This window comes from Fibrella forsythiae, assembly GCF_017353175.1.
GTDB classification, from domain to species: domain Bacteria; phylum Bacteroidota; class Bacteroidia; order Cytophagales; family Spirosomataceae; genus Fibrella; species Fibrella forsythiae.
This window is the reverse complement of sequence record NZ_JAFMYW010000009.1, coordinates 1-57,671: the sequence shown is the minus strand read 5'-3', so window position 1 is coordinate 57,671 and position 57,671 is coordinate 1. Positions and strand designations below refer to the sequence as shown.

Annotated in this window: 46 protein-coding genes (1 of these 46 running past the window's edge); 22 read left to right on the top strand and 24 right to left on the bottom strand. The window is 54.2% G+C overall.

Going from position 1 to position 57,671, the window contains the following annotated elements; translation table 11 throughout:
- On the bottom strand, positions 1 to 1,431 hold the 5' portion of the coding sequence (locus tag J2I46_RS24780; protein ID WP_207331779.1) for a flavin-containing monooxygenase. It extends 45 nt beyond the left edge of the window; 1,431 of the gene's 1,476 nt are visible here — the first part of the coding sequence; the start codon lies at positions 1,429 to 1,431; its stop codon lies off the left edge, out of view.
- Positions 1,432 to 1,804: 373 nt separating this feature from the next.
- Here J2I46_RS24780 and J2I46_RS24775 point away from each other — a divergent pair, with 373 nt between their 5' ends.
- A complete protein-coding gene (locus tag J2I46_RS24775) occupies positions 1,805 to 2,323 on the top strand; it encodes a leucine-rich repeat domain-containing protein (RefSeq protein WP_207331778.1) in 519 nt (172 codons plus the stop codon).
- A 41-nt stretch (positions 2,324 to 2,364) separates the two neighbouring features.
- On the opposite strand, the gene J2I46_RS24770 is transcribed toward J2I46_RS24775, so the two are convergent.
- From J2I46_RS24770 to J2I46_RS24735, 8 genes are all read right to left on the bottom strand, one after another.
- Complete coding sequence (locus tag J2I46_RS24770; RefSeq protein WP_207331777.1) at positions 2,365 to 3,477, bottom strand: glycoside hydrolase family 88/105 protein; 1,113 nt, start codon at positions 3,475 to 3,477, stop codon at positions 2,365 to 2,367.
- Between the two features lie 188 nt (positions 3,478 to 3,665).
- Positions 3,666 to 4,658 (bottom strand): glycoside hydrolase family 43 protein, encoded by a 993-nt coding sequence (locus tag J2I46_RS24765; RefSeq protein WP_207331776.1) that lies wholly within the window; start codon positions 4,656 to 4,658, stop codon positions 3,666 to 3,668.
- 126 nt (positions 4,659 to 4,784) lie between these two features.
- Positions 4,785 to 5,603, bottom strand: a complete 819-nt coding sequence (locus J2I46_RS24760) for a glycoside hydrolase family 16 protein (protein WP_207331775.1) — start codon at positions 5,601 to 5,603, stop codon at positions 4,785 to 4,787.
- 120 nt (positions 5,604 to 5,723) lie between these two features.
- Positions 5,724 to 7,442: a RagB/SusD family nutrient uptake outer membrane protein gene (locus tag J2I46_RS24755; RefSeq protein ID WP_207331774.1), complete on the bottom strand. Its 1,719-nt coding sequence runs from the start codon at positions 7,440 to 7,442 to the stop codon at positions 5,724 to 5,726.
- Between the two features lie 14 nt (positions 7,443 to 7,456).
- Entirely contained in the window at positions 7,457 to 10,573 is a 3,117-nt protein-coding gene (locus tag J2I46_RS24750) for a SusC/RagA family TonB-linked outer membrane protein (protein WP_207331773.1), read from the bottom strand.
- Between the two features lie 47 nt (positions 10,574 to 10,620).
- A complete protein-coding gene (locus tag J2I46_RS24745; protein ID WP_207331772.1) occupies positions 10,621 to 12,315 on the bottom strand; it encodes a RagB/SusD family nutrient uptake outer membrane protein in 1,695 nt (564 codons plus the stop codon).
- Between the two features lie 38 nt (positions 12,316 to 12,353).
- Complete coding sequence (locus J2I46_RS24740; protein ID WP_207331771.1) at positions 12,354 to 15,392, bottom strand: SusC/RagA family TonB-linked outer membrane protein; 3,039 nt, start codon at positions 15,390 to 15,392, stop codon at positions 12,354 to 12,356.
- A 440-nt stretch (positions 15,393 to 15,832) separates the two neighbouring features.
- Complete coding sequence (locus tag J2I46_RS24735; protein ID WP_207331770.1) at positions 15,833 to 16,672, bottom strand: 3-keto-disaccharide hydrolase; 840 nt, start codon at positions 16,670 to 16,672, stop codon at positions 15,833 to 15,835.
- Between the two features lie 239 nt (positions 16,673 to 16,911).
- Between J2I46_RS24735 and J2I46_RS24730 the strand changes: the two genes are divergently transcribed.
- Positions 16,912 to 21,153 (top strand): hybrid sensor histidine kinase/response regulator transcription factor, encoded by a 4,242-nt coding sequence (locus tag J2I46_RS24730; protein WP_207331769.1) that lies wholly within the window; start codon positions 16,912 to 16,914, stop codon positions 21,151 to 21,153.
- Between the two features lie 10 nt (positions 21,154 to 21,163).
- On the opposite strand, the gene J2I46_RS24725 is transcribed toward J2I46_RS24730, so the two are convergent.
- On the bottom strand, positions 21,164 to 21,499 hold the full coding sequence (locus tag J2I46_RS24725; RefSeq protein ID WP_207331768.1) for a YbbN family protein: 336 nt from the start codon (positions 21,497 to 21,499) through the stop codon (positions 21,164 to 21,166).
- A gap of 186 nt (positions 21,500 to 21,685) precedes the next feature.
- On the opposite strand from J2I46_RS24725, the gene J2I46_RS24720 reads away from it, so the two are divergent.
- The 3 genes from J2I46_RS24720 to J2I46_RS24710 all read left to right on the top strand — a co-directional run bounded on the left by J2I46_RS24720 (position 21,686) and on the right by J2I46_RS24710 (position 25,005).
- Entirely contained in the window at positions 21,686 to 23,308 is a 1,623-nt protein-coding gene (locus J2I46_RS24720; protein WP_207331767.1) for a sensor histidine kinase, read from the top strand.
- A complete protein-coding gene (locus J2I46_RS24715; RefSeq protein ID WP_207331766.1) occupies positions 23,280 to 24,356 on the top strand; it encodes a response regulator in 1,077 nt (358 codons plus the stop codon). Before J2I46_RS24720 ends, J2I46_RS24715 begins: the two co-directional genes overlap by 29 nt.
- Before the next feature lie 232 nt (positions 24,357 to 24,588).
- Positions 24,589 to 25,005 carry a hypothetical protein gene (locus tag J2I46_RS24710; RefSeq protein ID WP_207331765.1) on the top strand — a complete coding sequence of 139 codons (417 nt, stop codon included), beginning with the start codon at positions 24,589 to 24,591 and terminating at the stop codon, positions 25,003 to 25,005.
- Between the two features lies 1 nt (position 25,006).
- On the opposite strand, the gene J2I46_RS24705 is transcribed toward J2I46_RS24710, so the two are convergent.
- Positions 25,007 to 25,177 carry a hypothetical protein gene (locus J2I46_RS24705; protein WP_207331764.1) on the bottom strand — a complete coding sequence of 57 codons (171 nt, stop codon included), beginning with the start codon at positions 25,175 to 25,177 and terminating at the stop codon, positions 25,007 to 25,009.
- A gap of 29 nt (positions 25,178 to 25,206) precedes the next feature.
- Entirely contained in the window at positions 25,207 to 25,347 is a 141-nt protein-coding gene (locus tag J2I46_RS24700) for a hypothetical protein (protein ID WP_207331763.1), read from the bottom strand.
- 148 nt (positions 25,348 to 25,495) lie between these two features.
- Here J2I46_RS24700 and J2I46_RS24695 point away from each other — a divergent pair, with 148 nt between their 5' ends.
- From J2I46_RS24695 to J2I46_RS24680, 4 genes are all read left to right on the top strand, one after another.
- Positions 25,496 to 26,488 carry a 2-hydroxyacid dehydrogenase gene (locus tag J2I46_RS24695; RefSeq protein ID WP_207331762.1) on the top strand — a complete coding sequence of 331 codons (993 nt, stop codon included), beginning with the start codon at positions 25,496 to 25,498 and terminating at the stop codon, positions 26,486 to 26,488.
- 157 nt (positions 26,489 to 26,645) lie between these two features.
- The gene (locus J2I46_RS24690) at positions 26,646 to 26,792 is read left to right on the top strand and encodes a hypothetical protein (protein ID WP_207331761.1); all 147 of its coding nucleotides are present in this window, start codon (positions 26,646 to 26,648) and stop codon (positions 26,790 to 26,792) included.
- A 304-nt stretch (positions 26,793 to 27,096) separates the two neighbouring features.
- Entirely contained in the window at positions 27,097 to 27,969 is an 873-nt protein-coding gene (locus J2I46_RS24685) for a helix-turn-helix domain-containing protein (protein ID WP_207331760.1), read from the top strand.
- Positions 27,970 to 28,097: 128 nt separating this feature from the next.
- Positions 28,098 to 28,514: a DUF983 domain-containing protein gene (locus J2I46_RS24680; RefSeq protein ID WP_207331759.1), complete on the top strand. Its 417-nt coding sequence runs from the start codon at positions 28,098 to 28,100 to the stop codon at positions 28,512 to 28,514.
- A gap of 95 nt (positions 28,515 to 28,609) precedes the next feature.
- Here J2I46_RS24680 and J2I46_RS24675 read toward each other — a convergent pair whose 3' ends face one another.
- A complete protein-coding gene (locus J2I46_RS24675; protein WP_207331758.1) occupies positions 28,610 to 29,731 on the bottom strand; it encodes a L,D-transpeptidase family protein in 1,122 nt (373 codons plus the stop codon).
- Between the two features lie 181 nt (positions 29,732 to 29,912).
- Between J2I46_RS24675 and J2I46_RS24670 the strand changes: the two genes are divergently transcribed.
- The 4 genes from J2I46_RS24670 to adhP are packed head-to-tail and all read left to right on the top strand — an operon-like array spanning position 29,913 to position 32,535.
- Positions 29,913 to 30,158: a hypothetical protein gene (locus tag J2I46_RS24670; RefSeq protein WP_207331757.1), complete on the top strand. Its 246-nt coding sequence runs from the start codon at positions 29,913 to 29,915 to the stop codon at positions 30,156 to 30,158.
- 21 nt (positions 30,159 to 30,179) lie between these two features.
- Complete coding sequence (locus J2I46_RS24665) at positions 30,180 to 31,058, top strand: universal stress protein (RefSeq protein WP_207331756.1); 879 nt, start codon at positions 30,180 to 30,182, stop codon at positions 31,056 to 31,058.
- Between the two features lie 12 nt (positions 31,059 to 31,070).
- On the top strand, positions 31,071 to 31,466 hold the full coding sequence (locus tag J2I46_RS24660; RefSeq protein ID WP_207331755.1) for a hypothetical protein: 396 nt from the start codon (positions 31,071 to 31,073) through the stop codon (positions 31,464 to 31,466).
- A 37-nt stretch (positions 31,467 to 31,503) separates the two neighbouring features.
- Positions 31,504 to 32,535, top strand: coding sequence for an alcohol dehydrogenase AdhP (gene adhP, locus J2I46_RS24655; RefSeq protein WP_229379937.1), 1,032 nt, complete (start codon positions 31,504 to 31,506; stop codon positions 32,533 to 32,535).
- Between the two features lie 236 nt (positions 32,536 to 32,771).
- Here the strand turns inward: adhP and J2I46_RS24650 are convergent, their stop codons facing one another.
- From J2I46_RS24650 to murQ, 3 genes are all read right to left on the bottom strand, one after another.
- Positions 32,772 to 34,040: a hypothetical protein gene (locus tag J2I46_RS24650; protein ID WP_207331754.1), complete on the bottom strand. Its 1,269-nt coding sequence runs from the start codon at positions 34,038 to 34,040 to the stop codon at positions 32,772 to 32,774.
- A 16-nt stretch (positions 34,041 to 34,056) separates the two neighbouring features.
- The gene (locus tag J2I46_RS24645) at positions 34,057 to 35,091 is read right to left on the bottom strand and encodes a zinc-binding dehydrogenase (RefSeq protein WP_207331753.1); all 1,035 of its coding nucleotides are present in this window, start codon (positions 35,089 to 35,091) and stop codon (positions 34,057 to 34,059) included.
- Between the two features lie 105 nt (positions 35,092 to 35,196).
- Complete coding sequence (gene murQ, locus J2I46_RS24640) at positions 35,197 to 35,994, bottom strand: N-acetylmuramic acid 6-phosphate etherase (RefSeq protein ID WP_207331752.1); 798 nt, start codon at positions 35,992 to 35,994, stop codon at positions 35,197 to 35,199.
- A 128-nt stretch (positions 35,995 to 36,122) separates the two neighbouring features.
- Between murQ and J2I46_RS24635 the strand changes: the two genes are divergently transcribed.
- Positions 36,123 to 36,764, top strand: coding sequence for a methyltransferase domain-containing protein (locus J2I46_RS24635; RefSeq protein WP_207331751.1), 642 nt, complete (start codon positions 36,123 to 36,125; stop codon positions 36,762 to 36,764).
- Positions 36,765 to 36,914: 150 nt separating this feature from the next.
- Here J2I46_RS24635 and J2I46_RS24630 read toward each other — a convergent pair whose 3' ends face one another.
- Complete coding sequence (locus J2I46_RS24630) at positions 36,915 to 38,963, bottom strand: OPT family oligopeptide transporter (RefSeq protein WP_207331750.1); 2,049 nt, start codon at positions 38,961 to 38,963, stop codon at positions 36,915 to 36,917.
- Positions 38,964 to 39,240: 277 nt separating this feature from the next.
- Between J2I46_RS24630 and J2I46_RS24625 the strand changes: the two genes are divergently transcribed.
- From J2I46_RS24625 to J2I46_RS24605, 5 genes are all read left to right on the top strand, one after another.
- Complete coding sequence (locus J2I46_RS24625) at positions 39,241 to 40,533, top strand: Zn-dependent hydrolase (RefSeq protein ID WP_207331749.1); 1,293 nt, start codon at positions 39,241 to 39,243, stop codon at positions 40,531 to 40,533.
- Between the two features lie 336 nt (positions 40,534 to 40,869).
- Entirely contained in the window at positions 40,870 to 41,808 is a 939-nt protein-coding gene (locus tag J2I46_RS24620) for a hypothetical protein (protein WP_207331748.1), read from the top strand.
- Positions 41,809 to 41,842: 34 nt separating this feature from the next.
- Positions 41,843 to 42,430 (top strand): RNA polymerase sigma factor, encoded by a 588-nt coding sequence (locus J2I46_RS24615; protein WP_207331747.1) that lies wholly within the window; start codon positions 41,843 to 41,845, stop codon positions 42,428 to 42,430.
- Positions 42,414 to 43,775: a hypothetical protein gene (locus J2I46_RS24610; RefSeq protein WP_207331746.1), complete on the top strand. Its 1,362-nt coding sequence runs from the start codon at positions 42,414 to 42,416 to the stop codon at positions 43,773 to 43,775. Before J2I46_RS24615 ends, J2I46_RS24610 begins: the two co-directional genes overlap by 17 nt.
- Before the next feature lie 44 nt (positions 43,776 to 43,819).
- Positions 43,820 to 44,716: a hypothetical protein gene (locus J2I46_RS24605; protein WP_207331745.1), complete on the top strand. Its 897-nt coding sequence runs from the start codon at positions 43,820 to 43,822 to the stop codon at positions 44,714 to 44,716.
- A gap of 103 nt (positions 44,717 to 44,819) precedes the next feature.
- On the opposite strand, the gene pyrF is transcribed toward J2I46_RS24605, so the two are convergent.
- Positions 44,820 to 45,641: an orotidine-5'-phosphate decarboxylase gene (pyrF, locus tag J2I46_RS24600; protein ID WP_207331744.1), complete on the bottom strand. Its 822-nt coding sequence runs from the start codon at positions 45,639 to 45,641 to the stop codon at positions 44,820 to 44,822.
- A 95-nt stretch (positions 45,642 to 45,736) separates the two neighbouring features.
- Between pyrF and rfbC the strand changes: the two genes are divergently transcribed.
- Complete coding sequence (gene rfbC, locus J2I46_RS24595; protein ID WP_207331743.1) at positions 45,737 to 46,282, top strand: dTDP-4-dehydrorhamnose 3,5-epimerase; 546 nt, start codon at positions 45,737 to 45,739, stop codon at positions 46,280 to 46,282.
- Positions 46,283 to 46,395: 113 nt separating this feature from the next.
- Here rfbC and J2I46_RS24590 read toward each other — a convergent pair whose 3' ends face one another.
- Together J2I46_RS24590 and J2I46_RS24585 are read right to left on the bottom strand one after the other, a co-directional pair.
- A complete protein-coding gene (locus tag J2I46_RS24590; protein WP_207331742.1) occupies positions 46,396 to 47,076 on the bottom strand; it encodes a type 1 glutamine amidotransferase domain-containing protein in 681 nt (226 codons plus the stop codon).
- Between the two features lie 91 nt (positions 47,077 to 47,167).
- Positions 47,168 to 50,200, bottom strand: coding sequence for an excinuclease ABC subunit UvrA (locus tag J2I46_RS24585; protein WP_207331741.1), 3,033 nt, complete (start codon positions 50,198 to 50,200; stop codon positions 47,168 to 47,170).
- A 181-nt stretch (positions 50,201 to 50,381) separates the two neighbouring features.
- Here J2I46_RS24585 and J2I46_RS24580 point away from each other — a divergent pair, with 181 nt between their 5' ends.
- Positions 50,382 to 51,005, top strand: a complete 624-nt coding sequence (locus J2I46_RS24580) for an MgtC/SapB family protein (RefSeq protein ID WP_207331740.1) — start codon at positions 50,382 to 50,384, stop codon at positions 51,003 to 51,005.
- Positions 51,006 to 51,087: 82 nt separating this feature from the next.
- Positions 51,088 to 51,705 (top strand): porin family protein, encoded by a 618-nt coding sequence (locus J2I46_RS24575; protein WP_207331739.1) that lies wholly within the window; start codon positions 51,088 to 51,090, stop codon positions 51,703 to 51,705.
- 71 nt (positions 51,706 to 51,776) lie between these two features.
- Here J2I46_RS24575 and J2I46_RS24570 read toward each other — a convergent pair whose 3' ends face one another.
- From J2I46_RS24570 to J2I46_RS24555, 4 genes are read right to left on the bottom strand one after another with little or no spacing between them, the layout of a single operon-like run.
- Positions 51,777 to 53,453, bottom strand: coding sequence for a hypothetical protein (locus J2I46_RS24570; RefSeq protein ID WP_207331738.1), 1,677 nt, complete (start codon positions 53,451 to 53,453; stop codon positions 51,777 to 51,779).
- A gap of 60 nt (positions 53,454 to 53,513) precedes the next feature.
- Entirely contained in the window at positions 53,514 to 55,169 is a 1,656-nt protein-coding gene (locus J2I46_RS24565; RefSeq protein ID WP_207331737.1) for a GMC family oxidoreductase, read from the bottom strand.
- 51 nt (positions 55,170 to 55,220) lie between these two features.
- Positions 55,221 to 56,720: a glycerol kinase GlpK gene (gene glpK / locus J2I46_RS24560; protein ID WP_207331736.1), complete on the bottom strand. Its 1,500-nt coding sequence runs from the start codon at positions 56,718 to 56,720 to the stop codon at positions 55,221 to 55,223.
- A gap of 10 nt (positions 56,721 to 56,730) precedes the next feature.
- Positions 56,731 to 57,522, bottom strand: coding sequence for an outer membrane beta-barrel protein (locus tag J2I46_RS24555; protein ID WP_207331735.1), 792 nt, complete (start codon positions 57,520 to 57,522; stop codon positions 56,731 to 56,733).
- Between the last annotated feature and the right edge of the window lie 149 nt (positions 57,523 to 57,671).

Genomic DNA, 57,671 nt, shown 5'->3' with positions numbered 1-57,671 from the left:
TCCGAAACGAGTCGTAAGCATGTCGGCCAGGTAGTTCTGGTATACGCGCCAGGGCCGTTTGGCGCCCTGTTTGGGCAAAACGGCAGCCGCCCGCTGTATGTAGCTGGAATTCAGGTTCAGGAAGGGTTCTTCCGACATCAGGTTTTGCCGGATTGGTTTCACCACCTCATAATGATGACGATCCATGTAGTTCAGCAGCTTACAGATGTAGTTGGCCGTCAGGTCTACTTTCAGGGTCCACGATGCGTTGGTGTAGCCAAAGGCGTAGGCCAGATTAGGTACGTCGCTGACCATCATGCCTTTGTAGATCATGGCATCCTGCGGCTGTATGAGTTGCCCATTGACCTTAATTTGGGTGCCGCCCATGAGCCGGATCGTCAGGCCCGTGGCCAGCACGATGATATCCGCCTCCAGTGCCTGCCCCGACGCCAGCACAATGCCCATTTCGGTGAACCGCTCAATCTGGTCGGTCACCACCGAGGCTTTGCCGCTGCTGATGCTCGCGAACAGGTCGCCATCGGGCACCACACAAAGGCGCTGATCCCAGGGGTTGTAAGTCGGGTTGAAATGTTTGTGGACCGGAAAACCGGGCGGCAGCTGCCGGGCCGCGGCTTTCATGATGAACGATTTGGCCTGACGGGGAAACCACTTCGCGAGCACAAATGAGGCCATGCTCAAGGTCAGGTTCATCCACCGCGTGAGTCGGTAGGCCCATTGGTTGGGCAGTACTTTCTTCAGACCCGCAAATACGCCGTTGCGGTTCGGCAGGTTCATGACATACGTGGGCGATCGTTGCAACATGGTCACGTGGGCAGCGCCACGGTCGGCCATGGCGGGCACCAGCGTAACGGCCGTAGCGCCACTGCCCACCACGATTACTTTCTTGTCGCGATAGTTGAGGTCTTCGGGCCAGAACTGCGGAATAACCAGCGGTCCCCTAAAGCTTTCTTCACCCGGGAAATGCGGTCGGTGGGCTTGTTCGTAATTATAGTAACCGCTGCAAACGCTCAAAAACCGGCATTGCAGCTCGGTATTTTCGCCATTTCGCTGCACCAGCAACGTCCAGAGCCGGTCCTTGTCCGACCAGTTAGCTTCAAGCACCTTGTGCCCAAGACGGATGTGCTTGCCGATGCCGTTTTCGGTCACGGTTTCGGTCAGGTACGTTAGTATGGTTTTTCCGTCCGACAACGACTGCGGATTTTGCCAGGGCTTGAACCGATAGCCGAAGGTGAACATATCGGAGTCGGAGCGGATACCGGGGTAGCGAAACAGCGACCAGGTGCCCCCTATCGTGTCCCGGCCTTCGAGAATGGCAAACTGCTTATTCGGGCACTTTTTCTGCAACCAGTAGGCCATGCCAATGCCAGAAATGCCCGCCCCGATAATGAGCACATCGAGCGGGGGTTTATCAGAAAATGAAGCGGCAGTCATTCAACGGAGGGTTTGTAAACGGTACGATGGCACAAAGCTAGGCCACAGTGCGGATGAATGGCGTCACGAACGAACGATTAGGCTAATTGCACGTCAATGTTGAATTCAAGCTGTTTTTTTCAGGAAGTGAACGGTAATTGCACGCTCTACGACTCTAAAACAAAGGAAGTACTGATTTGCGCACAATCATTGTTACGAAAATGTTGACTTTGGGGACTGTCACCCAGAATACACATTCACAAAATAAGTGACGCAACAAATTTCGTTTGTTATGTAGAGGCTTTAGCAACGGAATGGAAAGACGAAATTTGTTGAGCTGTTTCAAGCTGCAAGTTTCATACCATACGCAATTTTTTAAAACCCTAACTACTAGATGAAGTTCATTATTTTTTGTATTTTTTTTACGGGCACAGTAGCCTTTGGGCAGCACTCAACAGTTGACACACTGATTAATCTTCAAGGACTTAAACTCAAGTCAATCCCAGATTCAGTATTTAATAAGCCAGCTACTCGTAGCTTGAATCTTGGTCCTGGAAACGTGGTTTTCTACCCACCCTTGAGTGCCATTGCTGACAGTACAAATGAGTTGAGCGAACTTCCGGAAAAAATAGCTAGACTAACAAAATTAAGAAGCCTTTACCTTTCGTTTAATCAGCTAAAATCGCTGCCAAATTCTATTGTCCATCTCAATGATCTAGTAATCTTGGATGTATCGTTCAACGTCGAACTGGATATTGTAAACGAACTAGATAAATTAAAACAACTGCCACATCTTAAGACGCTGTATATAGTTGGTGCTAAAAACGTACTGAACAACTTGACACTCATAAAAAAGTCACTCAAACCTGACGTAAAAATAATTGCGTCATTCGATGATTTACTACAGAAGTAGTGGCCACGCAGAGGTATTAGTTGATGCGTCAATTACCCGTTTTACTTCAGGAAACGATACAGCTCGCTGCCCGCCAATAAGAATGCGCCGACGCCGAAGTTGGTGGTTGAATTAGCGTTGACCACCTGGCCAGGAATGGCTTTTTCGCCGATGGGCTGCACGTAGCCGATCTTTCCGTTGGGCTGCAAGGCCACCGTCGACAGGTACGTCCAGCCTTTCAGGGCGGCGGGCAGGTACGTTCGTTTTTTCAGGTAGCCGTTGTTAATGCCCCACAGCAGGCCGTAGGTGAAGAACGCGGTGCCACTGGTTTCGGGGCCGGGCGCAAACGTGGGGTCGAGCAGGCTACGAGTCCAGTAGCCGTCGGGTTGCTGTGCGCTGATGATGGCGTCGGCCATGCGTTTGTACGTATCGATGTATTCGGCGCGGTGCGGGTCGTTTTTCGGCAGATCTTTCAGCACTTTAGCCAGTCCGGCGAATACCCAGCCGTCGCCGCGCGACCAGAAATCCTTACCGCCGTTGCCACTTTTATGCTTCGGATAAATGTACTTGGCGTCGCGGTAATACAGCCCGGCCTCCTGGTCGTACATGATGCTGTTGGCGTAGGTGAAATACGCGTGCAGTTTATCCAGGTACTGTGTGTTGCCGGTCAGCTTATAGAGCTTGGTCATCACGGGCATGACCATATAGAGGCCATCGGCCCACCACCAGTAATCGTTTTTCGATGTACTCATCTGGTAGTCCATCACCTCGCGGGCGCGGGCAATTTTTTTCGGGTCAGGGTTGAGGGTATAGAGGTCGATGTAGGTCTGGAAGCAGATTTGCCAGTCGCCAAAGAGAACGTATTCATCCGTTTCGCCGTAGCTGTATTTCCACTTCGCCTTATCCGGTTCCTTAGCACCCATCCACTGATTATGCTCGGCCCAAGCCTCGGAATAGCGACGGTAAGCGTCGTTCTTAGTCAGCGAATACAGCTCTATGTTGCCGGTATGGTAGGCGGCATTGTCCCAGAAAGCGCGGCCATGGGTTGGGTACGTTGCCTGCCAATACTCGTTGGCACGCTGAACGGCGCTTAACACATCAGCCGCGACTGGTTTCTTCTGCGCAACGAGCGCAAAGCTGATCAGGAGGAAGAGGGTCGTGGTGTAGCGTTTCATCGGGTGGCGGGGTGATTGTTTGTGTGCTTCGCGCTGTTACGTATTGGCGTGTATGTTTCTTGCTTTGGTATGTCGCTTTCGCGTTTATTGCTTACGCGTGGCCCTTCGACTAGGCGTAAGCAATAAACGCGAAAGCGACATACCAAAGCAAGAAACATACAAGCTATATCTCCGATACGCGGCCGTCTCTACTTCGTCCAGAACGCCAGATCCCAGGTATCCATCCAGTCAACGATGGGCTGGTTGTTTTCAAATTTGATCGGGAGCCACAGGTAGCGGCTGTCTTTCAGGTCTTTCGGATTCCAGCGATCGGCCATGAAAATGAAAGCGTCTTTCTTTCCCTGCACCGGCAAGATATAGGTCGATTGGCCGTCGAAGGTTTTCTCAGCCATCGGGCCGCGCATGGGGTCGCCCACCAGTTGCCAGGGCCCGAATAACGACGATGCCACGTGCAGGCTGGCCTTGTTAGGTGCCCATCCCGTGCAGCCACTGGTGATGAGGTAGTACTGCTTGTTTCTCTTGAAAATGGCCGGTGCCTCGCGGTGATTGCTGAACAGGAGCGTATCCTGCGTGGTGGCGCCCAGGTAATCGTCGGTCAGTTTGGTGATGCGCAGGTCGTAGTTTTCGCGGGCTGAGTAGATGTGGTAAGCCGAGCCATCCTCATCGACATACAGCGTCATGTCGCGCGACATGTGGCCGTTGGGCCGGAAACTGGTCAGGTACGTGTATGGGCCCGTGGCTTTATCGCTGACGGCCACGCCAGCGCGGGCAGCGTTGTAGCCCTGACGCGGCAATTCGAGGTGAAACCACATCACATACTTCTTCGTCTTCGGGTTGTAAATCACCTTGGGCCGTTCCATGAGCCCACCCACAGCAATCTCGCTCTGCGGGTCGTTCGATTTAGCTAATGCCATGCCTTCTGCTTTCCAGGTATGCAGGTCTTTCGACGAATACACCGAAATACCCTGCGACGCCGACTGACCTCTGTTTTCGCCAAACCAGTAATACGTGCCTTTGTCGAACAGCAAGCCACCGCCGTGGGCGTTGATCAGTTCACCCTTGTCATCGTACCAGCGTTCACCGGGTTTGAACGAGGCTATCGATTTGGCTTCCGGGGCCTGTGCCACGCAGACATTCGCCCAGAGGGTTATGGCCAGTGCGGCGAGTTGGATGATTTTCATACTGTGCGTTTTTGATATTTTTAGGTTGGTGATGTTGGGGCGTTTTTGCTTCGCGCTATAGGTTGCTTTCGCCTGGCCCTTCGACTAGGCGAAAGCAACCTACATCACAAAAGCAACGTACTCAGCTTACTTCTGATACACCCGCACATAATCAACCTCGTACCGGTTTGGAAATTTGGTGGATGCTGGGTCGCCGCCGTTATCGCCGCCGATGGCTAGGTTCAGCAGGATATAATGTGGCTGGCGGAATGGGTTCTTCCCGGTGCCATCCTGATTGATCGTTTCGGTGAGCATCACCTCGTTCAGCAACTGATCATCTACGTAGAGACGAATGGCCGTTTCGTCCCAATCCATACGCCAGACGTGGAATTTGGTAGACCAGTTCGGGTCGTTGAATGATGCCATCGGCTTTTTGGTGGTACTCCATTTGGCCGTGTATTTTTTCGACGTTCCCCAGGCGACGTTCGCCAGCAGCATGTCCCGGTAATATTCCATAATGTCGATCTCGCCGTTGGAAGGCCACTCGCCCGCCACACCGAGCGTCCAGAAGGCAGGCCAGAGACCGGGACTGGTGTCGATTCGGCCCCGCATCTCGAAGCGGCCATATTGCCAGCTGTGTAGTCCGTTCGTTTGCAGGCTTGCCGCCGAGTAATCAATGGTCGGACGGTTGGTTTTCCAGTTCCGGCTATCGGGCTGGTAATTCGGATTGGGGCGACTCTCTTTCCGAGCTTCGATGATGAGCAGGCCGTTTTCACAGCGGGCGTTATCCGGCTGATACCACTGTAATTCGTGGTTTCGGGTAAACCCTTGCTCGAACGTCCAGTTCTTCGGGTCAGGCGCGCCGTCGGTGTTGAATTCGTCGGACCACACCAGTTTCCAGTCAGTTGGCTGACCGTAGCTGGCTTGGGTTAGCAGCAATAAGGTGAAGAAGAGGAACCGGTTCACTGGATAGTTGTTGAAAAGTTTTTTGCTGTGTGGCTTGTCGAAGGGCACGTCTCGCGAAGCTATCCATACGCGAAGCAATCCGCAAACGCAATTTACTGTTAACCAATATATTGCACTCCCCTACCACCCCGGATTCTGACGCATCGCCGGGGCTTTGCGTACTTCTGAATCGGGAATGGGGAGCAGGTACATTTCGGGGCGGAAGTTATGCTGACGAATCGAGTTGACCACCTCGTAGGTATAGGTTGTGCCCGATTTTACGATCCGGATCCGCTTGTTGAAACCGTTGTTGACCACCATAGCCGTTTTCCAGCGACGGATGTCATTCCAGCGGTGATCTTCAAAGGCCAGTTCAATGCGGCGCTCGGTACGAACCACTTCGCGCATTTCCTCCTTGGTCATGTTGGCTTTCAGGCCGTACAGATTATCCGATCCCGGCAGAATACCCGCCCGGCTCCGCAGTTCGATCAGCTTGGGATACGCCAGCGCTGGCTGTCCGGCTTCGTTGATCGCTTCGGCGTAGTTTAGCAGTATTTCGGCGTAGCGGAGCAACGGCCATCCCCGGTTGGTATTGAAGCTGCTGTTGGCCGAAATATTCACGTCGCACATCTTCCGGCTGTAGTACCCCGTTGTCTGACCCGCCGATGTGAACCCGTCGGTCGGGGCATTTTCGTAGGTCAATACAGGCGACAAGGCGTTGGCCGATGGCAGGTAATACGGCGATTCGTTGTAGATGATGCTGTAGCCAAACCGTGGGTCACGGTTCAGGTATGGGTTCTTCGGGTCGTAACCCGACGTGGCATCGGTGATGGGTTTGCCGTTACGCATCGGGAAAGCCTCGGCCAGGTTATGCGTGGGCATGGCGTTGTTGGCTCCCCCGCGCGACGCCGGATTATAAAACCCTTCCATGTCGCGGTTGGCACCCCGGTTCTGGAACACGATGTATTCGGAGTTGACCCGCTTCAGGAACACCTGCGAAAAACCGTAACCCGGAGCCGTGGCGTTGTCGACATTCAGCGAATACGTACCTGTGTTGATTACCGCCTGCGCCGCGTCGGCCGCTTTTTGCCAGAGCGAGGCATCGTAGGTGGGCGTGCTTACGATCTTGGCCAGTTCGGCATCCGTCGTTTCTGCCCCTCCATTGAAGAGCGGGCTGGCGGCCTGTAGCAAAATCCGCGATTTCAAGGCCAGACAGGCCCCTTTCGTTACCCGGCCATAATTCTGCTCCGAATAATCGGTGGCTGCTGGCAGTAGCGCGGCGGCGGCGTCGAGTTCAGTGGTCAGGTACGTTACGCACTCCGCATACGAGTTGCGGGGCTGGTTGATGAAGTCTTCGATGTCGAACACCTTATCGCCAATCAGGGGCACACCGCCAAAACTGATCAACAGCCAGTCGTAGTACCAGGCCCGCAGAAACCGGGCTTCGGCGGCCATACGTGCTTTCAGCGGCGCCGACAGGGGCGTGCCGGGCAGCTTTTCGAGCAGCAGATTGACGCGCCGGATATTGTTGTAGGGCGTCGACCAGAACTCGAAGAACGGGAAGTTGGTGGGGCTGACGGTGCCGCTGTAGAGCACAACAGCTTTCTGACCCGGTCCCGAAAACTTGTATTCAGCATCGTCGGTCGCTTCTTCCGTGTTGCCGTGCGAATCCCAGCGGCCTTTCACGAAGCTAAAGCCTATATCGCTGTAGATCCGCGACAGAAACGCCATGGTGCGGGTGCTGTCGGTGAAGACAAGTTCTTCGGTCAGCGCACTCGTTTTAGGCTCCAGAAAGTCGTCGGACTGCTGGCAGGCCACCGAGGCGGTAAGGAGGAAAAGTATGATCAGTATCTTTTTCATAGTCAGGAAATGCCTTAGAACGTGGCGCTTACGCCGAAGTTGAGCAGTCGTTGGGGTGGGTAGCTGGCGCGGTCAGTGGCGGTCGTGATCTCGGGGTCGAGCTGGTAGAGTTTGCTCAATTTCGTGATCGTGAACAGGTTAGCGCCGTTGACGTAAATGCGCGCCTCTTTAATACCCAGTCGCTTGGTGAACTCGGTGGGCAGTTCGAAGTTGACCTGCGCCGTCCGCAGCCGCAGGTAGTCGCCGGGAATGAGCCAGAACGTTGACGGGAACGCCGACGGATCGCTGATACCACCCAGTAGGGTCAGGCGCGGATATTTGGCGTTGTCGCCCAGTTCAGGTGTCCAGGCCTGTTCGTGAATCTCCGTCAGATTCGATGAGAACGCCCGGATCGATTCGGCTACGCCACGCACACTAAAGTTGCGGGCACCCTGAAACAGGGCGCTGAAGCTGAGGCGTTTGTAGCGAAGCCCCAGGTTGATGCCGTACACCGTGTTAGGCGTATTGGGGAATCCATTCACCGAGGCGTCGAAGCCATCGATCTTGCCATCACCGTTTAGGTCAGCGTATTTCAGGTCGCCGGGCTGAACCGGCACCGCCGTTTTGGGGCTGGCGGCAATGTCGGCGGCATCTTTGTAATAGCCGATAAATGTGTACACCCGCTGCTGCCCGATGCTGTTGCCCGTGAAGGTCTGGTACGGATACAGCGCCGAGGGTTCATCCTGGAACACGATCTTGTTCTTGGCGAACGAGTAGTTGCCTTTGATCGAGAACGACAGCGGCTTGTTGGCCGGGCTTTGGTAGCCCAGTTCCAGCTCGAAACCCCGGTTGTTTACCTTACCCAGGTTCACCGGCGGCAACCCCTGCCCGAAAATGGCCGATACGGTGCCGCGCGTGGTCAGAATGTCGTAGCGGTTATTGTTGAAGTAGTCGATGCTACCGGTGATGCGACTGTTTAACACGCCGAACTCCAGCGCCACGTCGAGCTTGTTCTCTTTCTCCCAGGTTACGTCGTTGTTGGCCAGCGTACCTTCCACAATACCCGTGTAGTTGTTGCTTGAGTAGCCAAAGTCGGCGTTGGTTACCCCGTTACTGTTAGCGTAGTTCTGCTGATAATAGTAGCTGAACGACGAGCCAAGGGCGTCGTTACCCACGAGTCCGTAGGAGCCGCGCACTTTCAGGAAGTCAACGGCCCGTACGTTATTCTTGAAGAAGGGCTCTTCCGAGATGTTCCACCCCGCCGATACTGCCGGAAAGAAACCGAAGCGCTTGTCGCTCACGAACCGGTCAGAGCCGTTATAAGCGGCGTTGAACTGGAACAGGTAGCGGTCTTTGTAATCGTAGCCAGCCCGCACCGAATACCCCTGAAAGTTGCTCGGAATGAAGTTGTAGATCGCGTTGCCGTTCGCCGCCGTGGTTGAGTTCCGGTTAAAGAGGCCCAGACCATAGACGTGGTGTTGCCCAAACGTGCGGTCGTAGTTAATGATCGCCTGAATGTTCAGCGTCCGCGACGTGCTCCGGGGGTCGTAGCCGATGAAGAAACGACGCACCCGGTACACGTTCGGGTCGCGGGCTTCGTACGTATTGGCGGTCGAATTATAGATAAATGACGGAAACTGATCGCGGGTCATGCTGCGCGTGTAGGCGTAGTTGCTGGTGTACGAGGCACGTCCCTGAATGTCGAGACCTTTGGCCAGGAAACCCAGCTTCTGCTTGGCCGACGCGATGAAGTTGATGTTACTCTCATTACTGCGGTTGTAGCCGTAGTACGACAGGCGCCCAATCACGTTGTTGACGTTGTAGTTCGGATTCTCATTGCGAATCCAGGTGCTGTAGCCATACGATCCATCCGGATTGTAGAGCGGGTAGGCAAACGGAGCCAGGGTCAGGAAGCTGCTGTAGTCGTAGAACAGGTCATTATAGCCGAACGGACTGCCCACCTGCGGCGTGTTCACCTGCCCGAAGTTACCATACAGATCCAGGCGCAGGTCAAGGGTTTTGGTCACATTCATGTCCAGGTTCGACCGGTAGTTGTAGCGCTCGTACGAGTAGTTGCTGTTCACACCCTGCCCCTGCCCGTAGTCTTTCAGCATACCGCCCTGATTCAGGTAGCCCACCGATACAAAGTATTTTACCCGCTGCGTACCGCCCGACAGGTCGAGGTTGGCGCGGTACTGCTGGGCAAATTTCTTGAAGAGCGCGTCTTTCCAGTTCACGTTGGGGTGCCCGTAGGGGTCATTGCCATTGCGGAACAGCTCCAGGTCTTCGGCCGTGAAGCGGGGTTTGAACGTCGAGCTTGGGTTGGCCGTGTTATCGTTGATCTGCGCCTGGTTATACAGGCTGGCACTTTTGTAGGCGTCCAGGTACGTTGGTATGATCGTTGGCTGCGACAGGGCCGATTCCAGACGCACCGCAATCTGCGGCGGGCCTTCTTTACCACGCCGGGTCGTGACCACGATAACACCGTTGGCACCCCGAACCCCATAAATCGCCGTCGTCGACGCATCTTTCAGGATCGACAGACTTTCGATTTCGTTGGGGTCGAGGCGGGCAAACTGATCGTACGAAAACTGGATGTCATCAACAATGATCAGCGGCTGGTTGTTGCCGTTGTATGAACTGAGGCCCCGGATGTAGAAGTTGGCCCCATCGGCACCGGGCCGACCAGATGGCTGCTGCGAGAAGAAACCCGGCAGGCGACCAGCCAGCGTATTCTGCAAACTGGCGGCGGGGTTCTGCCGAATATCGGCACCGCTTACCGAGCTGATAGCGCCGGTCAGGGTGAGTTTTTTCTGTTCACCGTAACCAACCACCACGACTTCGTTGAGGCTGTTCTCATCGGCCTCCAGCGTTACGTTGACCGTACTGCGACTACCGATCGGAACTTCCTGCAGCTTAAAACCGATCGAGCTGAATACCAGCACATTGCCCTGACCGCGCAATGTAAGTTTGTACTGTCCGTTAGCGTCGGTGGTGGTACCATTGGTGGGTGCGCCTTTTTCAACGACCGTAACGCCCGGCAACGTTTCTTTGGCGTCGGAAACAACGCCGCTTACCACCCTACCCTGGGCATACACAGCCTGGCTGGCGAGTACCGAGAGAAGAGTCAGAATAAATACTAGTGTTTTCATAGTTCAGAAGGAAACAGAGGAAAAGAGCATGACATGAACGGCGGTTCTTACCAGCCCTCGTTCTGTACCAGATTGAGGTTCTTCGTTGTTTCGTCGTACGGTAACGGCATGTAATAGAGCCGTTTCGAGAAGATGGACGTACCTACCTGCACCTTGTTGTAGGTCAGCGTACCGGTTGCGCTGCGGGTGATCTGCATGCCAAACAGTGGCGCATTCAGGGTTGCCTCCGCAATTTTCCAGCGGCGAACATCCCAGAACCGGTGCTCTTCAAAGGCCAGCTCCACGCGGCGTTCGTTCTGGATCAGTGCACGCAGATCGGCCTGATTGATGCCCGACGCAATGCCGTAGCGGCTGGCCGTTCCGGCTTTGATGCCCGCCCGTTTGCGGATCTCGATTACCTGCTTCACGGCGTCTTCCGTGCGGCCCACTTCGTTCAGGGCCTCGGCGTAGTTCAGCAGCGTTTCGGCGTAGCGGAACAGCGGGAAGTTGTGGCTCTGGTTCGTATAGGTCGTGTTGTTCGAGAAGTCGGCCATGAACTTGCGCAGGTAATAGCCCGTCCGGGTCTGCACGATGTTGCCACCGGGCCGGTCACGGCCACCGTCGAACGTCTCCACGTTGCGCTGGAGCCACCGCTGACCGTTCACGAAAACGGTGACGGCCAGACGCGGGTCGCGGGCGGCGTAGGGGTTCTGCGGGTTGTAGCCCGATGCGGCGTCGGTGATGGGCAAACCGGCGTCGGTCGTGAAGGCGTCGACCAGGTTTTGCGTGGGGCTGGTCAATCCCTGGCTGGCCGTTGGCGATCCGTAACCCACTGGCGCGTTCAGGCTTTCGATGCTGGTATTGTTGCCCGATTGCTTGGCCAGAATGATCTCCGTGTTCTTCTTCACCACGAAGATGTTGTTGTACACCGGCTGCAGGGCGTAGTAGTTCAGGGCGATGAGTTCGGCGGCCGCGTCAACGGCTTTCTGCCAGCGGGTAGCGTCGAAGGTCGGGTAGCCCGTCAGCGCCTTCTTCGTGGCGTCGGTGCTTACGCCTCCCCCGTTGAACAGCGGACTGGCGGCATACAGCAACGTTCGGCCTTTCAGGGCAATGGCTGCTCCGCGTGGCACCCGGCCCCATTCGTTGTCGGAAACCGGTTCTTTGCGCAGGTCGGCTTTCACCACGTCGCATTCGGCCACGATGTAGTTGACGGTTTCATCAAACGTGTTCCGGGGCAGCGACAGGTCATCGTTGAGAGTGAAAATCTTGTCGCCGATGAGGGGCACGCCGCCGTAGCGTTTCAGCAGTTCGAAGTACAGGTAAGCACGAATGAAACGGGCTTCGGCTTTCCAGGTCACGATGCTGGCGGCCGTGGCAGGCACGCGGTCGATGTTGGCCAGAAAAATATTAACCCGCCGGATGCCCGCGTAGCTGTTGCCCCAATAGGGGTCGGGGTTATTCACCGCGCTAATGAATCCGTTGGTGTAGTATTCAACGGGCCGGGCAATGCGCGATGGAATGGCATCACCCGCCCCCGCGTCCAGGAAGTCGCCGTTGCCGGTACCAATCCGGTTGAATCCGCCGGGAATGAAGTTATAGATATCGTTGAGAAAAAAAACGGCCAGGGTCGCGTTCCGGTCTTTTTCGTCCCACACCAGATCTTCTTTGATCCAGTCGCGGGGTTCAGTTTCTACGCGCTCGCAAGCGCTTCCGATCATGGCCAGAGCCACGACCAACACGCTGATATATAGTTTTTTACACATGCTCATGACAAGTTTACTCGGGTCGCGGGTGCGATCACCTAGAGTTTCAGGTTAAGACCGACGTTGATTAAGCGCTGCACGGGGTACGTGCTCAGGTAGCTTTCGGGGTCGATGGTCTGATCTTTGTTCGCCGTCAGCAGATTGGTACCGTTCGCAAACAACCGGATCGACTGCACGCGAATCCGGCTCAGCAGATGCACAGGCACGGTGTAGCCAATCTCCACGTTTTTCAGCCGCACATAATCGCCCGACCGCATCCAGTATGACGACACAGCCTGGTTGTTCACGTTCGTTCCGATCCAGACGCGTGGGTACGTGGCGTCGGTGTTGGTCGGTGTCCAGCGGTCGATGTGCTGCTCGTAGGCCTGTCCGAATCCGTTGTTCTGGAACGCCCAGGTAGACGCGCTCTGCATGTAGATGGTCCGGTTGGCCACACCCTGCACCAGCGCCGACACGTCGAACCCTTTCCAGCGGAAACCAAGGCTGGCGCCAAACGGAATCGATGGTTTCGTGTTGCCGATCGGTGCCTGATCGAGCTGGTCGATCACGCCATCGCCGTTCAGGTCTTTGTACTTGATGTCGCCGGGCTGCGGCGTATAGCCCACCACCGTTGCGCTGTTTTTCACTTCTTCGGCGGTCTGAAACAGGCCATCGGCAATGTAGCCAAAGGTCTGGCCAACGCGCTGACCGGTACGCTGCATCCAGTCGTAAGGCCGGAAAACCTCATCCATGAACAGCACCTTCGTGTTCTGGAAACCCGCGTTCACCGTCGCGTAATAGCTGAGACCGTTCTTCTCCTGCTGGAAACTCAGTTGCAGATCCACACCCGAGTAGCGGTTCTGGCCAATATTCTCGTCCGGGTACGTGTTGCCCAGTAGTGTCGTGTTCCGGCCACGCTGCATCAGCAGGTCGTAGAACTTCATATTGTAATACTCAACCGTGAAGCCCAGGTGGTTATTGAATACCGCGCCCTGCAAGCCCAGATTCAGCTTGTTGGCTTTTTCCCAGGTGATATTGTAATTGGCAATCGGCTGTTCGGTGAGCGACGTATTGCCACCTGCGCCCGTCCCGAATACGGCACTTGGACTGTCGAAATACCGCTGGATGTAGGTGAAATAGCCGGGGTTGTCGAGGCCGGTTTTGCCGTATGAACCGAATAGTTTCAGGTACGACAGCCAGTTGTACGGCTTCAGAAAATCTTCTTCGTTGATGTTCCAGGCTGCACCCACCGCCGGGAAGAAACCATACTTGGTGCGTCCACCATCCGGGTAGCGGTTCGAGCCGTTCAGACCGAACGAGGCTTCAAGCACGTACTTCTGTTTGTAGTTGTACGACGCCCGTCCCGACGTACCGGTGATGGTGTATGGCAGATCAGAACCCGTCACCGAGTTTTGCCGGTTGGCCAGCAGCAGGGCGTTGAACCCGTTGTTACCGAACGTGCGATCATAGCCCAGCGTGAATTCCAGATAATCGGAACGACCCTGGTAATCAATACCATTTGAGTTTGCCTGATCGCCGTTGTTGCCAAATTGCTGGTAGGTTTCTGCACCCGTAGCCGAGATGTTCCGCTGAAAAACGGCGAAGGTTTTAGCCCGGAAAATATTCTCCGACAGCGTGGCATAGTATGATCCCATGGCACGTACCCAGAGGCCCGGCGTCAGTTCGTCGAGCGTCCGTTTCAGGTAGAAATCGGCCAGCATATCGCGCTTGAAGTTCTGCTGATAGCCCGAGCCGACGGTCTGCGCCCAGATGTTGGTCTGGTACTGCTGGCTACCGCCATACGAACCGTTCGGGTTGAAGACCGGGTAAGCGTTATTGGGCGTCAGCAGCACGTTGGCCAGGATGGAGCCCGTGCCGAAACCGGCGTCGTTGCCGTTCAGAATCCGGCCCAACAGGTAGATACCCGCCGAGAGTTTAGGACTCAGCTGCAAATCGACGTTCGAGCGGACAGTGAAAGCCTGGAAGTTGTTGTTCGTGTTGTACTTGTTGGCGTCACTCTCGCGCAGCAGACCGGTCTGGTTGATGTGATCGAGCGACACGAAATACTTCGAGAAGTTATTACCGCCACTCGCGCTGAAGGTGTATCGATCGAACCGCGACGAGGGCTTGGTCACCTGATCGCGCCAGTTCACGTTTGGGTAACGGTACGGGTCTGACCCGTCCTGATAGGCCTGAATGGCGGCATCCGAATACACCGGGGCCTGACCATCGTTGCGCAGGGCTTCGTTATACAGGCTGGCATACTGGGCTGCGTTCAGCGGATTTGGGAACCGGAGTGGCTGCTGAATGGCCGTTTGGGCCGTGAACGATATACGCTGACGGGCGGGTGAACCCCGGCGGGTGGTGATGACCAGCGCCCCGTTGGAACCACGAACACCCAGCATGGCCCCCGACACCGCATCTTTCAGCGCCGTAATCGACTCGATCTCTTCCAGATCGAACACGGTTAGCTGCCGGGGAATACCGTCGATGATCACCAATGGGCTCTGGTTGCGGAGCGTAGTGAGGGTGCCATCATTGCCCGGCTGCCCGATGAACTGGTTGGTGGCCAAACCTGCCAACCGCCCCGACAGCGCGCTGAGCACCGACGTAACCGGCATTTTTTGCAGGTCATTGTTATACACCGCCTGGGTCGACGCCGAGGTCAGGTCGGCACGAGTAGCCGTGTTGAACAGCAGCCGTACTGGTTTCAGGCGGGCTACGGCGGGGTTCTTCGAGCTGAGCACCAGAACGGGCGCCATGTTATCGCCCACGGTATACGAACTCAAGATTGACCCGAAGGCCGACAGGTCGAGCACGTCGCCTTTTTTGGCGCTGCTCAGATCAAGGGCGGTTATCCCGTCTGAAATGACCGATAAACCGCTGGTTCGGTTAGTTACCTTGACGCCAGTCAGCGGCTCTTCGTTTTCGTCAATGACCAGGAGTCGGAGGGTAGGCGCAACCACCGTAGTTGAGTCTTTTCCCGTTCGTTGCGCCAGCGCTACATACGGGCTGGCGTAGAGCAGCACGGTGCCGGTTACCGCCAATAACCATGACGCAAGACGAGGAATGTTGTGCTTGTGTAGTAAGTCGACCATATAGTCTGAGGGAGTATAGAATAATGCAATTGGGCCATGTCAAGAGCGGGCGAACAACCCTGATAGCAAGGCCTGATCCGCCGATCTCTGCCATGTATCCTGTAATTGATTATCTCTTTTCGATGAAATCAATTAATTGAATAATGCAAATCTATACAGGCGTAAATCGTCTCTCAGGGGGCGAATTGGCCAAAAAAAGGGGTGTAATTCAGCCAATCAGTGATTTTGCCGAACAATCAATGTAACAGTGATTTTTCGTAACTTTTTGACTGATAGTATTTTACCTTAAATGCATTGAATTATATATGCCATTATTTTCATACATAAATCAATCAGCCCCCCGCTGGCGAGCTTATCAGGTACGTCTTAAAAAAGTACAGCCAGTACCCCGGCGGGATACTGGCTGTTGTTGCTTGTTGAGTTTGGGCGTAGCCCCCCGCCTACTTACGCGCCTTCAGTTGTTGCAGCACGGCGGCCAGTTGCTTTGGCTTGTTCATGTAAGGCGCCAGATTGAAAAGGGATACCTTGCGAAATTCAACGGGGTGGCTTTCACTCTGTAACGAGATGTAACCCTCTTTGAGTGGCTGACCATCTTTCTTCACGGCGGGGTCGAAATTGCTGACGTTGCCCCCACCGATCTGGGGTTTGGTATAACTCAGCACCGTATCGCCGTCCATGATATGCTGCACCAACGAGTCGCCAAGCACCAGCATTTCGGCACGTACCCACTGCTCACCCGCGTAGGTTTTCGATTTAGAATCAATGCAGTGCGGTGTAAATAGCTTACCGTCGAGCACCACGTTTGTGCCGGGCGTACAGAGGTTGGCCGTATGGCGTTCGTGCTGCCCGTCGCCACCCAGGAACTGCGTTTCCAGCGAGATCGGGAAGTCCTGTTTTAGCCCCATCGTTTTGGGGTCCTGCGAATGAAGCATGGCCCCGCTGTTCCGGATAGCCCAACCCGGACCGCCCTTTACCTGCTGACCAACAAACCGGTATTCGACAACCAGCAGATAGGCCGAAAATGGTTTTTTGTAGAAAATGTGCCCGTACTGCTCATCGAAAGCAGCGTACTGATCGTAGTTGACCGTCATGTTCCCATTCACAATACGGAAGGTATTGCCGTAATTATCGTTTAGCGGGTGACCGGTGATTTTTACGCGCCAGTCGGTCAGATCTTTCCCATTGAACAGCTGAATCCAGTCTTTGGGCTTGATTTTCGGCTGGGCAAGGCTGAAGCCAGCACTAAATAGAAACGCAGTAAGCAGCAGTAATTGGCGCATAAAAGCAGGGGGTGAATGTAAACTGGTTTAGCGGAATGATTGGGTAGCCGGGGTCGTAAGCTTACACGGATGGATGGATGAATGTAACGCGAACCAACGATCGGAGCGCCTACAGGGACATATGCCAAAATAGGCTATAAATAGTCCAAAATTAGCTCGTAACCATTAGCTAAATAGGCTTATTTTCGTCAAAAGCAGGGGGTAAATCCGTTCCTGTTCCTGAAGTAAGCGTATACGTTATGAATTGGCTGGTGAAGTCCTGGTTTTATTTACTTGTAGCAGGCCTGTCCACTACAACCGCACTGGCGCAACGCGCACCTGACCGATTCCGGTTTGAACACCTGACCGTTAATGAAGGGCTATCGCATAGCGATGCCATGTGCGTTGTGCAGGATAAAGATGGGTTCATCTGGGTGGGTACCAATAATGGCATCAATCGTTACGATGGCTATACGCTGAAGAAATATTTGCTCCCTGTCAATACACAGAACGGCCTGTCGGGCAATCGGCTGCATACGATGCATATCGACGCCAGGGGTCGATTGTGGGTCGGTGCTGAAAGTGGTGGGCTGAGTGTATACGACGCCGATCACGACCGGTTCATCAACTGTAGCCAACTGGCAGTTGCCTCACTGCCAGCGGATTTAAAAGAACAGCTGACGAAGACCGATGTACTCCATATTACCACTGATCAACAAGGGCAGATTTGGGTGGGAACGGCTAAACATGGCCTGTTCGTACTGAGTGTCAATGCAGCCAATCAGTTAACGGGTATTCAGCACATGCCGCTGGCGGGAAAATCAGCCTACCGGGTATCCGGTCTGGTTACTGATCGGAGCGGAGCAGTGTGGATTGGCACTACCAGCCACGGTTTGTGGTTTACGCCCCCCGCCCACCCATCCGGCCCGCCAGTAGCCGTAGCCGCGACCTCGTTACCAGCCACGGTCATTCGTGCCCTCCACCTCGACTATCGGGGCGACCTGTGGGTTGGTACCGGCGATTACCTCTTCTGGATCAGTCAGAAAAACCTTCGGGTACGTCAGGCACCGGCCGCTATTCAGCTGCCCCGGCCCGTCCGCGACATCGAATCCATTTTCCTGGACTCGTTCGGGCAGTTGTGGGTTGGTACCAACTTCGGACTGCATTTCTGGCCAAAACAGACCAGCCCGCAACCAGGTACATTGCTACCAGTTGACCTTGCGAAACCAACCACGTTTTTACCGATGGACGGCGACCCGTTCAGCATCAATTCGGGCCGGATTCACCAGCTTTTTGAAGACCGTAACCAGATTCTCTGGCTGGCGGCGTCGGCGGGGGGGCTGAATAAAGTGGATCTACGTCATAAACCGTTTGAGAACCTGCAACGGCAGTTTTCGCAGCAGCCCACCCTGCCCAATAATTACGTCAACGCTATTTACGAAGACAAAGCGCACAACTGGCTCTGGATCGGCACCAGAAACGGCTTTTCACGTTATGACCTGACCACCCGAACGTACCTGAACTTCGTGAGCCGCCAGTTACCGGGCGATGCCCCCGGGATTGACGTGGCCTCTTTTTGCCAGTCGGCCGATGGTACGCTGTGGGTGGGCACCCGGTACCAGGGTCTCATCCGGTTGCAGGGCGACAAGCGCACGGCGCTGACCGAACTACCCGATAAATCGTCGTTATATGCCACCAGCCTGGAGAGCATCGTCGAAGACCGGTTTGGCACTATCTGGGTCGGCAGCTTCGAGTTGGGCCTGCTGCGGTTCGACCGGCAGGGGAAACTCATCAACCGGTTCACGACCGGCAACAGCCAGCTACCAACCAATCAGTTTACGTTTCTGCTCTACGACAAAGCCGCCGATATTCTGTGGGCCAGTACCCGCGGAACGGGCGTCCTGAAGCTTCATATCTCGCCCGATTCGCTGCGGGTACTGAGGCAGTTCAGCTACAACCCCAAAGACTCCAACAGCCTGAGTGTCAACTATGCATGGCCGTTACTGAAAGACCGGCGGGGTACGTTGTGGATCGGTACCATTGGCGGTGGCCTGAACCAGTTGATCACCGACAAGCAGGGTCACGAAATGATCAGGCGGTGGGGCAATGTCATTCCCGAGCCCAATGTCGAGAGCATTCTGGACGATGAGCAGGGGCAGCTCTGGCTGGGCGGCGAAGGGTTGGTCCGGTTGAATCCGGCAACCCGGCAGTGGCACCGCTATAATGTGGCCGATGGCCTTCAGAGCAATTCGTTTAAAGTGGGTGCCGCCTACCGGTCCACCAACGGAACCCTTTATTTCGGCGGGATAAAAGGGCTTACCTATTTCAAGCCTGACCTTATAAAACCCAACCCGTATCCGCCCGTTGTTCGCCTCACCAGCCTGCAGATTTACAACAGGCCTGTAACGGTTGGCGAAACCATAAACGGCCGGGTTGTTCTGGCCACACCACTGGACAAAACCGAGCGGCTGACGATCAAGGCTGCCGAGAACGATTTTTCCGTCGAGTTTGTCGGTTTGAACTACGCCAACCCGCAAAAACACACTTATGCGTATCAGTTGCAGGGGTACAACAAAGCATGGGTTTACCCGGCACCGGGGCAGCGTACGGCCAGCTTTGCCAACCTGCCCGCCGGCGATTATACGCTCGTTGTGAAAGCCAGCAATGGCGAAGGGCTATGGTCGCCCCGACCCGCTACGCTTCAGATCACCGTGTTGCCGCCCTGGTGGCGTAGCTGGTGGGCCTATCTGCTCTACACTGCCCTGATCGGCGGGGCGTTGGTCATCTACCGGCGCGTAGCGCTAGCGCAGCAGGCTCTGAAAAATAAGCTGGCGCTGGAACAGTTTAAGGTCGAAAAAGAGAAAGAAGTGACCGACAGTAAACTGCGCTTTTTCACCAATGTTTCGCACGAACTGCGGACGCCGCTAACGCTGATCATGGGGCCCATGGAAGAACTGGCGGCGGCAAGCAGCGGCACCCTGACCAATGCCAGAGACAAGGTCGTGCTGATGCACCAGCAAACGCGTAAGTTACTGATGCTGGTCAATCAGCTGATGGATTTCCGGAAGGTCGAGGCAGGGCATGTATCGCTGCGGGCCGGCAAAGTCAATATGATGGCTTTCCTGACGGAAATCTTCCTGATCTTCAAACTCAAAGCCGACGAACTGAACCTCGACTACGCGATGGAAGCACCCACCGACGCCGTGCCGATGTACATCGATCGCAGCAAGATGGAGATCGTGCTGACCAATCTGCTCTCCAACGCCATCAAGTACACGCCGCCCGGCCAACGGATCTGGGTGTCGGCATCGGTTATCGGTAGCCCCAACAACGAGGCCGTTTTCCAGAATAAATACCTGATAAATAATTATTTCCAGATCACCGTGCGCGACTGGGGGGTGGGTATGAAAGCCGACGAGATCGACAAGATTTTCGATCCGTATTACCAGGCGTCGCACACCGAAACCATGCGTATGATGGGCACCGGCCTTGGGCTGTCGCTGGTGAAGCAGTTTGTTGAAGCTCATTCGGGCGAGATAACGGTGCGGAGTGCCGTGGGCGCAGGTACTACGTTTACCCTCCGTCTGCCCTTTGGCACGGCACATCTGGCGGCAGGCTCACTGTTACCCGATGCCCCCGCCGCCGATCAGGTGCCCGACACCACCCCCGCTTCGTCAGCGGATACCGATGCCCCCAATATCCTGGAAACGCCAGGTACGCTGGTCAGCACTGCCCGCCTTATAGTGGTTGAAGACAACGACGAGCTACGGCACTACCTGCACCAACTGTTCGACCCTGCTTACACCGTTTTCACGGCGGCCGATGGGCTGGAAGGCTGGGAAAAAACCCTCGATCTGCTGCCCGACCTGGTCGTGAGCGACGTAATGATGCCGCACAGCAACGGGCTCGACCTCTGCAAACGGATCAAGCAGCACCCGAAAACCATGCACATTCCCGTGGTGTTGCTGACGGCGCGCGTAGCGGCCATGCACGAGCTGGAAGGGCTGGAAACCGGGGCCGACGAGTACATGGCCAAGCCATTTAACCCGAAGCTCCTGTATGCCAAAATAAGTGCCATGCTACAGAGTCGATGCCGGCTGAAAGAATACTACCAGCGCCAGATTCTGCTGAAACCCAGCGACGTTGTTATTCCCGATGAAGACCGGCAGCTGCTGGAAAAAGCAATGGCAATTGTGGAGGCCAACCTCACGGACGCTGCCTTTACCGTACCTGTTTTGGTGCGCGAAATGGGCATGAGCCAATCGGCTTTTTACCGGCAGATCAAGGCCATTACAGGGCAGTCGGCTATTGAATTTATTCGGGATGTTCGGGTAAAACGAGCCGCGCAACTGCTGACCACCGGCCACCTGCGCATTGCCGACATTGCCTACCAGGTTGGTTTCGAAGACCTTAAATACTTCCGTAAAACCTTCCAGAACCTGTATGGCATGTCGCCGTCAGATTACGCCAGACAGCACCGTGAGCCTGCGCGGGTAGTGTAGCCACCTGGCTTTACTCGTCATACATTGTTTCGAGCATGCCCGATAGTGACGTCAGCTCATCGAACCGGCGGACACCTTCCTGCCGCCAGCGCTCGATACCTTGCTGAACCAGCACAAAGGCCGGCAGTTGGCTCAGATGAAAACTTTTCACTACTTCAGGATGAAGCGCTTCATCGACCTTCAGGATGCGGACCGAACCGGGCAGGCGTTGCTGCAGGCGAAACGTCAGATCAGTCATGAATGCGCGTTCCCGAAGGCCATCCTGTGTAGTAGCCGATGGCAGAAAGCACAGCAACACCGCTGGGCTAACTGGTATACTGACCGGATTACCACTAATCGTATTCATACTACAACGCTCCTTTCGGTTAGGGAAATAGGTGATTCATCAGTAAAATTGGCAGGATGGACCCGCTGGAAGCATGACGTAGGTTAGCCCGCTACCTGATTTTCGACCGATTCGCCTGTTTACGTCTGGCTTACGAAGTAAAAAGCCTACCTTCTGCTGTTATCGAATAAACTACCCCTCATATTGATGTTTTTTGAGAAAGGAGAGGCCACATTAGCCGAGTTGCTTTTCGAAGAAAGCGACGATTTCATTGGTATCTACAACGTTGCCAGCGAACGGTTCGTGCGGGTCAATACAGCTGGTATTCGCCTGCTTGGCTTTGCCTCTGAAGACGCATTTCTGAACGACCCCGCCTGGTCACACTCATTCCGAACCAGTCAGCTCACCGACGACCAGCGCACGAACCTGATCAACCGCGTCATTGAGCATGGGCATCACGATGAGGTGGCAGAACTGCAGCGGCTGAACGGCGAACCGTTCTGGGGGCATCTGAAAATAAACTCGTTCAACAACAAAGGGCATTTGTTTGTCATTGTCAGAATGCTCGATCGGGAGCGCCTTCACCGGGCCGAACTCGAACTGAAACAGAGCGTACAGCGCTATGAGGCCGTGTTTACCAACGCTACCATCGGCATCATTGTATCGAACCAGCGGGGGCAGATCGTTTCGCTCAACCAGATGGCGCGGCAGCTATTTGGCTATCCCGACGATTCGCTCATCGGCAAGTCGATCGATCTGCTGGTGCCCAGCGACGTTGAACATGGCCATGCCAAACTTCGGGCATCGTTTGTCAACAATCCGCAGGTACGTTCCATGGGCCACAACCGCGACCTGAACGCCCGGCGACACGATGGATCGGTATTTCCGGTCGAAGTGAGTCTGAGCTATTTCCGGCTCGACGATGAATTGTATGTGGTGGCCTACATCATCGATATCACCTTCAAAAAAGAGGCAGAACGGCAACTACTGGCTCACCGCGACCATATCGAGCGCCTCAACGCCGACCTGGAGCAGAAAGTAGCCGACCGGACACACGCCCTGATGAACACGCTCGACCAGTTGGAGCAATCGAAAGATGAACTGGCGCGGGCACTGGCGGCCGAGCGGGAACTGGGTGAACTGAAATCACGCTTTGTGGCTATGGCGTCGCACGAATTCCGGACGCCCCTGACCGCCGTACTGACCTCGGCCACGCTGATCGAAAAATACCCCGGCAGCGATCAGCAGGATAAACGCCAGAAACACCTGTTGCGCATTCGGGCGTCGGTCAATCACCTCAACGACATCCTTGAAGAGTTCTTATCGGTAGGTCGGCTGGAAGAAGGCAAGGTAGCTATTCACCCCGTTGAGGTTGACCTGGCCCGGTTGGTCGACGAAACTATTCTGGATATGCAGGGGCTGCTGAAACCAGATCAGCGTATTCAGACCGAAATCAGCTGCAACGTACCTGTATGGCTCGACCCGTCGCTGCTGCGCAAAATCCTGGTCAACCTGCTCTCCAACGCCGTGAAATATTCGGGGCCTGGCTCGGTCGTAACGGTGCGGGGCAGTGGCGCCGGTGGCCAGTTAACGATCACCGTCGAAGACCAGGGCATGGGCATTGCTCCCGACGATCAGGAACACCTGTTCGAACGGTTCTTCAGGGCCAAAAACGTTGCGAATATTGCCGGTACCGGCCTGGGGCTTCACATCGTGGGCAGGTACGTTGACCTGATGAATGGCCATGTATCGTTGCAAAGTGAATTGAATAAAGGAACAATTGTTACCTTAACCCTTCCTTATGAAAACAATTCTGCTAATCGAGGATAACGACGCTATCCGCGAAAATACAGCCGAGATCCTGGAACTGACCGGCTACAGCGTTCAGACAGCCGAGAATGGCAAGGTCGGTGTTGAAAAAGCGCTGACTGCCAAGCCCGATCTGGTTATCTGCGACATCATGATGCCCGTGCTGGATGGCTACGGCGTGCTCCATATTTTCAATAAGAACCCACTGCTGGCGGGCGTGCCGTTCATTTTTCTGACGGCCAAAACCGAACGTACCGACTTCCGCAAAGGCATGGAACTCGGCGCCGACGATTACCTGACCAAGCCGTTCGACGAGTCGGAACTGCTCAGTGCCATCGAGGGCCGTCTGAACCGGTTTCAGCATCTGAACGCAGCACCGGCCAACCAGGGCAGCATTCCGGTAGCCCCCGAGCAGTTGACCCAGTTTTTGAACGATGCCCGGCAAAAACCGGATTTGCACAGCCTCTCAACCGACCGGAAAGTGCACCCCGTTCGCAAGAAACAATACCTATACACTGAAGGCGACGAACCCACCAGGCTCTATTTCATCCAGGCGGGTAAAGTAAAAACGGTGCGTACTAACACCGACGGCAAAGAACTGATTACAGGGCTGTACGGCCCCGGCGAATTTTTTGGCTATCTGGCGATGCTGGAAAACAGCGAGTATACCGATTCGGCCATCACGCTCGAAGATTCCGAACTGGTCTATATCCCGAAAGATGATTTCACCCAGTTGCTGATTGCTAACCCCGACGTAAGCCACCATTTCATTCAGTTACTGGCCGGGCGGGTAAGCGAACGCGAAACGCAACTGCTGGGTATGGCCTATAATTCGCTTCGCCGCCGCGTGGCCGACACGCTCCTGCGCCTGCACAACCAACATCCCGACGGGCTCATCCAGCTCTCGCGCGATGACCTGGCGTCGGTTGTGGGCACGGCCACCGAATCACTGATCAGAACGTTGAGCGAATTCAAGCAGGACGGGCTGATCGAACAGACAGGCACCGCCGCTACGGGTACGGGCATCCGGATAATCCAGCCCGAAAAACTCCGCCGGGCCAACTGGTGAAGAGATAATGGCTATTGAATGCTGGGGCTGCGCTTATCATAAGTCTGACTTCCTCAGTCGTGTTCAGTTCAATACGACTAAGGAAGTCAGACTTGTGGCTCAACCAGTCAACCGGAACGCCGGTTTGCAAACTGAGCAACATCAACCTTCCTCCTGAGCGAACTCAGCCAGGCTGCCAGGCAACTCAGCTAGGTTTATGGTCAGAAACGACCTTCTGCCTCTCCTATCTCCTGTGCAAACTGCCCTTTTCGTCACCGATTGCTCCGTTGATTCAGCCCTCGCCCTGCGGAACCGGCTGACTGCTACCCACCCGCCTATCCGCCTGACGGTCGTTCACCCATACGATATCGAATCGGGGCAGCCACTGAACAAGACGGTGCTTACCGTTGCCCGAGGAGCCGCCATTGCCCGCCTGAAAGCCTGGAAGGCCGTACTCGGCGACGAGCAGGGCCACAATCTGAAAACGGAAATCCTGTTCGCCAGCCCGGAACTGGCCCTCCGCATTCATATGCTTATTCGCCGCTACGACGCTGTCATCTCTGATGGTCAGTGGCTGGTAAACCCACATGAATTAGCCAACCTGTTGGCCCAGACCGGCACTCAGCTTCATTATCTGACCGACAACGTACCTGAGCTGGTCCCGGCCTAGCCTACCGCACCCGACCAGCCTCATCTGCACCGCCCATTTGCCAGTGGCGGGCCGCTTTCACGGTGCGGCTGCCCAGGTTCCAGGTCAGATTCAACCGTACCTGCTGGCTTTCCCATCCGCCACCGGCATCCATATAAAGGCCACCAAACTGACTAACACCCCGCCACTGCATCGACTAGACAACATCGCTCACCGTACGTTTCAGCGTAGCCCGGCCGGCCAGCATTTTATGTTAAAAACCCGCATCGCCCCCCAGGAACGGCGCGCCGCTTTTTCAATTCGACCAATAAGCGATGTGGTTCGCTCGTCAATAAAAGTGGCAAACAGCCGTTGAGTTTCCATAAGTCGGGAGGGGCGTATACGTCAGAAAAATACGCCACAGCCGTATAACCTTCGCTGCTCAAAATCAACCTGTGCCCTGATGCACATCAACGGGCGGGGGCATATCAGGGCGCAACTTTGATCTGTTCATTGTAAGACGCTGTTCGTTATGACTATCGCCTTTTTCAGCGCCCTGCCGTTTGAGCAGGCCTGGTTCGAGCCGTTCCGTGGCCAGCACCATATCACCTATATCCCAGACGCATTAACGCTCAACACCGCACACCGGGCAGGCGGGCATCAGGCCGTCTGTGCGTTTGTCAACGATGACCTCAGCCGGCCGGTGCTGGAGCGCCTCGGCTCGTTTGGCATCGGCGTCATCGGTATGCGGTGTGTCGGCACCGATAACGTAGATCAGCAGGCGATAACCGATCTGGACATGACCCTGCTGCACGTACCTGGTTATTCGCCCTACTCGGTAGCCGAACAGTCGGTGGCCCTGCTGCTGGGTCTGGTTCGGCACCTCCCCCAGGCCCACAACCGCGTCAGAGCCGGCAACTTCGCCATTGATGGCCTGATGGGTAACGACCTGCACGGTAAAACGGTGGGCGTAATCGGCACGGGCCATATCGGCAAAGCGTTTATTCGAATCATGCAGGGTTTTGGCTGCCCCATTATGGCCTATGACACTCGTCCCGATCGTCGGCTGCTTGAAACAGGGGTTGTCTACACATCGTTACGCAACTTGCTGGGTCAGTCTGATGTCGTTTCGCTCTATTGCCCGCTGACACCCCAAACGCTGTACCTGATCGACGCCGATACCTTGCCGCTGATGAAACCCGGTGCCGTTCTGATCAACGCTGGCCGGGGCCGGCTGGTCAACACGGACGATGTTCTGAATGCGCTGGACGCAGGTACGCTGGCGGGCTACGCGGCCGATGTGTATGAACGGGAACGTACCTACTTCCACTATGATTTTTCGGACCGGCCCATTGCCGACGACCTGCTGAACCGGCTCAGAAACCACCCGCGCGTGTTGCTGACGGCCCATCAGGGATTTCTGACCGAGGAGGCACTTCGGCAAGTGGCCCGGAACCTGATGAATCAGTTCAGTTTCTACGACAACCAACAAACAGCCTACATTACCAAAGCATCAATGTGCTAACCACCCAACGCGTTGATTCATCATTCACCCATTTGCAAAGCAACCATCTATCATGAATAAAGCACTGAAATAGGCACTCTTTGTAGCCCTCACGCTCCCTCCTTCTTACCTGTTCAGTCGGGGGCAGAAACTGGCGTTCATAGACGGTCAGGGCGATTTGATCGACGCAAAAACGAACAAGAAGCTGGGCCGGATGGCTAAGAATGGAACCACCTTTGGCGTACGTGATAATACCCTCAGGTACGTTCCCGGCGGGCCGGATACCGAACTCGAACCGGGTGCTGAGTATGCTGCACTTGATTGAAATCACCAATCAGGCTGAGTTAGCGCAGGATTTACCGGCTGCCAGCGCGGTAGCTTTATAACAGATTAACCAGCATATTTCAATTTTACTAGTTGTCATAGATATATGTCGATACGTAGAAATTAGGAAGAACAGGGTGACTGAAAACCCGTAGCGTGTTATTCGTTACGGGTTTTTTATTTGACAGTCAGCTTGTTATGCCATCCTAATCAGAACCAACAACACCCCAGCGGCTCGGTGGCTACTCGAACGCGTTTAAAGCACCCTTACCTTTGTTGTAAACCAACGCCTCGGTTTGGGTCTTATGTCTTCGCAACTCCCTGTATACAAGCTTCATTCGTTCGCCCGGCATGAACCGAATGCACCGTTTTATATGACGCGCCTGGAAACGCTGGTGCGGGAGTTTAAAGGTATTGATCAGCCACATTCACATACATTCTACCTGGTTATGTGTATTAGCCAGGGCAGCGGCACGCATACCATCGATTTCAAGACGTACCCAATCAGGCCCAACCAACTTTATTTCCTCACGCCCGGTCAGGTACACAGTTGGCAGCTATCAACCGATACGCAGGGATTCAACCTGTTTTTTGAACCCGGTTTCTTTCAGGCACGTCTGGGAAACCGGCTGCATCAGTATTCGTTTTATCACTCCCACCAGCACGTACCACTGTTGGAAATTCAGGAAAAGCAGCAAGCCCTGTTCAGTGACCTGTTCAATTACGCCTATCAGGAATATACGCTCCGTCAGGCCAACCGGGCCGACGTGTTTCTGTCGTTCGTCCACATTATTCTGGAATCGGCAAACCGGCAATATGACCAGCAGCTAACCGGCGCTGACGTACACTACTACGACCGGATTCGACAGTATGAAGCGTTGCTGGAAGCCCAGTTTATTGAGGTCCGGGCGGTTAGTGACTACGCCGCCCAGATGGGTCTGACGCCCAACCACCTGAATCATATCTGTAAAAAAGTGCTGGGCAAAACGGCCAGTCAGTTGCTTCACGAACGCCTGCTGACCGAAGCCCGGCGCCTGCTTACCCACACGGCCCAATCGGTAAAAGAAGTAGGGTTTGACCTGGGTTTCGACGACCCATCCTATTTCGTACGTTTTTTCAGGAAACAGGCTGGCCAAACCCCGGTCGAATTTCGGAAAGAACTCGCGCACGATCATTGATTTGTACCATACATGCCCTGATTTGTGGTCGAGCTACGCGTGGCCCGACGGTACCTTTGTGACGTAAATAATGCCCGGTCAATCAGACGTAGAGGGGTTAGTTTACATCACCTAACCAACCAAGAGCCATGTTTTCCGATAGTCGATTCTATAGCATTGTCAACAACAAATGTCCTCGTTGTCATCAGGGTGATTTCTTCACCAATAAGAGCGCATTCAGCCGACATTTCGACCACATGCCCGATAACTGTCCGCACTGTGGTGAGAATTTCATGCCTGAGCCGGGGTTTTATTGGGCATCAATGTTTGTCAGTTACGCCTTCTTCACCGCCTGGACAATCATCACGTTTCTGGTTGCCGTTGTCTGGCTGAACGTCGACGTAACGTACTACCTCACGGGGCTGGTGCCTACCCTCTTTTTGCTGACGCCTTATTTTTTCCGGATGGCACGACGTACCTGGCTAACTCTGTTTATCAAACCAGACCTTAACCGGGTTAATCCACGTACAACCAGTTCTATCGACTCCTTCGGGGCAATAAGTTAGAATACGCTACGCCTTCTTGGCTCCACCGGGGCGGCATGTTTTCCAGACTGGAAACCACCTGCCGCCCGGTGGGGCTTTCCTGACCACCGATAAGCTCACAGCGCCATCCGCCACCAACCGTAGATATCGCGGTAGACACGAATGGCGCCTTCTTCGTCGATATCGAGAATGTTGTAAAGCATGATCACCGGCACGGGGTGGCGGAGTGTCAGCGTTTTGGGGGTGGCATTTTTAGGGCAGCTTGTCAGGTACGACGGGCTGAACCGGGTTTGGCCCAACAACAGATTCGCCAGTTCCGCTGGTTTCTCTACCCGGACACAGCCGTGACTCAACGCACGGTTCTCTTTTGCGAAAAGCCGACGGGCGTTGGTGTCGTGCAGGTAGATATCGTACGGGTTATTGACGTTGAACTTCAACAGACCCAGCGCATTATCGCAGCCTGTCGACTGGCGCAGCCGGTAAGGAAACGAGGCGATCGGCGCTGTCCAGTCTATCTGACCCGGATCGACCACCTGACCGCCGGTATTCATCACCTGCATCTTCATAGCGTCGAGCATGGCGGCGGGATTCTTCCTTATTTTGGGTAATAACTCCCTGGTCATGATCGATCTGGGTACGTTCCAGTACGGATACAGCACCATGCTGGCAATCAAGGCCGTAAAACTGGGGGTTGGCGTGTCGGGCTTTCCCACAATCGCGCGGCTACTGAGTAGCACAGTACCCTGACGGTCGACCAGCTGAAGCGTTGCCGCAGGCAGGTTCACAACCACGCATTTATCCATTGAAAACCGGTTCAGCCAGCGGTAGGTGTTCAGCGTTTCTTTTACCTGTTCAATTGTCAGTGAATCAGCCATGTAATCGTCGGTAAGGCACTGCATGCAATACGCTTTAAGCTGCCGGTAACGCCGATCATGCGATTCGAGCGAGTCCAGCAACGGGCACCAGTCGGCACCGGTCATAAACTGGATCGTCAGCCGGTTGATCCGGGCAGTATCGATCTGCTCAGGTACGTTCTGGAAACCCATCCGGCGCGGCGTTCGTCCGTAAACGATCTCCGTAAAGTAACGCGTCAGGCGGGCCGCGCTGAGGGGCGTTGCCAGGCTATCGACCCCAATCGCAGAAGCATACTGCCGGATTCGGTTCCAGTTGTCGGGCGTTTGGGCAGTAGCCGTAAAAAAGGCCAGGTACGTCGGCAGAAATAACCAGAAACGGCGCATGAGCGTAGAATGAAGAGATGATTAGTTGATTCGACAAAAGTGGCCTCACCATGCCCAAACAGCACTGATCTGCTTCATCCGCCTGCTTGAACTCTATCAATTCGGGGGCTGATGGCAGTCATGCTGTACGGTCTGTTTGGCAGTCACTTTTGAGGCATCAATTCATTCTCAACATTTGGCCATGACCTTCGAACCTGCCTCCCATCTGCTCGCGTTTGTACTGCCCATGTCGTTCCGGAAAGGCGACGTCACGTTTAGTTCGGCCTCCCGGTCGGGTGAGGTGGTGCAGGTTCCGATTCCACCCACCAACCAGCCCCGTCATGTGGTATCGACGGCCCAATTGGCCAGGGGGTGGTGGAAAGCCATCGTCAACTGGTCTGACGGGTATCAGCAATACCTGGAAGAGAAAGAAATCTTCGTTGCCTGATCACACTACCTAAAAAACACCATGTATAAGATCCTCTTTTTAACCGATTTCTCAGCTGCTTCACGCCACGCGCTGGCCTACACGCAAGCTCTTTTCGATGATACAGCCGCTGATTTCTGCCTGGTCAACGCCTTTCAGCTTCAACCCGAACTGAGCTACGGTGGCGCTGTGCTGATGGCCGAGGAACGCGAAACGGCCGAGCAAGCACTGCATAACGTCAGGTTGCTGATGACGCAGCAGCCGGTGCCCGCTTACCACACCTACCGGACAATCGCCGTGCTGGGTGGCCCCGAAACGGCCGTGCAGGAATTGCTGGCGCAGGAACCCTTCGATCTGGTGGTAGTTGGTGCCACCGGTTCGGGATTCAGCGAGGTGTTTGGTACCGTGGCTACCGGCCTCATCCGGACTGCAAAGGCGAACGTGCTGGTAATTCCTGCGTCGGCCGCCATCCGGCCACTCAAAAAACTGGTGCTGGCTACCGATTTCCGGTCGATCAACGATAGCCGCTGCTTTACGTTGCTGAAAGACCTGGCGTCGCGCAAATCGGCTCAGCTAACTCTGCTGACCATCGAGAATCCGGCGCAACCGGGCAGCCACCCATCGTCATTGAGCATAGACTACGTGGCGCAGGCATTCGATACGATCCAGACCGACACCTATACGATTCACGACGAAAGTGTGCTAAACGGAATCAATGCCTATCTGGATAACCATGCGGTGGATCTGCTGGTGCTTCTTCCCCACCATAAAAGCTTCTTCGATGTGCTGCGCAACAAGAGCATTACCCGCACCATCGCGTACCATCCGCGCGTTCCGCTCCTGTCGTTGTATGATGCCGAACCGGAGTTACCAGCTAAGCAGACCGCCGCACAGACCGTAGACGTCATTCCGTTCATTTAGTCGGCTTTACTCATGAAAGCGACCACCTACCGCCAGTTGACGAGCGTGCATTTGTTGCACCGAATCTGGCATAATGAACTGGAACTGGCTCTGCAGGAGGTTCTCTTCTGGCAAGAACTGCTGGGTACGTTGAGTGAAGTTGAACACCCCAAAGCAGCTGAAGCCCAGACCTGGCAGACAGAGATCAACCAACTTCACCATTTCCGGCGGCTAATCACGCGCCTGCGCAACGACGTTCAAACCGTAGACCAGGAGTTGGCGATGAGCGTACGCTTCGAGCATGTGCCAGCTAAAGAAACCCGGCTCGACCACCAGTACCTCCGAGAAGAGATGGACAGTTTCCACGCCGATTTCCGCACGTTCAAAGCCAGCATCCGGCAATTTATCGTGACTAAAACCACGTTTTAAAGGATCCCCAATCCGACATCAATCAACAACTACCCATATGACAATTCCCGCAACAATGAAAGCCGCCGTGCTCCACGGATACGGCCAACCCCTTCAGCTTGAGCAGCTATCTGTTCCCAGCGTCGGTCCCGGCCAGATTCTGGTTCAGGTAGTAGCCTGCGGCGTTTGCCATACCGATCTGCACGCCATCGACGGCGACTGGCCGGTGAAGGCTACGCTGCCGCTTATTCCCGGTCATGAAGGCGTAGGTACGGTGGTGGCGCTTGGCGAAGGAGTGACCCAGGTCAGCCTCGGCGATCGGGTTGGTGTACCGTGGCTCTATTCGGCCTGCGGGCACTGTCCGTATTGCCATACCGGTTGGGAAACACTGTGCCACAACCAGCAGAACACCGGCTATTCGGTTCAGGGCAGCTACGCCGAATACGTGTTGGCCGATCCTGACTACGTGGGTCATATTCCGGATGCCTTGTCGTTTACGGATGCCGCGCCTATTTTGTGTGCGGGCGTTACGGCCTATAAAGGGTTGAAAGAGACGGACGTAAAACCGGGTGAATGGGTCGTCATTTCGGGCATTGGCGGCCTGGGACACCTGGCCATTCAATACGCTACGGCGATGGGTATGCGCGTGGTGGCCGTTGACATCAGCGACGATAAACTGCGGCTGGCTACCGAAGTGGGCGCCGAGCTAACGATCAATGCCGGCAACGAAGACCCGGCGGCGGTGGTGCAGAGTAAGCTAGGCGGCGCACACGGGGTACTGGTCACGGCCGTTTCCCGAACTGCTTTCACACAGGGCGTTGGTATGCTCCGCCGACACGGCACGCTGGCGTCGGTTGGGCTTCCTCCCGGCGATTTCGACGTGAGCATTTTTGATCTGACTCTGAACCGGAAAACCATTCGCGGCTCTATTGTCGGCACCCGGCAGGATCTGGCCGAAAGCCTGGCCTTCGCCGCCAACGGGAAGGTCAAGACCCATTACCATACCGCTCAACTCGACGACATAAACCAGGTCTTGTCCGATCTGAAAGCCGGTAAGGTCGACGGCCGCATCGTGCTCGATTTTCAATAGTTGAGGCGCTGCCTGGTCGTTTTTCGTCCGGCTTCGAGCGCTTTAATTTTTGCCTGTACATGGCTTCGCGAACCATACCCTTCGACTAGGCCATCATTCGCTGACGCGCCGTTTTTGTCATCCCGACGATAGGAGGGATCTTGAGTTTTCCCGGCGAAGTGGGTCAGGAAAGCTTAAGATCCCTCCTTCCGTCGGGATGACAAAAAAACAGCATGAATCAAATAACGGCACACAAGCTATGTCTTCCGCTCGCGGACTTCGGCTAGCCAGACGGGAAACTCCGTGAGTATACTGGCAATCAGTACAGCGACCTGTCTGGGCGAGGCATCAGTCGGTAAAAAACGACCTAACAGCGTTTGGTGAATGGGGTTATCGTGGGCCAGCAGGATATCTTCGGCGTAGTGCGGTAGTTTGTCGGGCGGAAGCAGGTTTACGAAACCAGCCGCCAGACTCGTGGGCAGCAGCATACCCGACCCATGCATGCCCACCACCACATGACTGCGGGCGTATTGGTCACACCAGGTACGTTCCTGCCCGGCCGACAGCGGAGCAGGTAACCGCAGGTCATCAGCCAGATCACCGAAGCCTGACGCATTACTGCTTGTCAGTCCGGTCACGCTGAGTTCAATGGCTGGGTACGTTTGCCGAAGAACATGGGCCAGTTGCCGATAGCGACGTACCTGCCAATGTACCCAGAGCGAGCGCATTGATAGCAATAAACCCGATCGCTGGCAAATGCGATAGAGCAATCGCTCCCAACCGTACCGAAGCCACAGCCGGTCTTCGCGCAATACAAACGTAACGTACCTGACCTCACCCTGATCGAACTGGGCCAGGTCAAATTTTGGGGTGCGGGTGAAATCAGAAAAGCGGGTGGTGCGGTGGTCGAAGTGAATATGGGCGTGGCTAAACCAAACCGTTCCGAAACGGGTAAGTTGCTGTTTCACAAAGGCATCGAAGCCAGGTACAGCGCGATCGAGGCTTGATAGTGGCTGATCAACGACCCAGGTTTCGGCCACATAACCGGGCACAAGCCAGGCCAGCGAACGGGGTACCACGGCAATGATGGGCCGGTTCGGGTGCTGCTCGTGGTGGCGTTGCGCATTGAACAACATCATCAGCGCGTGGCCGTAGCAGCGATCCAGGCAAAGGAGAAGCATGGGCGAGATGGACCGCCCGGCAGTGGGTAACCGGCTGCTGATGGTGATACCCAACGGTAACAATGGCTCATCGTTGCCGGGTTGAGGCGTACTTACTTTTCTCACCAGCTCAACCAGCCAACGCCCGCGTTCGGCAACACGAACGTGCTTTGCATCGGTACTGATAGCTACCGGGAAACGATTGAACTGGCCATTCGGCAGTGTTTGCCGGTACGTTTTCCGGCACACCGGACAAAGAGCTTCGGCCAGGGTGACAGCCCCCGCGAAACGTACCCGACCAACAGCAACGCCGCTACAGGTAGGGCACTGCATTGGGTAGGTCGGGGTGGGCGAAAGCTGAATCATGCGTTCCGGCTCTCCGTCAGGCAATCGACAGCACAAGCTTGCCCAGTTGCCCACCGGCATTCATCCGGTCGTAGGCCGCCTGTGCGTCGGCCAGTGGACGAACGGAATCAATCACCGGGCGAATCTGATACTTCTCAACGAATCGCAGCATATCACCAAACTCGACATCGTTGCCCATCGTGGTACCGAAAATTGATAGCTGCTTGAAGAAGACAACCGATGGCTGCACATCCGTAATTTTCCCTGATGTTCCACCGAAAAAGGCGATACGCCCACCGGGGGCAGCTACCTGCGTCAGCTTGGCAAAGTCGGGGCCTGCAGCACTGTCGATGATGACATCGAAGTAACCGGCCCGGCTTTTCTCAGCATCACCATTGGTTGCCAGTTTCAACAGGGTTTTGTGCCAGTCAGCCTCTTTGTAATTCACGCCGCCTTTGGCCCCAAGCGCTTTCGCTTTCGCCAGCTTCGCTTCTGAACCCGACGTTACCCATACCTCGGCCCCGGCGGCTACGGCAAACTGCAAGGCAAATAGTGCCGCGCCGCCACCCGCCCCCGTAACCAGCACCCGTTCGGGATGCTGCCGACTCAGCCCGGCCCGCGACATCAGCGCACGCCAGGCCGTCAGGCCGGCCAAGGGCAACGCAGCCGCTTCCTCGAAAGACAGATGCGTTGGCTTATGATACACGTTGGTCTGCGCAATAACGATCTTCTCGGCAAACGTGCCCGCCGTGGGCATACCCAGAATTGTAAAGGCCGGGCTATTCACCACGTGGTTTGGCCCCCAGTTCAGGCCCGGATTGATCACCACTTCGCAGTTCAGCCACGACCGATCTACGCCCTCGCCAACCGCCGACACGACACCCGCCCCGTCGGAACCCGGAAATACCGGCAGCACAATACCCGGATACAGCCCTTGCTGCACAAATACATCGCGGTGGTTCAGCCCCGCGGCTTTCAGATCGATCACAACCTCCCCATGCGCAGGCGTTGGATCGGGTACGTCGACTACCGCAAGCGGCTGGTGCAGGGCAGAGAGTTGAATGGCTTTCATCTTTTTGAGTTTACTGTTTACCGTTTGCTGTTTACCGTTGCGCTGCTATTTCAATAATTTGTTTTGTAACAGCGCAACGGTAAACAGCAAACGGTAAACAGTAAACTATTTATGGTTGTCAATCGCGCCGCGGACGTTGCCGAAGCGGGCTAGCAGGTCGTTGGCGGTTTCTTCCGAGACGTTTAGTTCTTCCATAACCATGCGGGCGGCGCGTTGTTGGAGCTTTATGTTCGACAGTTGCATGTCTACCATCTTGTTGCCTTTTACCCGGCCCAGTTGAATCATCACCGTCGTCGATAACATATTGAGGGCCAGCTTCTGCGCGGTTCCGGCTTTCATGCGCGTACTGCCCGTCACAAACTCGGGACCAGTTACCACCTCGACCGGAAATTCAGCCGCCGCCGCCACCGCCGAACCGGGGTTGCAGACGATGCAGCCGGTAAGGCAACCCGCCGCCCGCGCCGCGTTCAGGCCACCAATTACGTAAGGCGTACGTCCTGAGGCCGCAATGCCCACCACGGTATCAACGGCTTCAATTTTGTAGGCGCTAAGGTCTTTCCAGGCCTGCTCGGGATCATCTTCGGCAAATTCCACGGCTTTTCGAATGGCACCATCGCCCCCGGCAATCAGGCCTACTACCAGATCGTGCGGCACGCCATAGGTAGGTGGGCACTCCGACGCATCGACCACACCTAACCGACCGCTGGTACCCGCGCCGATGTAAAACAGCCGACCGCCTTCGCGCATGCGGGCGGTGACCTGCGTGGCCAGGGCTTCGAGTTGCGGAATGGCCCGTTCAACAGCCAGTGGCACAGTCTGGTCTTCGCGGTTGATATTCACCAGCAGGTCGTGGACCGACATCTGCTCTAAATGGTCGTAATGAGACGTTGTTTCGGTAATCATAAGCAGGTACGTTGCAGATAGCAAAGCTACCAACGTTTTGTTGATAACGCTTACGATACACCAGCCCGGGTTCTTCCCTGTTCTACGAATTCACCCAACGATTCGGGTACGTTGCGGGTTTATCATTTATGGCGCAACGTACCCAGCTCAACCCCGATCTTCCGGCGAATTATTTCCGGAAGTATGACGAAACACCCGATGATGAATTTTACCGGTCGGCCCGATTGGTGGTGCATATCGATGACCCGGCAATTGCGGCAGCGACGGCCCTTTTCCGCGAGCTACTACCACCCGGCGGGGCCATTCTCGACCTGATGAGCAGTTGGCGCAGTCACCTTCCTGCCGACGTAGCCTATAGCCGCGTGGCGGGCCAGGGCATGAACGCCACGGAGCTGAAGCAGAACCCACAGCTGACAGACTACATTGTTCAAAACCTGAATCAGAACCCGGCCTTGCCTTACAAAGACGAAGAGTTTGACGGCTGTGTGGTGACGGTATCAGTGCAGTACCTGACGCAGCCGGTCGCCGTTTTCCAGGAAGTGGCGCGGGTGCTGAAACCGGGGGCTCCTTTCATTACGGTGTTTTCAAACCGCATGTTTCCGACAAAAGCCGTGGCCGTCTGGCAAGCCCTCGACGATGCCGGACACGCTCAACTGGTTGAAACATACTACGAACAAACGGGCCTGTTTACGGACATCCACACCGAAGACCGCAGCCCGAACCCGCACCGAAGCGACCCGCTGTTTGCCACGATTGGGTATCGGAAGTAGATATTACGTTGTGCTGTCATTATGCCTTCGGCGTCATTAAATAGTCATTCATCCCCAAACAAGGAACAACTACTTAATGACAATCAATGACGCCGCAGGTATAATAACAGCGCAGCCTAATGACCACTTAATGACGGCCCAGCCTAACGGCTATTTCTTCATCCCCATCCAGCCCAGCGTACCGGCCAGGGCGGCGAAGAAAAGGGCACCCAGGAGCTGGTAACCGCCAGCGCCGAACGCGCCATCCAGCGCCGGTTCGAGCGACAGCTTCGATAGGGCTGTATAAACACCATCATTGACCGATAGCAGGGCTACCAATACACCCGCCAGCGCGCCACCAGCCACCAGACCTGTGGCAAAGAGGTTGCCTTTACTCAGGTCGTCGGTTTCTTCGGTTTCGCTTTCGAGCGCCGTATGGGCACGGGCTGGCTTCTTTGTCCGCCAGTCGACGAAGGCTTTTACGCAGCCCCCCGTGAAGATGGGCAGCGTCGTTGACAGCGGCAGATACAGACCAACGGCAAACGCCAATGCACTCACACCAATCAGCTCGAACACAAAGGCTAGAATAGCGCCTACCAATACAAATTGCCAGTCGAGGTTGAACGACAATAGGCCTTTGATCAACGTGGCCATCAACGTGCCTTGTGGGGCCGGAAACTTGTCGGTGCCAATGGCGTGGGTAATGCCCTGCGCCACCAGATCGGGCGTGGGCGTGTCGAGCAGTTTGACGGTAGCTCCCACCACCAGCGATGAGACCACCACACCAACCAGCAAGGCCAGTTGTTGCGCACGCGGCGTAGCACCCACGAGATAACCCGTTTTCAAATCCTGCGAGGTAGCCCCCGCGTTGGCAGCGGCTACACAGATCAGGCTACCCACCACCAGCACGGCGGGTTCATAGGTACGTCCCGTCAGGCCGATGCCGATGAAGATCAGGGCCGTACCCATGATCGTGGCGATGGTCATACCCGATACTGGTGATGAACTTGATCCGATCAGACCCACAATACGGCTGGCCACCGTGACGAAGAAGAAGCCGAACACCAGCACCAGAATGGCGATCAGGGCTTTGGTCAGGTACGTGTCGCCGGGTATCTGCGGCAGTAAGATCATCAATACGGCCAGTATAATACAGCCTACAATGACAAACCGGCCGCTCAGTTCCCGGTCGGTACGCAACAGGCCACCGGGCTGGTTGGCCAGCTCCGTGTTAGAGCCAGCCCCTTTCCCGATGGATGCTTTGAACGACGATACAATGGTCGGAATGGTTTTCAGCAGCGTCATAAACCCGCCCGCCGTCACGGCACCAGCGCCAATCTGCCGAATGTAGGCCCGGTAAATAGCGGCGGCGGTATCGGTGAAGGTTTTTGTCTCGGGATTCCAGCCGCCCGGCCCACCCGCTTTGGTGAGATCGGCCAGATAACCCAGCTTCTGCAATTGAAGCGCAATGGTCTCGCCGGGTACCACCGACGCCAGCAGGGGGATCAGGCCCAGCCATGCCAGAAAGCCGCCCGCCACCAGCACCGCCGAAATACGGAAACCGATGATGTAGCCAACCCCCAGATATTCCGGCGTGATCTCGCCCGCCACCTGCGCTGATGGGAAATAACGGTTAGCTTGTTTCGTAGCCCAAACGGGCACTTCGGCAATGATGTGCAGCACTTTTTGCAGCGCGGCGTACAGAAAAGCAACGCCCAGACCCAGGTAGGCCGTTTTCGCAAAATCACCGCCTTTCTCACCGGCAATCAGCACCGAAGCACAGGCAGTTCCTTCGGGGTACGGCAGCGTACCATGTTCCTGCACAATCAGCGACCGCCGTAGGGGTACCATCATCAACGTACCGACCAGTCCGCCCACGATCGCGAGGGTCAGTATAGTCCAGTAGTTAAAGAAATCGGCCGAGGCACCGTCGGTCAGAAAGAGGAAGCCCGGCATCGTAAACACCACCCCCGACGCAATGCTTTCGCCCGCCGAACCCGTGGTCTGGATGATGTTATTTTCCAGAATGGTCGTGTTCAGAAAGCGTCGGCCCAGCGAAATGGCGAGCACCGAAATCGGGATAGAGGCCGACACCGACAGGCCCGCTTTAAGTGACAGATAGACCGTGGCGGCCCCGAACAATACGCCAAAGAGCGCGCCAACAATGACGGCCTTCACCGATAATTCGGCAGGTGATTCAGAAGCAGGTATAAAAGACAAGGGCTGGTTTGAGGTTTAGTGGTCGATGTATGTTGCTCAAAGTTGCATCGCTTATCCCTAAAGTCGACATGTACCCCCACAACTTTAGTCTGCAACCACAAACCTATCGAGCTATCAAGTCATCAGAGCGGGTAGGCCGACCGAATTGGAGACAATATGAACGATTCAGCGTAACGACCGTGACAACTGGACAATGCTTTCACTAACTTGGCTCACGGTGACCATAACTCTATTCCGTAGGATCGCCAACGAGTACTAAGCGCGTCTCTGCTACGCTATGAAAAAAATACTACCTCTATGCTTTCTCCTGGCTTCGTCTGGAGCCATTGCCCAAACGCAGCCAACCAGCCTGAAAGTCAATCAGCAACGAATTCAGACCCGGCTGCTGGAGCTGTCGAAATTTGGCGAGCTGGCTAATGGAGGAAATGGGCGGGTGGCCTACAGCAAAGCCGATCAGGAAGGGCGCGCTTACGTTATCGGGCTGATGAAAAAGGCCAAACTCGACGTCACAATCGACTACGCAGGAAATATCATCGGTCGGCGGAAAGGAAGGAATCCGGCGCTGAAACCCATCACCTTTGGCTCGCACATTGATTCGGTCCCCAATGGAGGCAACTACGATGGCCCCCTCGGTTCGCTTAGCGGGTTGGAATTGGTCGAAACTCTCAACGAAAACAACGTCGTTACCGAACATCCGCTCGAACTCATCATTTTTTCGAATGAAGAAGGCGGTACGGTGGGCAGTGGAGCCATGATCGGGAAAATTACCCCCGCCGCCCTGAAATCGATGACTCAGAGCGGCCTGACCATCGGCGACGGCATCCGGTCCATTGGCGGTAATCCCGACAGCCTCAGCAAAGTGGTCAGAAAAAAGGGCGACGTAGCTGCTTTCATCGAACTACACATCGAACAGGGCGGTATTCTGATGACCGAAAAGTTACAGATTGGCGTGGTGGAAGGCATCGTCGGCATTGAACATTGGGATGCCACGATCGAAGGGGCCGCCAATCACGCCGGCACCACACCCATGAACGCCCGACGCGACGCACTGCTATCGGCCGCCAAACTGATTGTTGCCCTGAATGAGGTCGTCACCAGCCATGAAGGTCGGCAGGTGGGTACGATCGGCAAAATTTCGGCCGAGCCGGGTGCGTACAATGTTATTCCGGGTAAAGTGGTGCTGGGCGTCGAAATACGGGATCTGTCGCATGATAAGATCTGGACGCTGTTTCGTGAGGTAGAGGCCAGAGCGCAGTCAATCGCCAAGACGCAGGAAACACCAATCACCTTTGTGCAGTCGTCTATCGGCGTGACGCCCGCCCTCACGGCCAAATCCATTCAGGATAAAATCATCAGAGCGGCCAAGTCATTAGGCCTTTCGTACCGGTACATGCAAAGCGGGGCCGGACATGATGCCCAGGAGATGGCCCAGATTGCCCCAGTCGGCATGATTTTCATTCCCAGCGTGGGCGGCATCAGCCACTCGCCCAAAGAATTCTCGAAAGGGGTCGATATTGGCAATGGGGCCAATGTGCTGCTACAAACGCTATTGGCGATTGACCGGGAATAAACATGTAGGTACGTTACCAGCGCCAGCCGCCCGGCCGCCTTACCTGCGTTGTCAATCCCATCGGTTGGTGGGTAGGTTGCTGTTAGTCTCCTGGAAGGCTCGTCCGAGGATTGGGAGTTTTCATGGAAAACCCCCATACGCCTAAGGGGCTTTTGATCAGACAGTTGCCGATCAGAAAGCGGGTTTTGATGTAGATTGTTGCGAGCGATCGCCAAAAATAAAGCGCGCCTATGCAACAACGGCGAGTACGTACGGTGTCTATATCACTGACTGACTTCACCGCTGGTTCGTTTTGGTGGCCTTATGCTGCCCAGACACAGCCAATCTGCTCAACGTATGAAAAACGTATGCCTACTCTTGCTGCTCTGTGTCTTTCAAGGAGCCTGCAACCAGGTTACCGACAATCAACCTACGCCCACTGAAACCGTTCCGGCCAGTGCTATTCAGGCGCTGACCGATCAGTATCCGGGAGCGGCCGACATGGTCTTTAAAACCCTGGAAAAAGATCGGGTGTGGCAGGTGAATTTCACGCAGAAATCGGCCCGGTACAGCGCCGCTACTAACCCGCAGAAGCTATTGATCGCTTACCAGCTGCAAACTCAGTCGGTACCGGATTCGCTGGCCTCGCTGGTGCGTAACACCGTTCTTGACGGGGGAACATTTACGAATCTCAGGGTGCAGAACTACAGCTGGTTCAGAGACGGGGGAAACAATGGCCAGTTCATTTTTGCCGACTACGACTGGCAGGGTACCCGCTACACATTCCGTTGGACCGTTACCAGTATAAACGGCACGATTACCTACGTAACTGAGTTGCTACCCAGCAATCAGCTGGAATTCCGGACCGAAACACTGCTCGATCTTCCTCTTGCTATTCAGCAGTCGCTGACAGCGCAGGGGGCCGTTTTTAGCTATGCATTGGTCACTGTTGATGCGCAGGGCAAAAAGCGATATGCTATTTCGGCACAGCAAAACACCAATTATTATACCCTCACTTACGAAGAAAACGGTCAGTTGATTGCCGCCACCGGCTCGGCCAACGCCCAGTATTATTCGTTCATCAATCAGTTACCGGCCTCAATACAGACGTACCTGCAACAAACGCCCGAACTGACAGGGTTCAGCAACAGTGGCCAGTTTAGTCTGCTCAGCAAGAGCCAGTACGCCGGCGTGACCACCTACACCGTCAATGTGCAGAAAGGTCGACAAACCTGGTTTATGACCTTCAATGAGCAGGGGCAACTTGTGCGCCGTACGTACCTGAACCTGGTATAGCCACTAGCTAATCGCCCCTAACCGGCTCATTCAGATGGCATTATTTGGCCGTAAGAGATATCCGACCCTGCGCGATCTGGTGCTTGGCTGCCAGCGCGAGGAAGCGCAGGCGCAGCATGCCTTCTACGAACGGTACAAAAACAGGATGCTGGGGGTGTGCGTACGCTACGCCCGCACGGTGGCAGAAGCAGAAGACATTTTTCAGGAAGCGTTTATTCGTATTTTCCAGCATATCCGGGAGTTAGACAAACCAGACTCAGCCGATAGTTGGGTGAAGTCGATCATTGTGCGAACGGCGATCAATTATTACAACCGGACTACCCGCTCGCAAGAACGTTTTGGCACCTATGAAGAAAGCACCGACGAGTTGGTCAGCGACGATTATGAGGCCATGATCAACCGACTCAATCTGGATGCCCTGCTGGCCTTCATCAACCAGTTGCCCGACCAATACCGACTGGTCGTGAACCTGTATCTGATCGAAGATTACACCCACGCCGATATCGCCGTATTGCTGAATATTCCGGAGGCAACGGTACGCTCGCAGTACAGCCGGGCAAAGCAATTATTAAGTAAACTCAGTCACCAAAACGGCCTCAAACGTCATGAATTCCTCGGATGATTCGACCGACAAAGCCCTGAAAGAACGCTTTCAGCAGCTTTTCAATGAATTTGAGCGAACGCCGTCGAGTTCGCTCAAAAAGCAGATCTGGAAGCACGTGCCAGCCGCCTCAACCCCACGGTACAGGTACGTTGTTCTGGCACTTCTGCTGCTGTTGATCGGCGGTGCGTTGTATGGTCCACAACGTATGTTGACTCGCCAGACTACGCATATTCAGCCTAAACGGCCGGCTTCTGCACAGCAACAGACTGGTTCGTCTCAATCGCAGAAGAGGTCAGTGATTCACTCAAATCCGTCGGCTTCGGACAGCGACGGCCCGGTAACTACACTACCGGATCCTTCAGCAAATCAGACCATAACCCACCAGGAAAAACAGCCAAACATGCTGGTAGCCACAACATCATCGATGCCTCGCCAGCCGGTGCGCCCTGCGGCCCGTGTTACCCGACCACTGCCAGCCAGCGCTCAGGTACGTTTGTCAGCAGCCGACAGGCAGACAGATCAGCTAACCGGCCGTCGCCCACCGCTTTCGACTGGCAGGCAGGCCAATCCGGTTCCGTTGCTCTCGACGCCTGTTCACCCATCGATGCCTCCGGTTGTTGCTGATAGTGTTTTCGGGCAAGCAGCGCTGGCGGCGTTACAGCCTATGGTCATCCGTCCGTTTCATGTGCCTGATCATACCCTTACAAAGCAAGTAGTGCAACTGCCTCAACAACCAACGGAAGCCACTATCGAAAGCCGTCGGCCCCCGTTACAATGGCTGGCCAGCGTGGCTCCTTTAAGCACTTATCAGTGGATGACCGTTATGGCCAGGCCGGAAACTTACGTGCAGCAAGTGGGTGCACCGGCCGCTTTTTCGGCACCAACCTGGGGGTATCAGGTCAGCGGCGGCCTGGTGTGGCGGCAGTTTACCGTTCAGCTCATGGCTGGCCAGCTAAGGCGCTGGGCCTACTACGAACTGGCTACTAATGAATACCGTATTGAATCAACGGCCCCAAACGAGTACCGGATCACCCGCCTGGGCAGGTCGATCATGGAAAACAGTTCGTTGACCATGCTGGGAGCCAGCCTGGGTAAGGAATACACGCTGGGTCTGGGTAAACGCCCCGGTCGGTATGCTGCCCGTGTGGGTGGACAGGGAACGTACCTACCCGCCACCGGGCAAACGCTCTTATGGGGACAGGCGTCACTAACGATGGCGGTACCGCTGAAGAACGCGTATGCTGTTCAACTGGGGCCTACCGTTCAATATGGATTCAGCCGCCTGTTCAGCGGCGACCGTCAACTGGTTATCCATCCGTTTCTGGTCGGGGCGTCGCTGACAATCCGCCCCGCTGCTCATTAATAAATACGTTTGTTCGTTTACACTCAACTCGTTACCCAGTATTTATGGTCCGTCCAATTCGTTCTCTCCTTCTCCTGCTGTCTGTCTCGCTCGGTGTGGGTCTTCTTTCCTGCAAGGATCAATCGATGATCAATTCACAGCCTTTGCAGAAACCAATATTGCTGCCTACGTCGATCGAATGGCATTCCGATGGCACACTGGCACACTGGGTTTATCGTTCGCTGTTTGCTTACAACAGCCAGAACCAGCTCCTGTCTGTCCGGGATTCGTTACTCACCTCAGGAGATGCCCCCAAACCCTGGGCGCAGTTTTCGTATACAGCCAATCGTCTGACCACGATTACGCTCAATACCGAACTGTTCGACAATACACTACAGAGCTACAGCAAGGCATCCAGTTTTAGCCTGACCTACGTAGGTAACACGCTCACTGCCCAGGCGCAGATAGGCGACCAGCCCGTGAAGCAAGTCAGCATTCAGTTAAATGAGGCGGGGTATCCGGTAAACACCAATGTGGCGCTGGGTCGGCTCTACCTGGATAATCAGGGCCACCTGGATTACCTGACCGAATCGAAAAAGAACGAAGAGCGAAATAGAAGTCAATTCATTCAAGTACTTGACCAGCAGTACGATCAGCATCAGAATATCTTTTCAACCAGTAAGGAATATCAGCTCATGGCAGCCCTGATAGCGGCTTCCGATCAGCTGATGACGCTCAGCAGGCCTTTATCCATACTCGATAATCCGCTGACCAACAATAACTTGGTATCACGAACCACAAAGAGTTGTACCACGTCGTTTGAGCGGTTTACCTGTACTACCGGCATCATCACGTATGCCACCCAGGGCGTCAATGAGTTTGGCTTTCCAACGCAACGAAGTTGTCCATCCGGACCGATGGGTACGTTTTCTTTCACGATCAGCTATAAGCGAGTCAATTAGACCAGTTCGTAACCGCCACTAGCGAAAGCCTACGTACCCAGGCACTATCAGCACACGTAACGTTCTGATAATGCCTGGGTACGTCTCTGTTTTGTAGGTCAATTCAGTTTAGGTACGTGGCCATCTCTGCTTGAATGGCTTTGGCTTCGGCGGCGGCGGCTTCGGCAAAATCGGTTCCTGATGAGGCGTACAGAATACTGCGTGACGCATTGACCAGCAGGCCACCGTCTTTCGTGAGCCCATTTTTCGAAACGTCAGCCAGTGAACCACCCTGTGCCCCAACGCCGGGGATCAGCAAAAAATTATCGGGAGCCAACTCACGAATCCGGGCGATCTGATCGGACTGGGTAGCGCCTACGACAAACATCAACTGCTCGTGGTTTGCCCAGGTCTGCGCCTTTTGGATTACGGTCTCGAACAGCTCCTGCGTTTCATTATCGACCTGTTGCCGCTGAAAATCAGCGCTACCGGGATTACTGGTCAGGGCCAGCAGAATCACCCACTTGCCGGGGTATTCCAGAAAAGGCAGTACCGAATCGTGCCCCATGTAGGGCGCGACCGTGATGGCATCAAAGTCAAGCCCTGCCGCCGAGGGGTCGAAAAAGGCGCGGGCGTAAAGACCCGAGGTGTTGCCGATATCGCCGCGTTTGGCATCGGCAATAGTAAAACAGTCTGTCGGAATGTAGTCGAGGGTTTTCTGGAGGCTTTCCCATCCCCGTGGTCCCTGTGCTTCGTAAAAGGCAATATTTGGTTTGTAGGCCACGGCATAAGGCGCGGTGGCATCGATAATGGCTTTGTTGAATTCGAAAACCGGATCAGGTACGTTTGCCAGATGAGCCGGTAGTTTTTGACTGTCGGTGTCTAACCCCACGCAGAGGTATGATTTTTTTTGCCGGATTTGTGCCGACAGAGCCTGATAGTTCATACACGTTTTTTGACGGTACCTAAAATGGATGGGGTCAAAAGTACGAACGTACCGTAGAGAAGTCTATTTTTGTGGCTACTACCTGACATTCTGCTATGCAAGTAATCCAAACGGATATTGACGGTCTGCTTGAACTGATCCCCCGCGTTTTTGAAGACGAACGCGGCCATTTCTTCGAATCCTACAATAAACCATTATTTGCCTCCCTGGGCTTACCATTTGATTTTGTGCAGGACAACCAGTCGTTTTCAACGAAAGGGGTATTGCGGGGGCTCCACTTTCAGAATGAGCCTTTTGCACAGGGCAAACTAGTACGGGTTATCACCGGACAGGTTCTTGACGTAGCCGTCGACTGCCGCCCGGCATCGCCCACCTTTGGGCAGTATAAAACGTTTTTGCTGGATGCCAAACTGGCCAATATGGCCTGGATACCAGCAGGGTTTGCTCACGGGTTCGTTGCGCTCGAAGACAGTGTCTTCAGCTATAAATGCACCAACGTTTACAACAAACAGGCTGAAGGTGGTATTCGCTGGGACGACCCTGATCTAAATATCGACTGGGGCATTACCGATCCGAACGTATCTGAAAAAGACCAGATACTCCCCACATTCCGGGCGCTGTTCCCGCATGTGATTATTTAAGGAGGAAGGGGAGGAAGGGGAGAAAAGGGAGGAAGGAGGAAAGGGAGCTTCGCTGGATTAATGAACCGGCGGAGCTCCTTTTCCTCCCCTTCCTCCTTCCTCCCTTTTCTCCCCTATTTCTCAAACATCTCTTCCACCACCTTCCGGCCCACTTTACGGGCTGAGAGTGGGTTTTGGCCTGTTACCAGGCGCTCGTCTACTTCGAGATGGGGCACGTAGGGAATCAGCGATTTACTGTACAAGGCACCGCGTTCTTTCAGCGCATCTTCCAGCAGAAACGGCACCTCGTCGGCCAGTCGAACAATCTTTTCTTCCATATTGGAGAAGCCCGTCACCTGCTTATTTTTCAGGAACAGCGTTCCGTCCGACAATGTCACGTTAAGCAATCCAGCTACGCCGTGACACACAGCCGCCACCATGCCACCATGTTCATAGATATGCCGGGTGATGGCCTGTAGGGTTTCGTTGTCAGGAAAATCCCACATGGTGCCGTGCCCGCCAGTGAAATAAATAATCTGATATTCGGCCGGATTAATCTGACCGGGGCGCAGCGAATTGGCCAGTTTTTCCTGAAAAACGGGGTTATGCATCCACTTTTCGTTCGTCGTATCCCGCGATTCTACACTTCGCTGATCAAGCGGGATGGAACCACCTTTCGGGCTTACAAAATCAAACTGGATATTACGATCCTGCAATTCATCGTAGAAATGCGTGGCTTCGCTGAGCCAAAGCCCTGTTTTCTGAGGCTTGGTAGGGTAATCGGTATGGCTGGTACAAACAATCAGAGCTTTCATAGGAATAGCGGGCCAAAAGCAAAAAACGTGCGTTGGCAAATGTACTAATTACCAACGCACGTAGACCGATAACTCCCTGCTGGAGTGATCGCTATAATTTACCCTTCAAAAAGTCTGCCGTATAGCTAAGGCCTTCGTCCAGTTGAACCATTTGTTCAGGCGAACCGGTAAATGTAACGTACCCGCCTGCATCGCCACCTTCTTTACCAAGGTCAATAATATGGTCGGCCGATTTGATTACCTCCATATTGTGCTCAATGATGATCACCGAATCGCCCTGATCCACCAGCGCATTGATGGCTTTCAACAGCTTGCGAATGTCGTGAAAGTGGAGGCCTGTAGTCGGTTCGTCGAAAATAAACAGCGTCTGACCCTTATTCGGATTGCCTTTACCTAGAAACGATGCCAGCTTCACCCGCTGCGCCTCTCCGCCCGACAAGGTATTGGCCGACTGACCCAGGCCAATGTATCCCAAACCGACCTCCTGCAACGGCATCAGTTTATCAGCCATTTTGGTGTCTACTTTCCGGAAGAAGTCAATGGCCTCATCGACCGTCATCTCCAGCATGTCTGATACGTTTTTCTCGGCTAGGGTCACCTCCAGCACCTCCTGCTTGAAGCGTTTACCATTGCAGCCCTCGCACTTCAGGTAAATGTCGGCCATGAACTGCATCTCCACTTTCACCTCGCCTTCGCCCTGGCATACCTCGCAGCGGCCGCCATCAACGTTGAATGAGAAATGGCTCGGCTTATACCCCCGCGCTTTCGATACAGGCTGGTCGGCCATAACCTGACGGAGATAATCATAGGCTTTGATATACGTCACCGGATTCGACCGGCTCGACTTACCAATCGGGTTCTGATCGATCATCTCGATGGCCGAAATTCGGTCGACAGACCCTTTCAGGTCAGAATATTTACCGGCTTCTTCGCCCGCGTCACCTTTCAAACGGCACAACGCCGGGAAGAGCACTTTACGGATTAACGTGGATTTGCCCGAGCCGGAGACGCCCGTCACTACGGTTAACGTGTTGAGCGGGAAACGCACGTCTACATCTTTCAAATTGTGCTCCCGGGCGCCTTTCAGGTCAATCCAGTGTGTGGGTACGCGGCGGAACGTGGGAACCGGTACGCTCTCGCGCCCCGTCAGGAAGTCGAGGGTATGGGAATGGAAGGAGGAAAGGGGGAAGGGTGAAAAGGAAGAAGGAGCATTTGCTTCGTCCCCGTTTCTTCTTTCCTCGTTTTCTCCCTTCCTCCTTTCTCCCTCAATTTCCGCCCAAGTTCCCTGGAACACCAGATGACCACCGCCCGAACCCGCTTCGGGACCAATGTCGATGATCTGGTCGGCGGCGCGCATGACCTCTTCTTCATGCTCAACCACAATAACGGTGTTGCCCATGTCGCGCAGGGTTTCCAGCACGCTTACCAGACGCTGCGTATCTCGGGGGTGAAGGCCAATACTCGGCTCATCGAGAATATACATTGATCCAACCAACGCAGACCCCAGCGACGTGGCCAGTTTGATGCGTTGATATTCACCACCCGACAGGCTATTCGTCAACCGGTTCAGCGTCAGGTAACCCAGCCCAACCCGCTCCATGTAATCGAGGCGATTCTGAATTTCGACCAGAATACGATCGGCAATACGGCGCTGAGCGGCGGGGATGTCGATTGTACGGAAAAAGTTGGCCGAGTCGGCAATGGGCATCAGCACCAGATCAGTAATGGATTTGCCCGCTACTTTCACGAAACTGGCATCGCGGCGGAGACGTGAGCCCCGGCACTCCGGACAAGTGGTTTTTCCCCTATATCGCGACAGCATTACCCGGTACTGCACCTTGAATGTCTGGCTCTCAACGAACGCAAAAAAGTCATTGAGCCCGCTAAAGTATTTGTTGCCCGTCCAGAGCAGTTCCTGCTGTTCGGGCGTCAGTTCTTTGTAAGGGCGATGAATCGGGAAGTCGAACCGAATGCCGTTGCGAAGTAAAGGTTTCATGAACTCTTCGCTCATTTTTTCGCTCCGCCAGGGGGCAATAGCCCCTTCAAACAACGACAGGTTTTTGTCGGGAATGACCAGATCGGGGTCAATACCCAGCACTTTACCGAAGCCATCGCAGCGGCGGCAGGCACCGTAGGGATTATTGAACGTAAACAGGTTCACGCTTGGCTCTTCGAAGGCGATTCCGTCGAGTTCGAACCGGTCAGAAAATGTCCGGGTTTGTCCAGGTACGTCGCCGGCAGGCACAATCTCGACCCGGCACGATCCGTCGCTTTCATTGAACGCCGTTTGCACCGAATCAGAAAATCGGTACTGCGTGTCTTCGTCGGGCTCGCCCTGTGCATCGAACTGCACCGTGCCACGGTCGATCAGGATTTCGAGCGTAGCATCAGCACTAGGCAGTAATGTCCGGACAAGATCCCCTTTCTGACCGGCTTCGGCCAGTTTCGTAGCTTCGTCGAGCAGGTCTTCCATCTGAAACACCTGCCGACCCGTCAGACCGCCGTCGGCCACGAGGCGGGTATAGCCTTTCTGGAGAAGGATGTTCAATTCCTCGGCCACAGTGCGGTCTTCGCGTACATACAGCGGGGCCATCACCATCACCCGGGTTCCCTCAGGATGAGAAAAGATAAAACTGACCACATCGGTCACTGTATCTTTCTTTACCTCATTGCCCGACACCGGCGAGTAGGTACGTCCTGCTCGGGCAAACAGCAATTTCAGGTAATCATAAATCTCCGTCGACGTACCTACAGTTGAGCGGGGGTTACGCGAGGTTACTTTTTGCTCGATAGCAATGGCCGGCGAAACACCTTTGATGTATTCCACCTCCGGTTTTTCCATACGGCCCAGAAACTGACGGGCATAGCTGCTCAGGCTCTCAACGTACATACGCTGCCCTTCGGCAAACAACGTATCGAACGCCAGCGACGACTTGCCGGAGCCCGACAGCCCCGTAACTACCACCAGCTTGTTGCGCGGGATAGCCACATCAATATTCTTGAGATTATGTACCTTCGCCCCCTTAATAATGATGAATTGTTTAGGGTCGAGGTGGTCGACCGACCTGGCAGGTGAGCCGTTTGTCTCACTGGTCATCATGTCGGTTTCGGTAGGTTGAATCATGCGTTGAATTAGCGTTACCTTATCTAATTTTCAACGGAAAACCGCTTCACTACGTTCAGTAAAATCAGTTTACTGTTTACTGTCTTCCCGCACCGGCGGACCGGTCTTCTGTTTTTCTGACAGGCCACGTACCTGGGGCAACGCGAAGCAACAGAAGACAGTAAACAGTAAACTTTTTGAAATGATCATTCACCAGGAAGATATACTTCGACTTGTTCTGGCTTTGCTCCTGGGCGGGCTCATTGGCGCCGAACGGGAATACCGCTCAAAAGCGGCCGGTTTCCGCACCACCATCATGATCAGCGTTGGTGCCACGCTGTTCACAATGGTTTCGCGCCGTTTGGGCGATGACCGCATCGCCGCCAATATTGTTAACGGAATTGGTTTTCTGGGGGCCGGGCTCATTTACAAGGAAGAAAGCCGTGTAAAAGGGCTCACAACGGCCGCTACAGTCTGGTCTGTGTCGGCGCTGGGCATGAGCATCGGCGCGGGGTATTATGATATCGCTCTGATCGGCTTCGTCATCATTATGGGTTCGCTGCTCTTTCTGGCAAAACTCTCGTACCGCATTACCCGCCTCAACCAGACCCGTGAGTACAAGGTGGTTACCAATTATAAAAACAAAACCCTGAACCAGTACGAGCGGGTGTTTACAGAATGCGGGCTATCGCCACGAAGAGGGCCTCAGCAGCGTATAGGTAGTGAGATCAGTGGTCGCTGGAAAGTTTCTGGCCCTGAGCAGGCCCATGAGAAATGCATTAAGCGATTCCTGAATGATACTGACGTGAAGGAGTTTGTGTTTTAACTCACTCTTTACGCGAAAGCAACCCATTATATCGTTATTTACACTGACTTTTTGTTGTGATACACCGCTCAGGCGGATTACTATGAGACATATACATCACTTTCTTCTGCTGGTTGCCCTATTGACCAGCAGCATGGCCTTCGGGCAGATTACAGAAGACCCGGAAGAACGCCGCAACCAGGGGCAAGCTCCGTTAAAATCACAAACGCCGGAAGGTAATCCGTTGCCATTGAAAGAGCGTATCCGGTTTGGCGGTGGCATTTCAGCTCTCCAGTTCAACCCATTCAGCATCGGCGTATCTCCTGTAGTTGCTTATCAGGTAACTGAGCATTTTGTGGCCGGCATTGGCGCTGGGTACACTTACACCAACTTCAAGAACTATTACGGTGGCAACCTGAATCAGTATTCCGGGCGCCTTTTCGGCATGTACGAGATCTTGCCCGCGCTTATTCCGAATGTCTACGCTCACGTCGAGCTTGATCAGCGGTCGTATAGTACAACAGGACAGCTGAACGTTGGTGGCCGAACAACGGGCTCATCAACGGCAACCTGGCTTGGCGCTACCTATTCACAGCCTATCGGTCGGTTGTTTTCGGCCAACCTTTCAGCGTTATACAATGTGAATTACTCAGCCAACTCGGCGAACGATCTGATCCTGTACGGCAGCAGCCCATTCACGATCAGGATTTTGTTCTTCTAGATCACGACCTCTCTCAGCATGCAGAAAGCCACCTAGTCAGGTGGCTTTCTGCATGCTGAGAGAGGTCGAATTTACTTTTCCGGAACCGAAACTTCTTGCGTGGTCGCAGTGGCTATCCAGCCAGCCGTGGTGTTACGTACCCAGCCCAACCGATACGTACCTGGCTTTAGCAGGATCGGCAACACCATCGATTTCACCCCTTTGTTAACGAGCCAGGGTTTCATGATTGGCTTTGGCATACGCTGAGCGGGCAGGACATACCAGTTCGTTGCCGATCGCAGGTAGATAAAATCAGGCTTTGGTAGGGTATCCTGCTGAAAAAAAAGGGCGTCGGTGTTTAGATACGACAAGGGGCGGGCATCTATAACAAACTGAGTGGCCGAATTCTGAACGGGGGGTGTTTGTAAAGCAGTTTCGACACCACGAATTTCCGGAAGATCGGGAACCTGATACATTCCGTCGGTCATGGCCTGCACCCATCCTTTCTGCCAATACGGATCCAGCCCAAACTTCTGGCTCATCACCGAGTACTGGTAGTGCTTGAGTGCCATTCCTTCTGCTACCTGTCTGTTATACCTATCGGCCAACTGAGGCCCGTAGAACAACCAGCTGTTCAGCCAGAACCATAGCGTGAACCCTACGCCTACCAAGCCTGCCACCTGCCGCATCCGTTCAGTCAATTGCATGACTATCAATACATAAGCCACAATCAGACACCAGACTGCATAGAGTTGATATCGGTCCATTATCATCAGGCTACCATCGCTACGGGCCATTGCTGTTGCCATTGCAGAGCCTGTCAATACCAGTCCTAAACCGAGAAAAGGAAGTAGAGCAGGCGACATTCGTTTGCTGGCTGTAACCATGAACCGCAGCCAACTCAGTGCAATGATCACCAAAACAGCCACGCCTATTCCAAGCACAAACCATTGGGCAGGTACCAACAACCAGCGATGCTGATCAAAATAAACAGCGCTACCCGCAAAGCTGATTATACTCTTAACGACCCAGCCAGGATGCTGAGCAACGGTGATGAGTGAATCTTTGGCAATAAACCGGTAATCGACACTGAAATACAGGCTGATCAGTATTGCACCTGCCACCAGCCAGACGACCGTCCAGCGCCACTGCTGAGTTCGTACCAGTAACGCCAGGGCAGCGATCCACATAAACAGGCCGTTGCTATTTGAATACAGGACAAGCCCTCCCAAGGCCAGGGCGCCTACCTGCGCCGACATTTCAGGGCGAATCAGTAGGCGAAAGACGATAATCGTTAGTAGCCATGTCAGCGTATGCTGCAAGAGGCACAACACCCACCAGACATCTTCCTGATAAGAAGGCTGTAATATGAGTAACGCCACGGGCAACAACAGCCAGGCAGATAACCCCGCCCGCCTGAACAACCGGTGCACCTGCCACAATACTGCAGCTATGCTGAGGCTGCCTACTAGCGTTAGTGTCCGGTAATTTACTTGCCCCTCCACCCAATAATCCAGTAAAACGAGCAAGCGCGAGAGCAGAATGCGGTGGTCATTATGCTGTTCTACCAGTAGCTGGATGGCTCCGGCAAAGGTTGTTTCAGTGGCAGTTATTCGCTGAATGCTGTTGACATACAGAAAATCATCAACGTATGGTACGTTAATCGCATACTGAACAATGGCAGTATAAAAGACAGCAGCCAGTAACAGAATGGCACCGGCTACCCAATAATCAGCCGTGCGGGTAGAAATTGAACTGGAAACTGACATGCACAAAAAAGGGACTTTGCAGCCCCAAAAGTAAAGAAATTCGTTCCGTATCAACTCTGTTCAGGCAGTAGTCCTTTGCTGACCAGCTTCTATTGGCAAGGCACGACCGATAATCAGATCGGCGGCTTTTTCAGCGATCATAATTACCGGAGCGTTTGTGTTTCCAGAAACAATCGTTGGCATGATCGACGCATCTACCACGCGCAAGCCCTCAATGCCACGTACCCGAAGCTGATCATCCACCACGGCACCGGCATCAGACCCCATCCGGCACGTACCCACGGGGTGATAGACCGTCTCAACTATTTTTCGAATATGAGCCATCATTGCTTCCTCCGAAGCGTTGTCAGCGGGCACCAAAGCTCGCTCACGCCACGGTTCAAAGGCGGCAGACCGATTCAACTCCAGGGCCAGTTTGGTACCTGTCAGCAGTAAGTTTCTGTCTTTTTCAGTCGACAGGAAATTGGGCTGGATTACCGGTGCTTCCATCGGATTCGCCGATCGCAGACCAACGTACCCACGGCTTGTCGGTTGGAGCAACGTTGGCAAAATAGACCAGCCATCCGCTTTGGTTGGGAAGGTAGTCACATCGTAGAAATCTGCCCGGTAATCGTCGCCAATATGGATCGGCGCAAAATGCAGTTGCAGGTTGGGCTGAGTAAGCGTTTCAGACGTACGAACAAAGGCATTTGCTTCGAGGGGGCTAATGGTGAATGGCCCTTTCTGTGCTGTCAGATACTGCCATAATCCCTTTAGCTGATTCATTGGCTTCAGCCAGTGGTTTGTACCCACCGGTTGGTTGGCCAGCGTACTTACGCCCGCAAACAGGTGATCCTGCAGGTTCTGGCCCACGCCAGGCAAATCAAGCTTTACATCAATATTGTGGCGCTTCAACTCACCGGCAGCTCCGATTCCAGACAACATCAGCAGTTGTGGTGAGTTAAAGGCCCCCGCCGAGAGAATCACCTCGCGGCGGGCCATAATTGTTTCGGTTAGGCTCTTACCCGTTGTTAGCTCGATTCCAACGGCACGTCCATCCTGTATCCGTATGCGCTGGGTGTGCGCCTGCGTGCGAACTGTCAGGTTGGGTCGATTCAATATAGGTTTCAGGAAAGCTGCGGCGGTGCTGTGGCGTTTCCCGTTTTTGATCGTAAACTGAAGCAGGCCTGCTCCTTCCTGCCGAGCCCCGTTCATATCCTGATTTTCCGGAATACCTTGCTGGCAGCATGCCTCCACAAAAGCATCGGCAAGGGGCGTTCTGAACCGGGTTGCATACGTAACGTTCAGTGGCCCATCTGTTCCATGGTAGCGGGCATCCAGTTGACCTATCTGCTCGTTACACTCCGAGCGTTTAAAATAGGGTAAAATGAATTCGTACCCCCATCCCGCATTCCCTTCAGCTGCCCAGGCGTCGTAATCGGCCCGGTTGCCCCGTACATAGGCCATTGCATTGGTTGAACTGCTTCCGCCAAGGGTTTTTCCACGGGGCAAATACAGGCGTCGGCCATCAATATGTTCCTGTGGCTCCGTCCAATAGGCCCAATCAACGCCCGTTCGGTTTAGCTTCGAGTACGCCGCAGGTACGTGTATTTCCAGCTTCTTATCAGGAGCGCCCGCTTCCAGTAGCAGCACAGACGTTTGCGGGTCAGCTGACAGACGGTTAGCCAGTACGCATCCTGCCGAGCCGGCACCAACAATGATATAATCGTACGTCATTGTACTTGCAGTTTTTACACTTAACAACTTCAATTTAGCGTAAAAACCTGACTAAACAGCCCAATCAAATGACCGTTCGATTGCCTTCTTCCAGTTGTGTAAAAGCTCAACGCGTTTGTCTTCGGGCATAACGGGTGTAAAGGTGGCCTCTACGCCCCAGTTCGCCTTTAGTTCTTCTATCGACGACCAGTAACCAACGGCTAAACCAGCAGCGTAGGCAGCCCCAATTGCCGTTGTTTCAGTAACACGGGGCCGAATGACAGGTACATTATTTATATCGGCCTGGAATTGCATCAGCAAATCATTGACAACCATGCCCCCGTCTACCCGCAGCGTTTTCAACGCAACGCCAGCGTCTTCCTGCATGGCTTGCAGCACATCGTATGTTTGAAAAGCCGTAGCTTCAAGAGCAGCCCGGGCAATATGATTCTTTGTTACGAAGCGCGTTAAACCGGCAATGATACCGCGTGCATCAGTCCGCCAGTAAGGCGCATACAAACCCGAAAAAGCTGGAACTATGTAGGTGCCTCCGTTATCATCGACTTGTTCAGCCAGGGTTTGCACCTCACCACTCGATTGAATGATTCCCAGATTATCGCGTAGCCACTGCACCAGCGCGCCGGCAATGGCAACGCTTCCCTCCAGTGCATAGTGCGGCGCCTCTGTTCCGAACTGATAGGCCACAGTAGTAAGCAGGCCGCAGGTCGACGGGCGAATCTGAGTACCGGTATTCATCAACAGAAAACAGCCTGTCCCATATGTATTTTTGGCCTGCCCCGGTTCAAAACACGTTTGTCCCACCAATGCCGCCTGCTGATCGCCCAGTACGCCCGTGATGGGTACACCCGGAATAACCTCAGACGTGACAGTGCCAAACGTACCACTACTGGGTCGGATAGCTGGTAACATCGCTCTGGGTACGTTCAATACAGCGAGCAATTCATCATCCCACTCCAGCGTTTGTAAATTCATCAACTGTGTTCGACTTGCGTTCGTTACGTCAGTAACATGTTCACCGCCATGCGGTCCGCCTGTCAGATTCCAGATCAAAAAGCTGTCTATTGTGCCGAAAAGGGCCGCACCTCGTTCAGCATCATCGCGCAGTCCGGGTACGTTGTTTAACAGCCATCCTAATTTTAGTGCGCTGAAATAAGTGGCTAATGGTAGCCCGGTCTTGTCGCGAAAGCGATCGGCACCGCCATCTTTAGCTAATTCTGCCACAACATCTTCCGTGCGTACATCCTGCCACACAATAGCATTGTAATAAGGCTTACCTGTCTTCCTATTCCAGACAACCGTTGTTTCCCGCTGATTAGTGATCCCGATAGCGGCAATATCGCGCGTGGTCAATCGAAGCTGTATACGTGCTTTGGCAATAACTTCAAGAGTATTCTGCCAGATTTCTTCCGGATCATGTTCAACCCAGCCCGGCTTAGGGTAAATCTGGGCATGTTCCTTCTGCGCTACCGAATGAATGGTGCCTTGCTTATCTACTATTATACAGCGGGTGCTGGTTGTTCCCTGATCAATTGCTGCAATGAACGACGCCATGAGGTTTGGTTTAGGACTTTTGTCTGCGAAACTTGTATATAAGCTGTAAAGTAAGCAGAAAATAGCCGTCGTTTTTAGTTGGATTGCCTCTGGCAGCTCCGATAGCATTCGGAGTCAATTGGTTGCCAACACGCTTGTCGGCAAGTTGTTTCTCTAGATCCGTAGACGCAGTTTTATCAACGTAGTTAGTGCTCACATCATCCAGACGATCACTAAATACATGTGTATATTTCCCCTGAAGACGGAGTTGTGCAGAGGGGCTCAGTGTAAAGGGAAACCCTAAGCCGTAACCAGCCTGTATAGCCCAAGACGCATAGGAAACTCCTTCCGTTCTAAACGCAGGTAATGAGTAGATGCTCCCGTTTAACGTGGTTGTAGGATTTACACTAGTGACACCCAAAGTAGCAATTGCATAAAGAATATTTTGATCGTTACCGTCTACAGAGCGAAAATCCCATTGTACCCCCAAGTTCGCCGAAAAGTTTGTTGCCGAAAAGGATAATTGGTTAGCAGCATTTTTAGTATAATGTTGATCCCCTCGGATATGATATAGTCCTATGTCGCTTATAAAGCACCACTGCTCTTCAAATCGATAGCGAATATGCCCTTCTATCCCTGACCCAAGTTGTAGGTGGGCCAACTGATAACGCTCACTTAAATCTCCACAATACCGACTTGTAGAGGCGTTTATACCTGCATATACATCGCCCCTCGTTTCATTCCATTTGGAGGCCGTAGACTGGCCATTAGCGCCAATCGAAAAACATATATCTAAGAACAAATGAACGTATAACAATCTCATTATGAGTCATTTTGTGGATATTGACTCCCAATATATTCTATATTTTCTTTCTTAGGAAACTATTCTTAGCTTTCCGTTACATGTGTTTACAGTAGTTATTTTACTTAAAATAGCTGTAACCACTTAAGCTATTCTAAAGTACCCTAAAC

Excerpts from the sequence above, each read along its gene's own strand:
- J2I46_RS24775 (WP_207331778.1), top strand. The coding sequence starts at position 1,805 with ATGAAGTTCATTATTTTTTGTATTTTTTTTACGGGCACAGTAGCCTTT.
- J2I46_RS24770 (WP_207331777.1), bottom strand. The coding sequence starts at position 3,477 with ATGAAACGCTACACCACGACCCTCTTCCTCCTGATCAGCTTTGCGCTC.
- J2I46_RS24765 (WP_207331776.1), bottom strand. The coding sequence starts at position 4,658 with ATGAAAATCATCCAACTCGCCGCACTGGCCATAACCCTCTGGGCGAAT.
- J2I46_RS24755 (WP_207331774.1), bottom strand. The coding sequence starts at position 7,442 with ATGAAAAAGATACTGATCATACTTTTCCTCCTTACCGCCTCGGTGGCC.
- J2I46_RS24750 (WP_207331773.1), bottom strand. The coding sequence starts at position 10,573 with ATGAAAACACTAGTATTTATTCTGACTCTTCTCTCGGTACTCGCCAGC.
- J2I46_RS24745 (WP_207331772.1), bottom strand. The coding sequence starts at position 12,315 with ATGTGTAAAAAACTATATATCAGCGTGTTGGTCGTGGCTCTGGCCATG.
- J2I46_RS24740 (WP_207331771.1), bottom strand. The coding sequence starts at position 15,392 with ATGGTCGACTTACTACACAAGCACAACATTCCTCGTCTTGCGTCATGG.
- J2I46_RS24735 (WP_207331770.1), bottom strand. The coding sequence starts at position 16,672 with ATGCGCCAATTACTGCTGCTTACTGCGTTTCTATTTAGTGCTGGCTTC.
- J2I46_RS24730 (WP_207331769.1), top strand. The coding sequence starts at position 16,912 with ATGAATTGGCTGGTGAAGTCCTGGTTTTATTTACTTGTAGCAGGCCTG.
- J2I46_RS24725 (WP_207331768.1), bottom strand. The coding sequence starts at position 21,499 with ATGAATACGATTAGTGGTAATCCGGTCAGTATACCAGTTAGCCCAGCG.
- J2I46_RS24720 (WP_207331767.1), top strand. The coding sequence starts at position 21,686 with ATGTTTTTTGAGAAAGGAGAGGCCACATTAGCCGAGTTGCTTTTCGAA.
- J2I46_RS24715 (WP_207331766.1), top strand. The coding sequence starts at position 23,280 with ATGAAAACAATTCTGCTAATCGAGGATAACGACGCTATCCGCGAAAAT.
- J2I46_RS24705 (WP_207331764.1), bottom strand. The coding sequence starts at position 25,177 with ATGCAGTGGCGGGGTGTTAGTCAGTTTGGTGGCCTTTATATGGATGCC.
- J2I46_RS24700 (WP_207331763.1), bottom strand. The coding sequence starts at position 25,347 with ATGGAAACTCAACGGCTGTTTGCCACTTTTATTGACGAGCGAACCACA.
- J2I46_RS24695 (WP_207331762.1), top strand. The coding sequence starts at position 25,496 with ATGACTATCGCCTTTTTCAGCGCCCTGCCGTTTGAGCAGGCCTGGTTC.
- J2I46_RS24685 (WP_207331760.1), top strand. The coding sequence starts at position 27,097 with ATGTCTTCGCAACTCCCTGTATACAAGCTTCATTCGTTCGCCCGGCAT.
- J2I46_RS24680 (WP_207331759.1), top strand. The coding sequence starts at position 28,098 with ATGTTTTCCGATAGTCGATTCTATAGCATTGTCAACAACAAATGTCCT.
- J2I46_RS24675 (WP_207331758.1), bottom strand. The coding sequence starts at position 29,731 with ATGCGCCGTTTCTGGTTATTTCTGCCGACGTACCTGGCCTTTTTTACG.
- J2I46_RS24670 (WP_207331757.1), top strand. The coding sequence starts at position 29,913 with ATGACCTTCGAACCTGCCTCCCATCTGCTCGCGTTTGTACTGCCCATG.
- J2I46_RS24665 (WP_207331756.1), top strand. The coding sequence starts at position 30,180 with ATGTATAAGATCCTCTTTTTAACCGATTTCTCAGCTGCTTCACGCCAC.
- J2I46_RS24660 (WP_207331755.1), top strand. The coding sequence starts at position 31,071 with ATGAAAGCGACCACCTACCGCCAGTTGACGAGCGTGCATTTGTTGCAC.
- adhP (WP_229379937.1), top strand. The coding sequence starts at position 31,504 with ATGACAATTCCCGCAACAATGAAAGCCGCCGTGCTCCACGGATACGGC.
- J2I46_RS24650 (WP_207331754.1), bottom strand. The coding sequence starts at position 34,040 with ATGATTCAGCTTTCGCCCACCCCGACCTACCCAATGCAGTGCCCTACC.
- J2I46_RS24645 (WP_207331753.1), bottom strand. The coding sequence starts at position 35,091 with ATGAAAGCCATTCAACTCTCTGCCCTGCACCAGCCGCTTGCGGTAGTC.
- murQ (WP_207331752.1), bottom strand. The coding sequence starts at position 35,994 with ATGATTACCGAAACAACGTCTCATTACGACCATTTAGAGCAGATGTCG.
- J2I46_RS24635 (WP_207331751.1), top strand. The coding sequence starts at position 36,123 with ATGGCGCAACGTACCCAGCTCAACCCCGATCTTCCGGCGAATTATTTC.
- J2I46_RS24625 (WP_207331749.1), top strand. The coding sequence starts at position 39,241 with ATGAAAAAAATACTACCTCTATGCTTTCTCCTGGCTTCGTCTGGAGCC.
- J2I46_RS24620 (WP_207331748.1), top strand. The coding sequence starts at position 40,870 with ATGAAAAACGTATGCCTACTCTTGCTGCTCTGTGTCTTTCAAGGAGCC.
- J2I46_RS24615 (WP_207331747.1), top strand. The coding sequence starts at position 41,843 with ATGGCATTATTTGGCCGTAAGAGATATCCGACCCTGCGCGATCTGGTG.
- J2I46_RS24610 (WP_207331746.1), top strand. The coding sequence starts at position 42,414 with ATGAATTCCTCGGATGATTCGACCGACAAAGCCCTGAAAGAACGCTTT.
- J2I46_RS24605 (WP_207331745.1), top strand. The coding sequence starts at position 43,820 with ATGGTCCGTCCAATTCGTTCTCTCCTTCTCCTGCTGTCTGTCTCGCTC.
- pyrF (WP_207331744.1), bottom strand. The coding sequence starts at position 45,641 with ATGAACTATCAGGCTCTGTCGGCACAAATCCGGCAAAAAAAATCATAC.
- rfbC (WP_207331743.1), top strand. The coding sequence starts at position 45,737 with ATGCAAGTAATCCAAACGGATATTGACGGTCTGCTTGAACTGATCCCC.
- J2I46_RS24590 (WP_207331742.1), bottom strand. The coding sequence starts at position 47,076 with ATGAAAGCTCTGATTGTTTGTACCAGCCATACCGATTACCCTACCAAG.
- J2I46_RS24585 (WP_207331741.1), bottom strand. The coding sequence starts at position 50,200 with ATGATTCAACCTACCGAAACCGACATGATGACCAGTGAGACAAACGGC.
- J2I46_RS24580 (WP_207331740.1), top strand. The coding sequence starts at position 50,382 with ATGATCATTCACCAGGAAGATATACTTCGACTTGTTCTGGCTTTGCTC.
- J2I46_RS24575 (WP_207331739.1), top strand. The coding sequence starts at position 51,088 with ATGAGACATATACATCACTTTCTTCTGCTGGTTGCCCTATTGACCAGC.
- J2I46_RS24570 (WP_207331738.1), bottom strand. The coding sequence starts at position 53,453 with ATGTCAGTTTCCAGTTCAATTTCTACCCGCACGGCTGATTATTGGGTA.
- J2I46_RS24565 (WP_207331737.1), bottom strand. The coding sequence starts at position 55,169 with ATGACGTACGATTATATCATTGTTGGTGCCGGCTCGGCAGGATGCGTA.
- glpK (WP_207331736.1), bottom strand. The coding sequence starts at position 56,720 with ATGGCGTCGTTCATTGCAGCAATTGATCAGGGAACAACCAGCACCCGC.
- J2I46_RS24555 (WP_207331735.1), bottom strand. The coding sequence starts at position 57,522 with ATGAGATTGTTATACGTTCATTTGTTCTTAGATATATGTTTTTCGATT.